The following is a 55,756-nucleotide window of genomic DNA, read 5'->3' as shown; positions in this document are numbered from 1 at the left end:
GTGGCGCGCAAGCTCCGCCAGGCCCTCCAGGGCCAGGGCGGTTCCTCCGCGGGAGCGTCGGCGACCCCGGCCGCCCCCGCCGCCGGTGCCCGTCCCGGGGCCCCGCGCCCCTCCGGCGCCCGTCCGTCCGCGCCCACGCCCGGCCCGGCCAAGCCGCCCGCTCCGGCGCCCGCACCGCCGATGTCGGTCGCCGAGCGCCAGGCCCAGGCTCAGGCAGCCCAGGAGGCTGCGGCCGCTCAGCGCGCCCAGGCAGCCAAGGACGCGCCCGCCGAGGCCGCCGCTCCGGCTCCGACCGAGGCCCCCGCGGCTCCGGCCGCCGCCGAGAAGCCGGCGTCCGGCGCGACCCCCGGCGGACCCAAGCCCGTGACCCCGCGTCCGGCTCCCGCCGCGAACACCCCGCGCCCCGGCGGCGCCTCGGGCGGCTCCAACCGCCCCGGCGGCACCCCGCGCCCGGGCAACAACCCGTTCGCCAGCAACCAGGGCATGGGACAGCGTCCCGCCGCCCCGCGCCCCGGCAACAACCCCTTCGCCAGCTCGCAGGGCATGGGATCGCGTCCGACCCCGGGCAACATCCCCCGCCCGGCTGCTCCGCGCCCCGGCGCGCCCCGACCCGGCGGACCCGGCATGGGCCAGCGCCCCGCCGGCTTCGGCCAGCGTCCCGGCGGACCCGGCGGCGGAGCAGGACGTCCCGGCGGTGCCGGTCGTCCGGCCGGCGGCGGCTTCCAGCGCCCCGGCGGCGCTCCCGGTGCCGGTGGCGGCTTCGCCCCGCGTCCCGGTGGCGGCGGCGGTCGCGGTCGCGGCCCCGGCGGTGGAACCGCAGGAGCCTTCGGTCGCGGCGGCGGCAAGAGCAAGGCCCGGAAGTCCAAGCGCACGAAGCGTCAGGAGTTCGAGCTCAGGGAGGCCCCGTCGCTCGGCGGCGTCAGCGTCCCCCGCGGCGACGGCAGGACGGTCATCCGTCTGCGCCGCGGCGCGTCGATCTCGGACTTCGCCGACAAGATCGAGGCCATGACCGGCGTGCCGGTGCCCCCCGGCAACCTGGTCACCGTCCTCTTCGCCCTCGGCGAGATGGCGACGGCGACCGAGTCGCTCGACGAGGCCACCTTCGAGGTGCTCGGCTCCGAGCTCGGTTTCAAGATCCAGGTCGTCTCGCCCGAGGACGAGGACAAGGAGCTCCTCGAGGGCTTCGGTCTCGACCTCGAGCAGGAGCTCGACGACGAGACGGACGAGGACCTCGAGATCCGTCCGCCGGTCGTCACCGTCATGGGTCACGTCGACCACGGAAAGACGCGCCTGCTCGACGCGATCCGCAACGCCAACGTCGTCGCCGGCGAGGCGGGCGGCATCACGCAGCACATCGGTGCGTACCAGGTCGTCGCGGAGCACGAGGGCATCGAGCGCCCGATCACGTTCATCGACACCCCGGGTCACGAAGCGTTCACCGCCATGCGAGCCCGCGGTGCCCAGGTCACGGACATCGCGATCCTCGTGGTCGCGGCGGACGACGGCATCATGCCGCAGACCATCGAGGCGCTGAACCACGCCCAGGCGGCCAACGTGCCGATCGTGGTCGCGGTGAACAAGGTGGACAAGCCCGACGCCAACCCGGCCAAGGTGCGCCAGCAGCTCACCGAGTTCGGGCTCGTCGCCGAGGAGTACGGCGGAGACGTCATGTTCGTCGACGTGTCGGCTCGCGCGGGTACCGGCATCCAGGACCTCCTGGACGCCGTGCTGCTCACCGCGGACGCCGGTCTCGACCTGCGCGCCAACCCCAACAAGGAGGCGCGCGGAGTCGCGATCGAGGCGAAGCTCGACAAGGGACGCGGTGCGGTCGCGACCGTGCTCATCCAGTCGGGAACGCTGCGCGTCGGAGACGCGATCGTCGCCGGAACGGCCTACGGCCGCGTCCGTGCGATGGCGGACGAGAACGGCAACGCCGTCCTCGAAGCCGTGCCGTCGCGTCCGGTGCAGGTGCAGGGACTCTCGTCCGTGCCCCGCGCCGGCGACACCTTCCTCGTCACCGAGGAGGACCGCACGGCCCGTCAGATCGCCGAGAAGCGCGAAGCCGCTCAGCGCAACGCCCTGCTGGCCAAGGCCCGCAAGCGCATCTCGCTCGAGGACTTCACCCGTGCTCTCGAGGAGGGCAAGGTCGAGTCGCTCAACCTCATCATCAAGGGCGACGTGTCCGGTGCCGTCGAGGCGCTGGAGGAGTCGCTCGTCAAGATCGAGGTCGACGACTCGGTGCAGCTGCGCATCATCCACCGCGGTGTCGGTGCGATCACGGAGTCGGACGTCAACCTCGCGACGATCGACAACGCGATCATCGTGGGCTTCAACGTCCGCCCCGACCCGAAGGCCCGCGAGCGCGCTGCTCGAGAAGGAGTGGACATCCGCTTCTACTCGGTCATCTACAACGCGATCGAAGAGGTCGAGAACTCGCTCACGGGCATGCTCAAGCCCGAGTTCGAGGAGGTCCAGTCCGGTGTCGCCGAGATCCGCGAGGTGTTCCGCTCCTCCAAGTTCGGCAACATCGCGGGTGTCATCGTCCGCTCCGGCACGATCACCCGCAACTCGAAGGCGCGCGTCATCCGTGACGGCGTCGTGGTCGGGGACAACCTGGCCATCGAGTCGCTGCGTCGCTTCAAGGACGACGTCACGGAGGTCCGTACGGACTACGAGGCCGGTATCGGACTCGGAAAGTACAACGACATCCAGATCGGCGACGAGATCGAGACGATCGAGATGAAGGAGAAGCCGCGAGGCTGATCCGCTCCACTGGAAGGCCCGGGTCCGCCCGGGCCTTCCGGCGTCTCATGGCGCTGTTCGTGCGGGATCGGGAGGGGACTCTCGTCCTCTCGCGCCCTGCGGGAGGAATCGGGGGCCGCCGGTGTCCCGGAGGTGCGGACCCTCCAGTGGGCGCTTCCGCACCCCCGGGTGCGGGAGACCGACCCCGATCAGGCGCTCCTGTCTCGGTGGGTGCGCCCGCTGAACGAGCAGCTCGCGAGCAGCGCGCCTGCGGGCGACGTCCGGCTCCCGATCCAGCACCTGAGCCTTCCCGCCCCCCGGTCCCCGAGGATCAGGGAGCCGCGAGAAGGCACCCCACCCGCGCCGTCGCAGACGCGCGGTCGAGGGGCATCACGCCCCAGAAGCAAGGCCCCGTCGGACGCGACCGGTCGTCCGGGCGGAGAGTGGTTGAATGGCGAGCTGAACGGTTCGCCGAGAGAGATGTGAGGACCAGCCATGGCAGATCCGGCCCGGGCGAGGAAGCTCGCCGAACGTATCCAGGTGATCGTCGCGAAGCGGCTCGAGCGCGGTCTCCGCGACCCGCGCCTCGGCTTCGTCACCATCACCGATGTCCAGGTGACCGGCGACCTGCAGCACGCCTCGGTGTTCTACACGGTCTACGGCACCGATGAGGAGCGCGCCGATTCGGCCGCGGCCCTCAAGGCCGCCACCGGAATGCTCCGCACCGAGGTGGGCAGGAACATCACGTCCCGGCTCACGCCGTCGCTCGAGTTCATCCTCGACGCGGTGCCCGAGAACGCGAAGCACATCGAGGATCTGCTCGCCGCCGCGCGCAGCCAGGACTCGCAGGTGCAGTCGCTCGCCGCTCAGGCGGACTACGCCGGCGAGGCCGACCCCTATGTGAAGCCCCGCGAGGACGACGAGGACTAGGCGCCGAGCCCGAACACCGCGGAGCCCGTGGCGACGTCGACCGATTCCAGGACGACGACGACACGGGCTCCCGGCGTGAGCGGGGCCGGGACGTCGACGGTGATCTCCGGGTCGAGCAGCTGGACCGAGGAGCGGGAGCGCGCCGAGGAGACGACGATCCCGCTGAAGGAGGCTCCTTCGCGGCCGCGGAGGACGGCGGCCTCGACGATCGCGGTCGCCGCACGGGAGGCGGCTCCGGCCCGGCGGTCGCTCGCGGCGAGGAGCGGCGGGAGCAGGGGCAGCGCCTCGCGCAGCTGCGACGGGATCGTTCCGCCGCGGGACACCGCGAGGCAGACGGCGAGGCCGAACCGGTCGACCAGGCGCCGCAGCGGCGCGGTGACGTGCGCGTACGGCGCGGCGAGAGCCGCCTGCTCGGGATGCTCCGGCGGGGCGCCGTCGAAGGCGGTGTAGCCGGCGCCGCGGAACAGGCTCGCCGCGGCGTACATGATGGCGAGCTGGGCGGGGTCGGCGGTGTCGAGGCGGCGCAGGTAGGCGCCGTAGGCCTCCTCCTCGGGCCACGGGACGCCGAGCGCCGCGGCTCGGGAGCGGAAGGCCGCGACGGTGGCGGGGTCGGCCTCGGGCATGGTCCGGAGGATGCCCACCCCCGCGTCGAGCATCATCGTCGCCGCCGCCATACCGGTCAGCAGCGAGACCTGGGCGTTCCAGCCCTCGACGGCCAGGGGAGCGCGGCGCTCGACCCGGTAGCCGCCGTCGGCGGCGACGATCTCCTCCTCGGGCAGCGTCAGGCTCGCTCCTCCACGCTCGGCCTCGCGCGCCAGGCGCTCGCGTCCGAACCAGGGGAGGAGGGCGAGGGAGGGGTGCGGATCGCCCGCGTCGACGCTGCGCTGCACGCCCTCGTAGTCGAGCCGGGCCACGCTGCGGACGAGCGCCCGCTCGAGGTGCACCGAGCGCGGCTCCGCCCGCTCGTCGAGGGTCAGCGTCCAGACCAGCGCTCGGCGCGTCTCGTCCGGCAGGAGCGACGCGGTCCCCTCGGAGAGGACCGCGGGGTGCAGCGGGACGCGGCCGTCCGGGAGGTAGTAGGTCTGGCCGCGGCGGCGCGTCTCGGCGTCGAGCGCTCCGCCGGTGCGGACGACCGCGGGCACGTCCGCGATGGCGTAGCGGAGGACGACGCCCTCCGACGTGCGCTCCAGGTGCAGGGCCTGGTCCAGGTCGAGCGAGCCGGGCGGGTCGATCGTCACGAAGGGGAGGTCCGTCCGGTCGACGCGGTCCTCGTCGTCCGCTCCGGCGTCCGCGTGCTCGGCCTCGGCCAGCGCGGCCGGCGGGAACGGGCCGGGCAGGTCGTTCTCGACGCGGACCGCGGCGAGGGCGCGCTGGACGTCCTGGGCGAGGTCGACGTCGAGGGCGCGCTCGACGGCGGCGTCGGGGCGGGGGAGGCGGAGGCGGCGACCGGTCACGGCGCCGACCCTACCCGCCTCCTCCGACGCGGACGGCGGTCGACGGGCCCTCAGGAGCCGGGGAGGAGGTAGCCGTCCTCCGGGCCGCCCGTCGCCAGGCCGTCGGCGAGGAGCCCTGCCAGGGCGCGACCGCGCTGGTCGGCGTCCGGCCAGAGAGACTCCACCTCGGCCGCGGTGACCGGGCCGTGCGCGGCGCGCAGCTCGGCGAGGATGAGGCCGCGGACCTGGCGGTCCGAGCCCTCGAACCGCTTCTGCTTCGCCTTCACGGGCCCGGTGTGCTCGGGGTACCCCTCCGCCCGCCAGCGGCAGAGGTCGCGGATCGGGCACTCGTCGCAGCGCGGAGCGCGGGCGGTGCAGACGATCGCCCCCAGCTCCATCGCGCCCGCGTTGAAGGCCGCCGCCTCGGAGAGCGACTCGGGCAGCAGCGCCGACATCGCAGCGAGGTCGGCCCTCGCGCGGGGCGGACCGGGCTCCGCCGCTCCGTCGACCGCGCGCGCGAGGACCCGGCGGACGTTGGTGTCGACCACGGGGTGCCGCCTCCCGTAGGCGAACACGGCGATGGCGCGGGCGGTGTAGTCGCCGATGCCGGGCAGCGCGAGGAGGGTCTCGACGTCGTCGGGGACCACGTCGCCGTGCTCCTCGGCGATCGCCACGGCACAGGCGTGCAGGCGCAGGGCCCGCCGCGGATAGCCCAGGGACTGCCAGGCGCGCACCGCCTCGCCGGGAGGGACGGCGGCGAGAGCGGAGGGTGTCGGCCAGCGCTCCAGCCACTCCGCCAGACGCGGGACGACGCGGACCACCGGGGTCTGCTGCAGCATGAACTCGCTGACGAGCGTGCCCCAGGCGGGGAAGCCCTCGCGGCGCCACGGCAGGTCGCGGGCGCTCGTGCGGAACCAGGCGGTGATCGCGTCGGCGAGAGGGTCGGAGGGCATCAGCCCACACTAGGCGGCGGCGCGTATCGTGGGCGGATGACCAGGTGGGCTCCGCAGAAGGCCGATGTGCTCGACGCTCTCGCGGCGGAGGTGCTGCACAACTACGGGCGCGGACGGGTCAAGGTCGGGATCGACGGCGACGACCCCGCGGTGAGCGCGGCGTTCGCGCTCGACCTCGCGGAGGCGCTCCGCCGGGCAGGCAAGGACGCGATCGTCGCGCACCTCGCCGACTTCCGACGTCCCCGCGCCGATCGGGACGACCCCGCCGTGCCCGAGGAGCAGCGCTCCTACGCGGCCGGGTACGACTACGAGCTCCTGCGCCGCGTCCTGCTCGATCCGTTCACCCTCGGCGGCAGCACCGGGTTCGTGCTCGCGGGCTTCGACGCGGTGCGCGACGAGACGCGGCAGGCGCGCTGGCGGACCGCCGGCCGCGACGCGGTGCTGCTCGTCGACGGCGAGTTCGCCCTCCGGCCGGAGCTGCGCGGCGCGTGGAGCACCAGCATCCGCCTCGACACGCAGGAGCCGCCGGTGGACGCGGCGTACCGCGCCACGACGGATCCGCGCCGGCTGGCGGGGATCCTCGTCGACATCCGCGATCCGGAGCAGCCCCGGCGCCTCTTCGCCGACTCCTGCTGAGCCTCGGGACGGAGGCCGCCGCCGCGGGCGGCGTCGGTCCGACAGGGCCGCGGGCTCAGACCAGGGCGGCGCGGCGCACGACCTCAGCCGGCGGCACGAAGGCGCCCGCCCGCTCGACCTCGTGCACCAGGTCGACCAGCAGCTGGTTGACCGGAGCCTCGCGCCCGCCGCGGTGAGCGGTGCGGACCACGGCCCCGGCCAGGTGGTCGATCTCGCTCGGCACTCCGCGGCGGACGCTCTGCAGCGTCGACCCGGGGTTCGGCACCTCGCCCATCCGCGCGGCCATCCGGCGGGGGAGCAGCTCGACCAGGGGCAGGGGAGCGGCGGCCAGAGCGCGGACGGACGTGTTCGAGAGTCCCTGCAGCGAGCCGAAGCGGACGCCCGACGCGAGGCCCGTCCGGGCGGCCTCGCGCATCGACCGGGCGAGGACGCGCCGCAGCCCCGGATCGTCGATCGTCTCCTGGACCGAGAGCCCGGTGATCGCGGGCAGGGCGTTGACCTCGTTGATCAGCAGCTTCGTCCACTGCGCTCCGGTGAAGTCGTCGGTGACGGCGGTGGGGACCGCCTCGCCGAGCACGGCGGCGGCCCGTCGGACGTCGTCGTCGGCCGGGCGGCCGGGGACGCCGAGCGTGGTCGTGGCAGGAGCCGTGACGGTGACCCGGCCGGGTTCGAGGTGGCTCGCGGCGAAGAGGGCGAGAGCACCCACGAGCCGGGCGTCGCGCACCTGCCGGGCCGCCGCGGTGAGTCCGTCCAGTCCGTTCTGGACGACGACGACGAGAGTGCCGTCGACCGTGCGGCGGTTGGTGCGCAGCGCGTCCTCGGCGTCCTGCGCTTTCGTGCAGACGAAGGCGAGATCGGGCACGAGGTCGAGGGACTCGCCGCAGCGGACCCAGGCGGTGTGCTCGCCCCACGCCCCGTCGAGCCGGATCCCCGACCGGCGGATCGCGGTGAGGTGGTCGCCTCGGGCGGTGACCTCGACGTCGTGCCCGGCGCGGTCGAGAAGGGCGGCGATGGTGCCGCCGACGGCGCCTGCTCCGAGTACTGCGATCCTCATCCGGACAGCCTAGGACGGGCGGGCGAGGGCTCCGGCTCCACCCCGGGGGTACTCCCGATCCGTCCGTGTATCCTCGCACCCGTGCTCGAGACCCCCGCCCCGGCTCCGAACGGGATCCTCCTGCTGGACAAGCCCGGCGGCATCACCAGCCACGACCTCGTCTCGCGGACCCGCCGCCGCGCGGGGACCCGCAAGGTCGGCCACGCGGGGACGCTCGATCCGATGGCGACCGGGCTGATGATCCTCGGTCTCGGCCCCTCGACGCGCCTGCTCACCTACCTCGTCGGCCTCGACAAGCAGTACGAGGCGACGATCCGGCTGGGCTCCTCCACCACCACCGACGACCAGGAGGGCGAGGTGCTCGCCTCGGCGGAGCCCGCCCTCGTCGCGGCCCTCGCCCCGGAGTCGGTGTCCGACGCGATCGCGGCCCTCACCGGAGCGATCGAGCAGGTCCCGAGCACGGTCAGCGCGATCAAGGTCGACGGCCGCCGCGCCTACGCCCGCGCCCGCGACGGCGAGGAGGTCGTGCTCGCCTCCCGCCCCGTGACCGTCTCGGAGTTCGCCGTCCTGGCGAGCCGCCCGGTCGAGGGGTTCCTCGACCTGGACGTGCGCGTCACCTGCTCCTCCGGCACCTACATCCGCGCGCTCGCCCGCGACCTGGGCGCGTCCCTCGGAGTCGGCGGCCACCTGACCGCGCTGCGGCGCACCGCGGTCGGCCCCTTCTCCGTGGCCCAGGCCGGCGAGATCGACGAGCTCGACGTCCCCGCCGCGCTCCTGCCGCCGACGCTCGTGGCGGGCGAGCTGTTCCCCCTGCTGCGCCTCGACGCCCAGGAGGCGGGCGATCTCGCGAACGGCAAGCGCATCCCGGCCCCGGAGGCGGTGGCGGGCGCGAAGGGCCTCCTCGCCGCGGTCGGCCCGGGGGAGCGGCTGATCGGCCTCGCCGAGCGGCGCGGCACCCAGCTCAAGAGCGTCGTCAACTTCCCGACCGAGGACCTGCGGACGGCCGCCTCGTGATCGAGTGGTTCACGATCCTCCAGGTGGGGATCGCCGTCGCGGCCGGCCTGCTCTGCCTCGTGCTCGGGCTGCTCGCCCGCCGTCCCTCGGACGTCTCGGTCGGCGCGACGGCGATCGTCGAGCTGCTGCTGATCGTCCAGCTGGCGGTCGCGATCGTGTCGCCGCTGGTCGGCAACCGCCCGTCGGGGAGCCTGCCGGAGTACTACATCTACCTGATCTCGGCGCTGCTCCTGCCGCTCGCGGCCGGGTTCTGGGCGCTCATCGAGCGGAGCCGCTGGAGCACCGTGATCCTGGGCGTCGCCTGCCTCTCGATCGCGGTCATGGTCTACCGGATGCACCAGATCTGGTTCTTCCAGAGCGCCTGATCGGGCCCGCCACCGGGCCCGGCCCGGCGAGCGCCTAGCATGGACGTGCGATGTCGAAACCAGCCAGCGATGCGTCCGGACGGGCCGCTCACGACCCCTCAGTCCCCTCGGCCCCCGGGAGCGGAGAGCCGACCCGTTCCGCCCGCTCGCGCGGGATCGGCAGCCTCCTGGTCGTGGTCTACGGGATCCTCGCGCTCGCCGCGACGGGGCGCTCCGTCTTCCAGGTCATCGACCGGTTCGACGAGGCGCCGCTGGCGTTCTCGCTCTCCGCGCTCTCGGCCGTCGTGTACATCGTCGCGACGGTCGCCCTGATCGTCCCGGGCCGCGCCTGGCAGCGCGTCGCGTGGGTGACGATCACCTTCGAGCTGGTGGGCGTGCTCGTGGTCGGTGCGCTCAGCCTCCTCGCTCCGCGGCTCCTCGGGCTCACGAGCGCCGACCCGTTCGGGCGCCAGTCGACGGTGTGGGCGGCCTTCGGCGCCGGCTACCTGCTCATCCCGCTCGTCCTGCCCGTGCTCGGCCTCTGGTGGCTCCGCGTGCAGGGGCGGCGCGCGCCCCGGGCGGCCGCCTGATGCGCGTCGAGACCCGCCCCGGCGACCTGGCCGGGATCGGACCCTCCGCCGTCACGATCGGCAAGTTCGACGGCGTCCACTCCGGGCACCGGGCCGTCATCGGCCGGCTGCACGAGCGGGCCCGCGAGCAGGGGCTCGCCGCCGTCGTCGTCACCTTCGACCGCAATCCGCTCAGCGTGATCGCGCCGGAGAAGTGCCCGCCCGTCCTGGTCGGCAACGAGCAGAAGCTCGAGCTCCTCGCCGGGACCGGCGTGGACGCGACGCTGCTGCTCACCTTCGACGAGGCGTTCCGGGCGCTCTCGCCCGAGCAGTTCGTCGAGCAGGTGCTGGTGGAGGCGCTCGAGGCCCGCGTGGTCCTCGTCGGCTCCGACTTCCGCTTCGGCGCCCGGGGAGCGGGCGACGTCGACCTGCTGCGCGTGCTCGGCGGGCAGCACGCATTCGAGGTGGAGCTGATCGACGACGTGCGGCCCGAGGACGGGCGCCGCGTCTCCTCCACCTGGATCCGCGAGCTGCTGGCCGAGGGCGATGTGGAGCACGCGACGCGCCTGCTCGGGCACGAGCCCGTCGTCCGCGGCGTGGTCGTGCACGGAGCGAAGCGCGGCCGCGAGCTGGGCTTCCCGACCGCGAACCTCTCGCCGGAGTCGCAGGGCCTGATCCCGGCCGACGGCGTCTACGCGGGCCGGCTCACCACCGACGGCGTCACGCATCCCGCCGCGATCTCGGTCGGCAGCAACCCGACCTTCGTCGGAGTGCCGCCCAAGCAGGTCGAGGCGTACGTGCTCGATCAGACGCTCGACACCCTCGACCTCTACGACCGCGTGGTCGACGTGGCGTTCGTCGGCCGGATCCGCGGCCAGGTCGCCTACGAGGGCGTCGAGCCCCTCATCCGCCAGATGAACCACGACGTGGTGCAGGTCCGCGAGGTCCTCGGCATCGACTGAGCGGGATGCCGGGCGCCGCCTAGCAGGGGCCGCGGGCCCGCACCAGCGGGAGAGGTCCCGGGGCCATCGGCGTACCGTGGCCGCATGAGCGAAACCCCCTCCGACTCGGCGCGCCCCCTCGCGCTCGTCACCGGCGCGACCGGCTACATCGGCGGCCGGCTGACGCCGCGCCTCCTCGAGGCGGGCTTCCGGGTGCGCGTCCTGGTGCGCGACCCGCGCAAGCTGGTCGACGTGCCGTGGGCGGAGGAGGTCGAGGTCGCCCAGGGCGATCTCGGCGATCCGGAGTCGCTGGAGGCCGCGGTCGAGGGCGTCGACGTCCTCTACTACCTCGTCCACTCGATGGGCTCGGGCAACGACCACGCCCACTTCGAGGAGGTCGAGAGCCGCGCCGCGCACAACGTCGCCACGGCCGCGGAGTCGGCCGGCGTCGGCCGCATCGTCTACCTCGGCGGCCTGCACCCCGAGGGCCAGGAGCTCTCGAAGCACCTCCGCTCGCGCGCTGAGGTGGGCCGGATCCTGATGGAGTCGGGAGTGCCGACGATCGCCCTGCAGGCGGGCGTGATCATCGGCTCCGGGTCGACCTCGTTCGAGATGGTGCGCCACCTCACCGACGTGCTGCCGTACATGCCCGCGCCGCAGTGGGTGCGCAACTTCATCCAGCCGATCGCCGTGCGCGACGTGCTGCACTACCTGATCGGCTCCGCGTCGCTCGAGGACGCCACGCTCAACCGCACCTTCGACATCGGCGGGCCCGACGTGCTCCGCTACGGCCAGATGATGAACGGCTACGCGGTCGAGGCCGGGCTCCCGCAGCGGCCGATCGCGTCCCTGCCGGTGTTCACCCCGTGGCTGGCCTCGCAGTGGGTCAACCTGGTCACGCCGATCCCGCGCTCGCTCGCGGTGCCCATCATCGCCTCGCTGCAGTACGACTGCGTCGTGCACGAGCAGGACATCCGCGCGCTCATCCCCGACCCCGAGGGCGGGCTGACCTCCTACCGCCGCGCCGTCCGGCTCGCGCTGGGAAAGATGCAGGCGGGCGAGATCGAGACGAGCTGGCAGAACGCGGAGGTCGTCGGCGCTCCCAGCGATCCGCTGCCGAGCGACCCGGAGTGGGCCGGCCACACGGTCTACGTGGACCTCAAGGAGCGCCGCACCCAGGCCGACCCGGCCAAGCTCTGGCGCGTCATCGAGGGCATCGGCGGCACCAACGGCTGGTACTCCTTCCCGCTCGCATGGGTGATCCGCGGCTGGATGGACCGCCTCGTCGGGGGAGTGGGCCTGCAGCGCGGGCGCCGCGACTCCGCGCGCCTGCACGCCGGCGACGCCCTCGACTTCTGGCGCGTCGAGGAGATCGAGCGGCCGAAGCTCCTGCGCCTGCGCGCCGAGATGAAGGTGCCCGGCGGGGCCTGGCTCGAGATGCGCGCCGAGCCCTCCGGAGACGGCGGCTCGGTCTACACGCAGCGCGCGGTGTTCTTCCCGCAGGGCCTCGCGGGCAGGCTCTACTGGTTCGCGATCCTGCCCTTCCACGGCATCATCTTCAACGGCATGGCCAACCGCATCACGGCCACCGCGGCCGACCTGCCGGACTCCGGCGACGAGCGCTCCCCTGGCGGGCGCCGGGTGCAGCGGTGACAATGGAGGGGTCCGGCGGCGGCGAGGCCGCCCGGGACGCCGACGAGAGGAGCACGATGAGCGAACGGTCGAGTACGGACGCGGGGCGCGGACTCCAGCTGGGGAAGGTCCTCTTCATCGGGGACAGCATCATCCAGGCGGGAGCCTGGGGCGAGTGGCTGACGGAGTCGACGGTCGTCGACGAGGGAGTCGGAGGGGCCACCACGGCGGACGTCGTCGCGCGGCTCGCCGAGCTGGTCGCGCAGGAGCCGGACACGGTGGTGCTGCTGATCGGCACCAACGACCTCGCCTGGCACCGCACGACGGAGCACGTCGTGCGCAACATCGAGACGATCGTTGCGACGTTCCGGCGCGACCTCCCGGACGTGCGCATCCTGGTGACCTCGGTCCTGCCGCGCGGACACGAGTTCGCGCCGCAGATCCGCGAGATCAACCGCCACCTGTGGCAGTTCGCGCCCACGGCGCACGCGGGCTACCTCGACCTGTGGCCGGTGCTCGCGGGCGAGGACGGCGGGCTGCTCGAGCAGTACTCGCCGGACGGCCTGCACCTCAACGAGGACGGCTACCGCGCGTGGCGCGAGGCACTGGGCCCGGCGCTCGAGGCGGTCGTGCGGATGCCTCCGCGGACCCGCCCGATCACGCTGCCCTACGACGAGTTCGCGCGGCCGAAGACGGCCTAGCGCAGCACCGGGGAGGGGGAGTCGACCGCAGGGTCGGCCCCCCTTCCGTCATTCCGCGGCCAGTGCGGCCTCGAAGGCCGCGAGGGCGTCCGCGGAGAAGAGGACGAACCGGACCTCGTCGAGTGCGCCGTCCGCGGTCGCCTCGCGGACCGTCTCCACCGCGATGCGCGCCGCGTCGTCCATCGGCCAGCCGTAGACGCCCGCCGAGACGGCCGGGAAGGCGAGCGTCCGCGCACCGAGACCGACTGCGGTGCGCACCGACTCGCGGTAGGCCGAGGCGAGGACGGCGCTGCGGTCCTCCGACCGCGAGTGGACGGGACCGACGGTGTGCACGACCCAGCGGGCGGGGAGGCGCCCGGCGGTCGTGGCGACCGCGGAGCCGGCGGGCAGGCCGTCCGGCAGCTCGGTCCCGCGGAGCCGGCGGCACTCGGCGAGGATCTCCGCTCCGCCCGCGCGGTGGATCGCGCCGTCGACGCCGCCGCCGCCGAGGAGCGACGAGTTCGCCGCGTTCACGATCGCGTCGACGTGCTCGCGGGTGAGGTCGCCGCGCACGGCTCTCAGGGTGGTCACGACTCCTCCTCCAGGTTTCGTCCGAGGGCAGCGATCGCCGCAGGTCCCACGCGGCAGCAGCCGCCGATCAGATCCGCTCCCGCCGCACGCCAGGAGGCGACCAGCACGGGGTCGAAGGCCGCGTCGCCTGCCCAGCGACGCTCGACGGCGTCCCACTCCTCGCCGCTGTTCGGGTACACGACGACCAGCTTGCCGGTGACGGAGCGGGCGATGCGGACCGCCTCGGCGACGTCGCCGGGCGGGCAGCAGTTCACTCCCACGCCGACGACCTCCTCGGAGGCGGCGGCGACGGCGAACGCCTCGGCCAGGGGCTCGCCGGCCGCGGTGCGGCCCGAACGGCCGCTCACGCAGATCCAGGCGGGGACCGAGGAGCCCGCGAGGGCCTCCACGACGGCCCGCACCTCCCGCACCGACGGGATGGTCTCGACGGCGAGCAGGTCGGGCCCGGCCGCGGCCAGGGTCTCCAGTCGCGGGCGGTGCCAGGCGGCGAGCTCGCCGACGGTGAGGCCGTCGTCGCCGCGGTACTCGGAGCCGTCGCCGAGGCTAGCGCCGTAAGGGCCGACAGCGGCGGCGACCCAGCCGCTCTGCGCGCGCCGGGCCAGGTCGACGCTCTCCCGGAGGGCGCGCTCGGCGAGGCCCGGGGCCAGGCCCGCGGCCGCGAATCCGCTCGCGGACACCTGGTAGCTCGCGGTCACCGCGACCCGGGCGCCCGCCTCGGCGAAGGCGCGGTGCGCGTCGACGACCCGGCCGGGCTCCTCCAGCAGGACCCGGGCGCTCCAGAGCGAGGAGTCCACCGCGGCGCCCTGCGCCTCCAGCTCCGTGCCCAGGCCCCCGTCGAGCAGCAGCGGGCGCACCCGCGCCGCGGCGACGAGGCCGGCGGTCACGAGCGGTTGTTGGAGAGCTCGAAGATCTTCACGAGCTCGGCGATCGCCGCCTCGCGGGCGTCTCCGCCCTCCTCGAACATCGCGGTGATGTGCGTGCGGAGGTGGTTCTCGACGATGAGCTTGTTGAGCGAGCCGAGCGACTTCTGGATCGCGAGGGACTGCGTGACGATGTCGACGCAGTAGTCCTCGTTCTCGATCATCCGCTCGAGGCCGCGCATCTGGCCGCCCAGGATCCGGGCACGGTGCAGCGAGCGCTTCTTGAGGTCCTCGATCACTCCTCCAGCCTACGCGCCGCAGGCGGTACCCGGGCGGGGTATGCGCGCCTACGATCGAGGGGTGAGCACCCGCAAGCCGTCCCGCGCGACCGCCGCCCGCTACCCCTCGCGCGACCGCGCCCGCATGGCGCTCGCGCCCGGGATCCTCGGCGCGATCGTGCTGCTGGCCGGGCTCGCCCTCGTCGGCTCCGACGCCTACGACTTCATCCGCTACCCGGTCGCGATCCTCGCGGCGGTCATCGGCTGGTTCGCGATCCAGGCGCGCGCACTCCTCTGGCTGATCGGGCTCGTCCCCGTGCTCGTGCTGTGGAACCCGGTGCTGCCGTTCGCCTTCCCGGACGCGATCTGGTCCTCGCTGAGCCTCGCCGCGGTCGGCGTCTTCGTGGCGGCGGGCCTCGTCATCCGCGTCCCGACTCCGGAATGACGACGAGCGCGACCGTCCGCGCGGCGGAGCGCCGACCGGACCGCCCCGAGGAGTAGACTGGCGGCGCACCCGCACGCCGGGGATGCTGCGACCGGGTCCCAGACCCGTTGCTCGGAGCTCCCGACGGCCACCGGATGCACCGACGCCCGACGCCTCTCCGGAGGCGATCCGGCGGATGCACGGCGACGGCAGTGCGCGGGAACCCCTCCTCCGCCCCCCGTCACACATCGAGGAGGAGCATGGCTCGCAGCGGCCAGCGTCAGTCCGGTCAGACGCGACGAGCGTCGAACGCCGCCGGGAGCCGACCCCGATCGCGCTCGCGCGGCGTGGACAACGCGGGGATCATCCCGATCCTCGCCCGCCGCGTCCGCGAGGTGGAGGCGAAGGCCCAGACCGGCAAGGTCGGGCCGACCAACCGGACGAAGTTCCTGGTGATCGCCCTCCTGATGCGCGAGGAGCGCAAGCGGGTCAAGGTCGATCCCTCGCTCAGCGACGCGCAGCGCGCCGAGGAGATGAAGCGCCTCGACGGCATCGCCACGATCCTGGCCAAGACGGCCGCCCGCGACACCAGCCTGATCGCGCTGCTCGAATCGGAGGCCGGCGTCACGGCGGCCGCGCAGAAGCTCCGCCGCGACTGGCTGCTCGAGGCGGGCGCGGAGCTCAGCCCCGACGAGCTGCTGATCGTGACCGAGCCGGAGCCCAAGCCCGAGGTGCCGGTCAACCAGGTCGTGCCGCAGTCGGTGCGCGCCCGCCAGCTGGCGAACCCCTTCCTCCCGCCGGACTTCTCGATCGCCGAGGCCTCGGCTCCGGCGCCGCGCCGCAGGCTCGACGACTGGGAGCTGCTCGGGCCGCTCTTCAAGGCGTTCGAGTACGGAGCGGGCGGACGGGCCGCGAGCATGGAGCTCCCGGAGCCGCCGAAGCTCGACCGGGTCTCGCCGCGCGGCCGCGAGCTGATGCCGCACCAGGCGCGCTTCATCGAGAGCGCCCGCGAGGGGCACCGCAGCTTCCTGCTCGCCGACGAGCCGGGTCTGGGCAAGACCGCGCAGAGCCTCCTCGCCGCCTCGGTGGTCGGGGCGTACCCGCTGCTCGCGGTGGTGCCGAACGTGGTCAAGATGAACTGGGCGCGCGAGGTGGAGCACTGGACGCCGCAGCGGCGCGCCACGGTGATCCACGGAGACGGCGGCACGCTCGACGCGTTCGCCGACGTGGTCATCGTCAACTACGACATCCTCGACCGGCACATCGGCTGGCTCGGGAGCCTGGGCTTCCGCGGCATGGTCGTCGACGAGGCGCACTTCATCAAGAACCTCCGCTCGCAGCGCTCGCAGAGCGTGCTCGCGCTGGCGTCGAGGATCCGCGAGACCACTCCGGGGCACGATCCGCTGATGATCGCGCTGACCGGCACCCCGCTGATCAACGACGTCGACGACTTCCGCGCCATCTGGCGCTTCCTCGGCTGGATCGACGAGACCAAGCCGGGACCGGAGCTGATGGGCCGCCTCGAGGAGACGGGCCTCACCCCCGCCGACACGGGCTTCTACCCGGAGGCGCGCGAGGCCGTGATCGACCTCGGCATCGTCCGGCGCAAGAAGATCGACGTCGCCGCCGACCTGCCGTCGAAGCGGATCGTCGATCTGCCCGTCGAGCTGGACGACGACCTCGGCCGCTCCATCCAGAAGGCCGAGCGCGAGCTCGGCGCCCGCATGCTGCAGCGCTTCAGGGCGGTCACCTCCTCGATCACGCACGAGCTCGACGACGACGAGCGCGAGCGGTTCATCCGCATCGTGGCGCAGAGCGAGCTCGAGGAGTCGAAGTCGGCCAAGACCGGCGAGAACGTCTTCACCATGGTGCGCCGGATCGGCCAGGCCAAGGCGGCGCTGGCCGCCGACTACGCCTCGCAGCTGGCCCGCTCGGTGGGCAAGGTCGTCTTCTTCGCGAAGCACATCGACGTGATGGACCAGGCGGAGGACACCTTCGAGAAGCGCGAGCTGACGTCCGTCTCCATCCGCGGCGACCAGACCGCGGCGTTCCGCCAGACGCAGATCGACGCCTTCAACGAGGACCCGGACGTCTCTGTCGCCGTCTGCTCGCTCACCGCGGCGGGAGTCGGCGTGAACCTGCAGGCGTCGTCCAACGTGGTGCTCGCCGAGCTGTCGTGGACCTCGGCCGAGCAGACGCAGGCGATCGACCGCGTGCACCGCATCGGCCAGGAGGAGCCGGTGACGGCGTGGAGGATCATCGCGGCGCACACGATCGACGCGAAGATCGCGGAGCTCATCGACGCCAAGGCCGGTCTCGCCGCCAGGGCGCTCGACGGCGCGGACGCCGAGACGGCCTCGGCCGACACGGTGCAGCTGGACGCCCTCATGCACGTCCTGCGCGAGGCAATCGGCTGAGCGCACCCGGCCGGGCCGGCTGAGAGCTCAGCCGGTCCGGGCGAGCGGTGCGGCGAAGAAGTCCTTCTCGAACGAACTCGACCGCAGGAAAGCGTCCCTCATCGCGGCGCGCTCCCTCGGTGAGGCGTCGCGGGCGGCCTGCTCCGTGAACTCGATCGCCCGCTCGGTGGCCGTCGCGAAGACCGGGTCGCCGTACGTGAGCAGCCAGTCCGCGTAGGGGTGCTCGGGGTGCCCGGAGGCGGCGAGGCGCGACCCGACGTCGGCGTAGAGCCAGAAGCAGGGGAGCAGGGCGGCGACGATCTCGCCGTAGCCGCCCCGCGCGGCGATCGCGAGCAGGTGGTCGGTGTAGCCGCGGGTCACGGGCGCGGGAGTCGCGGCCCTGGTCCCGAGCCGGTCGCGGTGCAGCTGCGCCTCCGCCGCGAGGGCGGACGCCGAGCCCTCGGCCCAGAAGACCTGCTCGGCGGTGGTCGGCGCGCGCTGCGCCGCCACGGCCAGGACGCGGGCGTACTCGGTGAGGTAGAGAGCGTCCTGCTCGAGGTACCACTCGAAGTCCTCCCGCCCGAGGGAGCCGTCGCCGAGGGCCCGCACGAACGGGAGCGCGTCGATCTCGTCGCGGAGGGTCCGCGTCCGCTCCCAGACGTCCGCGCAGAACGCCGGAGGACGTTGCCGGTGGAAGTGGTCGATCGGGCCGTTGCCGGTGCCGACCTCGAGAGCGTCGGCGGCGCGCAGGGCGCCGGTCAGCCACTCCTTGGCCTCCGTCAGCGCCTCGACCAGGGCGTCGGAGGAGGTGTCGCGCCCGGCCAGGAGCGTCGCCATCGCGGACGAGAGCGAGCACCCGGTGCCGTGCGTGTTCGAGGTGGCGACGCGCTCGCCGGGGACCTCGCGCACGAGGCCGTCGGGGGTGACGATCGCGTCCGGGGTGGCGGGGCCGTCGAGGTGGCCGCCCTTCACCAGCACGGCGGCGTCGAGGGCGCGGGCGAGCATCGCCCCCTGCGCGAGCGCGGCCGGCCAGTCGGAGGCGGTCGGCTCTCCGGCCAGCACGCCCAGCTCGGGGAGGTTCGGCGTAATCAGGTCGGCGCGGCGGAGCAGGTCGCGCACGGCGTCCTCCGCCTCGGGAGCGAGCAGCCGGTGACCGCTGGTCGCGACCATCACCGGATCCACGACCACGACGGGCGGGCGGACCTCATCGAGCCACTCGGCGACGACTCCGGCGTACTCGGCCGTGGCGAGCATCCCGATCTTCACCGCGTCGATCGTGACGTCGTCGCTCACCGCGTCGAGCTGCTCGCGGAGGAACGCGGCGGGCGGCAGGTACACGGAGCGGACCCCGTGCGTGTTCTGCGCGACGAGCGCGGTGACGACCGCCATGCCGTAGCCGCCGAGCGCGCCGATCGACTTGAGGTCGGCCTGGACGCCGGCACCGCCGGTCGGATCGGTGCCGGCGATGCTGAGGACACGGGGGACGCGGGCGCCGGCGGTCACCGGTCCCACTCCGCTCGGATCAGGCGGGCGGCCGCCGCGGGGTCGGCGGCCGTGCAGAGCGCGGACACGACCGCGAGCCCGGCCGCACCGGCGAGGCGGAGTGGCCCCGCGTCCGCGGCTCCGACTCCGCCGATGGCGACGCAGGGCAGCGCCGCGGCCGCGGCGAGGGCGGCGAACCCGTCGACACCGAGGGGAGCGGGATGGTCGGGCTTGGTCGCGGTGGGCCGGATGACGCCGACGCCGAGGTAGTCGACCGTCCCCGCGGGCAGGGCGCGGACGGCGGCGAGGTGCTCGGGGGTGTTCGCGGTGAGCCCGATCACCGCGTCGGGTCCGAGCAGCGAGCGTGCGGCGGTGACGGGGAGGTCGGACTGCCCGAGGTGGACGCCGTGGACGCGGGCGCCCGCGAGGCGGGCGGCGAGGGCGACGTCGACGCGGTCGTCGACCAGCAGGGTCGTGCGCTCGTCGAGGACGGCGGCGACGGCCCGGGTCAGGGCGACGAGCTCGGCGGCGGGGGCGTCGTGATCGCGGATCTGCACGGTCGTGACTCCGCCCCGGACGGCGGCGGCGACCACCGCGGGCACGCCGCGCTGGCCGCACTGGGCGGTGTCCGTGACGAGGTAGAGCGAGAGGTCGAGGCTCATGCGATCCGCGCCCCGGCCTCGGCGTCGGCCGGCTGGAGGGCAGCGAGGGCGTCGATGAGGCCGACGGCGAAGGATCCGGGACCGCTGCTCGCGGCGGCGGCCCGCTCGGCGGCGAGGCCCCAGACCGCGGAAGCGCTGACGGCCGCGTCGAGCGGGCGGGCGCCCGCGCCGAGGAACGCCGCCATCACGGCGCCGAGCGCGCAGCCGCCGCCGGTCACGCGGGTCAGCAGCGGGTGGCCCCCCGTGACCCGGACGATCCGCTCGCCGTCGGTGACGAGGTCGACCGCTCCCGAGACGGCGACCACGCCTCCGGTGCGGCGGGCGAGGACGCGGGCGGAGTCGAGCGCCTGCTCGGCGGTGTCGACGGCGTCCACGCCGCGGCCGCCCGCACCGGCTCCCGCGAGGGCGAGGATCTCGGAGGCGTTGCCGCGGATGATCGCCGGCCGCGCCTCGAGCAGCTCCACCGCCAGAGCGGTGCGGACGGGCAGCGGGCCCACGGCGACCGGATCGAGCACCCACGGGGTGCCGGCGCGTCCGGCCGCGGCGACCGCCTCGCGAGCACCCTCGCGCTGCTCCGCTCCGGGCGTGCCGAGGTTGACGAGCACCGCGGAGGCGAGGCCCGCGAAGACGCCCGCCTCGCCGGGCAGGTCGCACATCGCCGGGCTGGCGCCGAGGGCCAGAAGGCTGTTGGCGGTGAAGCCGGTGACGACCGCGTTCGTGATGCACTGCACCAGGGGCCCGGCGGCGCGGAGCTCGGCGAGATCGCGACCCACGGACGCCGGGTCGGGCGCCGTGTCGGCGGGGAGGGTCGGGTGGACAGGCGTGCGAATGCTCATTCGCGACATCCCTTCGCTAGTACGAACTAGATCAGGTTCAACGGGTCTTCTCTCAGCCCTGGCGGGCACCCCGTGTCACTGCGCACGACCCTAGCAGCGGGCGCGGGCGCGCTCGCTGCTGCAGTGCGAGAGGAGGGAGCGGGCCGTCGTCGCCCCTTCGCCCGGGAGCGGCCGCTCAGCCGGTGAGGATCGTCGAGTCGCCGCGCGGCCCCACCGCGACGCGGAGGCCGATCGGCAGCCGCTCGCGCATCGCGTCGACGTGGCTGATCAGGCCGATCGTCCGACCGCCCGACCGCAGCTCGTCGAGCGTGCTGAGCGCCGTCTCGAGCGTCTCGGCGTCGAGCGAGCCGAAGCCCTCGTCGATGAACATGGTCTCGAGCGAGATGCCGCCGGACTGCGCCGTCACCACGTCGGCGAGGCCGAGAGCGAGGGCGAGCGAGGCGAGGAACGTCTCGCCGCCGGAGAGCGAGGCGGGCTGCCGGCGGACGCCGGTGAAGGCGTCGAGCACGTCGATCCCGAGGCCGGAGGCGGCGCCGCGGTAGGCGAGCGAGTCGTCGTGGGCGAGTGCGTAGCGGCCGCTGGTCATCGCGTCGAGGCGGAGGTTCGCCGCGGTCACGATCTCCTCCAGGCGTCCGGCGAGGGCGAAGGCCTCGAGGTCCATCCGGCGCGTGTTCTGCCCCCGGCCGGAGACGGTCTCGGCCAGCGCGCGCAGCTCCTCGTGGCGGTGGAGACGCTCACCCAGCACGGCGAGGCGGCCCGCGGCCGTCGCGGCGAGCTCGGCCAGGCGCTCCGAGCGGTGCTCGAGCACGGAGAGGCCGGCTCGCGCCTCGTCGCGACGGGCGGAGGCCTCGCGCGAGCGCTCCTCGGCGGCGGCGAGGTCGACGGCCGTGCCCGGCAGTCCGCGGAGCTCCGGGTCGGACAGCACCGCCTCCGTCGCGCTCCGCCGTCGCTCGTGCTCGGCGACGACGGCCTCGGCCCGTGCCCGGTCCCCGCTGGCGAGCGCGGCCGACTCGGCCTCCTCGGCGGTCGTGAAGCCGCGCTCGGCGAGGACCTCGGCGAGCTCCTCCCGGGCGGCGGCGGCGGCCTCGGACCGCGAGACGGCCGCCTCCTCGGCCTCGACCAGGGCGACGGCACGGCGGCGCTGGGCACTCAGCTGCTCGACCCGCGAGGCGACGCTCGTCGCGCCGTCGCGGAAGGCCTCGACGCGCTCCCGCAGCAGCCGCAGCGCTTCAGCGGCGAGGGCGGACTCGTCGGCGCGGGCGCGGTGCTCCTCGCGAGCGGCGTCCCGTCCGGTCGTGAGAGCGTCGATCCGGGTGCGCAGCCGGGTGCGCTCGCGCCGCAGCTCCTCCATGCGGGCGGCGGCGCGGCGCGCCGAGGCGAGCCGCTCCTCGTGCGCCGGGCGGAGCGACTCCGGATCCGCGTCCTCGCCCACACGCTCCTCGAGCGCCGCGAGAGCCCGAGCCGCGGCTCCCTCGCGCTCGCGGGCGCCGTCGAGGGCGGCGGCGGCGCGCTCCACCGCGACGCGGGCCCGGTCGAGGTCGTCGGTGCCGACCGTCGTCGGGCCGTCGTGCTCGGCCGGGCGGGGGTGCTCGCACGAGCCGCAGACGGGGCAGGGCTCGCCCGGCTCCAGCCGCTCGGCGAGCTCCCCGGCGAACCCGGCGAACCGGCGCGCGATCAGGGCGGCCTGCGCCGCGGCGCGCTCGCCGTGGACGCGCGCCGCGTCGGCGTAGGCCGTGCCGAGCCGCTGCAGACCCGCCGCAGTGAGATCGCGCTCGAGGGCCGCGGCGATCCTCCGCTCGAGCGCGGCGAGCTCGTCGACGCGCGCGGGGACGGCGGCGGCCTCCCCGGCCAGGGACTCCTCCTCGCCGGCGAGCGCGTCGACGCGAGCGGGCAGCTCGCGCAGCTCCGCCTCGATCCCGGCGAGCGCGGTCGCCGCCGCCTGCTCGGCGCGCGCGGACCGCTCGGCGACGCGCTCCGCGTCGGGGAGCCGGCGCTCCTCGGCCAGCGCCTCGGTGAGGGCGCCGAGGACAGCGGCGAGCCGTTCGGCCGTCTCGGCGGTCGGGCCCCCGGACGCGTCCCCGTAGGCGTCGGCCGCGAGGTCGCGCTGCTGCCGGGCGGCCCGCTCCTTCTCGGCGGCTGCCCGGGCGGAGCGGAGCAGCGGCAGCACGCCGTCGGCCCGGCGCGCGCGCTCGATCGCGGCCCGCTGCTGCTCGACGTGCGCCTCGGCGACCACGAGCTCCTCCGCCTCGATGAGGGCGCGCCGGCGCCGCTCCTGGCCCCGGGCGGTGCGCCGGGCCTCGTCGAGAGCGGCGCCCGCGGCCTCGTGCGCCGCGTCGGCCGCGGCGGAGCCGGCCCGGGCCGCCTCGAGCGGAGCGGCGAGCCGCGCCGGCAGCCCGGCGAACCAGGCGGCGTCCGGCAGAGGCGGCTCGGCTCCGTCCTCGAGGAGCCGGACGGCCTCGTCCGCGAGCGCCGTCACGGCCGCGCGCTCCTCCTCGAGCCCGACGGCGCTCGCGTCGCGCTGCTCGAGCAGGCGGCGGCGGAGCAGATCGAAGCGCTCGGTCGCGAAGAGCGTGCGCAGGAGACGCTGCCGGTCGTCGTTCTTCGCGAGCAGGAACTCGTGGAAGCGGTTCTGCGCCAGCAGGATCACCTGGAGGAACTGGTCCTTCGTCAGGCCGACGATCCGGCCGATGTCGGCGCCCACCTCCTTCGCGCTCGACGAGAGCCCGACCCAGGTGCCGTCGACCTGCTCCAGCAGCTCGACCTTCGCCGGCTGGGTCGTGGTGCCGGTGCCGCGCCGTTTCGGCCGCTCGTACTCGGGCGAGCGCCGGACGCGGTAGACGCGCCCCGCCGCCTCGAACTCGAGCTCGGCGAAGGTCTCGTCCTCGGGGCCGCTGTGGTCGCTCCGGAGGCGCGAGGCGGTGCCGTCGAAGCGGGGGACCGAGCCGTAGAGCGCGAACGCGATCGCGTCGAGGATCGTCGACTTGCCCGCTCCGGTGCGCCCGGCGATGAGGTACACGCCCACGTCCTCGAGCCGGTCGAAGTCGACGCACTGCTCGGCGCGGAACGGTCCGAGCCCGGCGAAGGCGAGTCGGCGGATCCTCACCGCAGAGCCTCGGCCTCGACGGCCGCGAGCGCGTCGAGGGTGAGGGCGCGCTCGGTCTCCGTGGCGCCGTGACCGCCGCGGACGTGGGCGAGGAAGTCGTCGACGACCTCCACGTCGCTCCGCCCGCGGATCCGCTCGGCGTACGCGCGCGGCTCGGCCGCGGCGTGCGGGGGCCGGTGCTCGAGCGTGGCGCAGCCGGGGAAGCGCGACTGCAGGCGCGCCATCGCGTCGAGCGGGCGCACGGGATCGGTGAGCACCGCCGAGACCCAGTCGCCCTCCACCTCGGCCAGGGAGGGATCGCGCAGCAGCTGCTGGAGCTCGCCCTCGATCACGCTGAGCCTCCTCGGCACGGGGAGCGGCGACCACTCGACGCCCTCGAGCCCCTCGGGCCCGATCGTCACCAGCCAGGCGCCGCGCGGCTTCGACGCCTCGCCGAACGAGTAGTGCAGCGGCGCTCCGGAGTAGCGCACTCCCGGCAGCAGTTCGGCGCGTCCGTGGATGTGCCCGAGCGCCGCGTAGTCGGCCGCGGCGAAGTGCTCGACCGAGACGTAGTCGAGCCCGCCCGCCGTGATGTCGCGCTCGAGGACCGCGGCCGGGGCTCCGACCGCGAAGCAGTGCGCGAGCACGACCCAGGGACGGCCCGCCGCCTCGGCGGCGGCGCGCACCCGCGCCATCGCGAAGGCGAGCACGTCCTCGTGGCGGCGCAGCTGCTCCTCCGGGTGCCGGTGGCGGTAGAGGGCGGGCTCGAGGAAGGGGATGCCGTGGACGCCGACCTCGAGCCCGGACGCGTCGCGCAGCACGACCGGCTCGGCGTACGCCTCGGGGTCGGTGAGGACGTGGACGCCCGCTCCGCGCAGGAGCCCGGCCTGGAAGCCGAGCCGGGCGGGGGAGTCGTGGTTGCCGCTGGTGAGGACGACCTCGGCGCCGGCCGCGCGGATCGCCTCGAGCGTGCGGGTGAGGAGGGTGTAGTGCTCCGCGGCGGGCACGGCGGAGTCGAAGACGTCGCCGGCGATCAGCACCGCGTCCACGCGCTCGGCCCGCACCGTCTCGACCAGGGCCTCGAGCACGGTCGCGAGCGCCGCCGTCGTGGAGTGCCCGTGGAAGGTGCGGCCGATGTGCCAGTCCGAGGTGTGCAGCAGCTTCACGGTCGTCCTTCCTCTGCGTCGTCCGGGGGAGCGACTCCAGGCTAGTGAGGCCCTCCGACACCGACGGCGCAGCGGACACCTCCCGTTCACCGGGAGGTGCACAATAGGGCGTCGGTCGAGCAGAGGAGATGGTCGTGAAGCTGCCCCGCGTCCCCGCGACGATCCTGGGTCTGGGCTCGCGCACTCGCGCCGCCGCCGAGGACACCGCTCCCATCCAGCGTCTGCGCCCGGACGACGAGCCGGCCCGCACCAGCACGGTCGACAACGCGATCTACCAGGACGGCCGCCGGGTCGTCTCACCCGGCAGCATCCCGGAGGCGCTCGCCGCCCTGCAGAAGCTGCCCGACGCGATGGCGTGGATCGGGCTGTACCGGCCGAACGCGGCCGAGCTCGCCGCGCTCGAGGACGAGTTCTCGATGCACCCGCTCGCCCTCGAGGACGCGATCAGCGCGCACCAGAGGCCCAAGCTCGAGCGGTACGGCAGCGACATGTTCGTGGTGCTGCGCGCCGCCAGCTACTCCGACCAGCGCGAGGAGGTCGACTTCGGCGAGCTCCACCTGTTCGTGGGGTCGAACTTCGTCGTCACGGTCCGCCACTCCGAGAAGCCCGACCTCTCGCTGGTGCGGCGGCGGATGGAGGCCGATCCGGAGCTGCTGCGCGTCGGCCCGGTCGCCGTGCTGTACGCGATCCTCGACGCCGTCGTGGATCAGTACTCGCCCGTCGTTGCCGGTCTCGAGAACGACATCGACGAGATCGAGGCGCAGGTCTTCGAGGGCGACCCGGCGGTGTCCCGCCGCATCTACGAGCTCAGCCAGGAGGTGCTGGACTTCCAGCGTGCGGTCGCTCCGCTGACCGGCATGCTCGGGCGGCTCGTCACCGACTTCGAGGTGTTCCAGTCGGATGTGGAGCTGCGCCGCTACATCCGCGACGTCGCCGACCACGTCGCGCTCGTCACCGAGCGGGTCGACGGCTTCCGCACCACGCTGCGGGAGATCCTGGCGGTGAACGCGACCCTCGTCGCCCAGCGCCAGAACGAGGACATGAAGAAGCTCGCGGAGGTGGGCAACCAGCAGAACGACGAGGTCAAGCGGATCTCCGCCTGGGCGGCCATCTTCTTCGCGCCGACCATGATCTCGAGCATCTACGGCATGAACTTCGACGTGATGCCCGAGCTGCACGTGGCGTGGGGGTACCCGGCGGCGCTCGCGGCGATGCTCGCCTCGAGCGTGGTGCTGCACCGGCTCTTCAAGCGGTGGGGCTGGCTCTGAGCCCGCGTCCCGCGACGTGTCAACACCGTGACGGTCCCGGAGGCTCCGCGTAGCGTCGCTCGCGGGCCGTCCGGCCCCTGAACGGAGGGACTCCCGATGACTCCGGAGGACACGACCACGACGGCCCCGCGGCCCCGCTCCCTCTGGCGGGCGGGCGCGGCTCCGATCCCCTCCGACGAGTTCGTCCCGGGCGCGCACTTCGATGACGTCGTGGTCGGCGCCGGACTCACCGGGCTGGTCACCGCGCTCCTCCTGCAGCGGACCGGCCGGCGCGTGCTGGTGCTGGAGGCGCGGGAGGTCGGCGCGGTCACGACCGGGAACACGACGGCGAAGCTCAGCCTCCTGCAGGGAGCGCACCTCTCCCGGATCGCGGAGCGCAACATCCCCGCGGTGACCGAGGCCTATGTCGCGGCGAACCTCGCGGGCTTCCGCTGGCTGCTCGACTACTGCGAGGGCGCGGGCGTGCCGGTGCAGAGGCGCACCGCCTACAGCTACGCGCAGACGCCCGAGGGCGTGGACGCCGTCCTGAAGGAGCACGCGACCGCGCGCCGCTTCGGCCTCGCGACCCGCCTCGTCGGCGAGCTCGACGTGCCGTTCCCCAGCACGGCGGCCGTCGCCCTCGACGACCAGGCCCAGTTCGACCCGATGGACGTCCTCACGGCGCTCGCCGCCGACTTCCGCGCCGCCGGGGGCACGCTGGTGCAGGGCGTCCGGGCCCTCGGGATGCGAGCGACCGCTCCCGTCCGGGTCCGCACCAGCGCGGGCCCGGTGACCGGGGACCGGGCCTACCTGCTCACGGGGGCGCCGATCCTCGACCGCGGCCTCTACTTCGCCAAGATCGCAGCGCTGCGCTCGTACGCGGTCGCGTTCCGCACCGACGCGCCGATCCCCGACGGCATGTACCTCTCGGTCGACGAGCCGTCCCGCTCGGTGCGCGACGCCGAGCGCGACGGCGAGCGGCTCCTCCTGATCGGCGGCAACGGCCACCCGGTGGGGCGCCGGCCCGTCACCTCGGAGGCGGTGGACGACCTGGTCGCCTGGACGCGGCGGTCCTTCCCGGGGGCGGAGCCGGTCGCGCAGTGGAGCGCCCAGGACTACGAGCCGTTCCACCGTGTGCCGTTCGTGGGCTGGCTGCCGCGGGGCCGCGGACGGATCTTCCTGGCGACCGGCTACGACAAGTGGGGGATGACCAACGCGGTGCAGGCCGCGATGACGCTCGTCGCCGACCTCGAGGGCAGGACGCCGGCCTGGGCGAGGACGCTGCACCGCCGGCCCACGCTGCCGCGGGTGATGGCGGAGGGGCTCGGCGCCGGGCTGGCGGTGGGCGCCTGGTACGCCCGCGGCTGGTCGGCAGCGCTCCGCGCGCCCCGCTCGGCCGGGGTGGTGCCGGCGGAGGGCCAGGGCTCGCTCGCCCGCGACGGCCTGCAGCCCGTCGCGGTCTCCACCGTGGAGGGGAGGCGCTGCGCGGTGTCGGCGGTGTGCCCGCACCTGGGCGGGATCGTCACCTGGAACGACTCGGAGCGCAGCTGGGACTGTCCGCTGCACGGCTCCCGCTTCGCAGCCGACGGGACGGTGCTGGAGGGGCCGGCGGTCGAGCCGCTCGCCCCGCTGGGCTAGGCCGGCCGCCGGCTCCGCGGAGCCGAGCCGGCGGCCGGCCCCGCAGAGCAGGCGGCTCAGTCCTCGTCCGCTCCGGGCTCCGCGACCTCGTCGCCGTCCGCGCCCGAGGCGTCGCCGGTCGTGTGCAGATCGGTGTCGCCCGGGATGCTGAAGTCGCTCAGCGGGTCCAGGGGCTTCTTGTCGTCGGTGTCGTCGCTCATGCCTGCCACCCTACGAGCGTCCGGCGAGGCGCTGCACCGCGGCGACCGGGATCGACAGCCACTCCGGCCGGTTGCGCGCCTCGTAGATCGCCTCGTAGACGGCCTTGTCGAGCTCGAACGCGTCGAGCACCGCCCGGTGCGCGGTCACCGCGTCGCCCGCTTGCTCGGCGTAGCCCTCGAGGAACGCGGCACGGCTCGCCGCCGCCCACGCCGCCCTCGAGGCGCCCGGCTCGGCCTGCTCGTGCGCACCCGCCGCGTAGTCGAAGGAGCGCAGCATCCCCGCCACGTCGCGAAGGGCCACGTCGGGAAGACGGCGCTCGTGCATGGGCCGCAGCGGCTCGCCCTCGAAGTCGAGGAGCACCCAGCCGCGATCGGGCACGGACAGGACCTGCCCGAGGTGGTAGTCGCCGTGGATGCGCTGGAGCCTCGGCCACGGCGCGGTCTCGGCGGCGCGGAACACGGCGTCGATCGCCTCCGAGTCCTCGGCGATCACGGGGACCTCTGCCGAGGCGATGCGCAGGCGACGGCGCATGGCCGCGACCATCCGCTCGACGACCTCGGACGTGGTGTCCTCGGTCGGCATGACCTCCGCCAGCTTCGCGTGCACCTCGGCGGTGGCGCGGCCCAGCTCGCGGGCGGGTCCGGTGAAGTCGGAGTCGGCGGCGACCGCCTCGAGGGCGACGCGCCACGCGTCCTGGACCCCGGGGAGGAACTCCTGCGCGAAGGCGAGGTGCCCGAAGGCGCGGCCCGTCTCCTCGCCCTCGTCGTCCCACTCGCCGGTCACGTTGCCGATCACGGGCGGGACGAGGGCGCTCCCGGCGGCGTTGAGCGCCGACTGCACCGTCACGTCCGGGTTGTCGCCGTGGTGGAGGGCGCGGAAGACCTTGACGATCACCGGGGTCGCGTCGGATCCGTCGTCGGCGGTGGTGCGGACGATCACCGAGGTGTTCGACTGCTCGCCGCTGAGCACCTTCGAGGACGCGAACGCCCCGATCGCGGCACCCGGTTGCCGGTGGCCCTCGGCGCGGGCGCCGCCCTGGGCGCCGTCCTCGTCGGAGCGGCCGCCGTCGGCGATCATCCCGAGCAGGGCGCGGGCGAACACCGGGTCGCGCGGAGCGTCGTACACGAAGTGAGCGTCGTCGGAGTAGACGAGGGCGTCCTCGAGCCCGGGCACCGGAGCCGCGTGGACGGTCACCGGCACCTGGTACAGCACCGGGCTCGTGCCTGCCCGGTCGATGAAGAGGTGGTCCACCACCTCCGCCTCTCCGGGGTGCAGCGACCAGGCGCCGCGGACCTCCAGCTCGGGGCGCCGCCCCTTGCTCGCGTACCACCTCTGGTCCGCCACCCATGCGGCGATGCGGTCGATCGACAGGCCTGCGCTCATGCTCTTCCCTCCGTCGGCACCCCGAACCCTACTGGCCGCGGACGACGGGCGGAGGGGCTTGCGGCGGGGCGCTCAGGCCAGCTCGAGCACGTCCAGCGTCCAGGCGTACTCGAACGCGATCTCGCGCCAGCGCTCGTAGCGTCCGCTCACTCCGCCGTGTCCCGCGGTCATCTCGGTGCGCAGCAGCGCGGGAGCGCCGACCTCGCGGAGCCTGGCCACCCACTTCGCCGGCTCCACGTACAGCACCCGGGTGTCGTTGAGGCTCGTCGTCGCGAGGATCCGGGGGTACTGCACGCCCTCGCGGACGTTCTCGTAGGGCGAGTACGACTTCATGTAGGCGTACACCTCGGCGTCGTGCAGCGGGTCGCCCCACTCGTCCCACTCGATCACCGTGAGCGGGAGCGACGGGTCGAGGATCGAGGTGAGCGCGTCGACGAACGGGACCTGCGCGAGGACGCCGGCGAACGCCTCCGGGGCGAGGTTCGCGACCGCGCCCATCAGCAGGCCGCCGGCCGACCCTCCCTGCGCGACCAGGCGGTCGGGAGTGGTGAAGCCCGTGTCGACCAGGTGCCGCGCCGCGGAGACGAAGTCGGTGAAGGTCGTCCGCTTCGCCAGCGTCTTCCCGTTCTCGTACCAGGAGCGGCCCATCTCCCCGCCGCCGCGGACGTGCGCGACGGCGAAGACGACGCCGCGGTCGAGCAGCGAGAGGCGCGCGATCGAGAAGCCCGGGTCGATGCTCGCCTCGTACGAGCCGTAGCCGTAGAGGAGGAGCGGCGCGGGGGCCGAGTCCGGATCGGCGGCGTCGCGGCGCCAGACGAGCGAGAGGGGCACCCGCGTGCCGTCCTCCGCCACGGCCCACTCCCTCCGCTGCACGTAGAGCGCGGGGTCGTAGTCGCCGAGCACCGGCTGCTGCTTGAGCACCGTGCGCTCGCCCGTCGCGACGTCGAGCGCGAGCACGGTCGAGGGGGTGACGAACGAGGTGTAGGCGAGGCGGAGGGAGGGCTGCTCCCACTCCGGGTTCCCCGCCAGGCCCGCGTCGTAGAGCGGCTCGTCGAAGACGATCTCCTCGAGCCGCGCTCCGGTGCCGTCCTCGCGGAGGAGCCCGAGCCGGGTGGCTCCGTCGGCGCGGTACGAGACCACGACGTGCCCGGCGAAGGCGTCGACGCCCTCGATCCGGCGGCCCTCGCGGTGCGGCACCACCACGCGGCGCTCGCGGGCCCGGGCGTCGGCGTCGCGCGACAGGTCGGCCGGCTCCTCGACGATCTCGAAATCGAGGGCGCCGTCGTTGTGCACGATCAGCAGGCGGTCGCGCCCGTCGACGACGGCGTGCTCGACCTCGTACTCCACGCCCTCGCGGCGCGGCCACACCGAGCGGAACGAGCCGGTCGGGTCGGACGCGTCCAGCAGCAGGCACTCGCTCGTGATCTTGCTGCCGATCTCGATGACGAGGAAGCGGCGGCTGCGGGTGAGGCCCACGCCGATCCAGTAGCGCTCGTCGGGCTCGGCGAAGGCGACCTCGTCCGGGGTCCCGGCGCCGACCTCGTGCCGCCAGATCGTGTCGGGGCGCCAGGACTCGTCGACGGTCGGGTAGAAGACGAAGCGCGCGTCGGCGCCGAAGGTCGCTCCGCCGCCGGTGCCCTCGATGATGTCCGGCAGGTCCTCGCCGGTCTCGAGGTCGCGGATGCGGAGGGTGTAGCGCTCGTCGCCCTCGACGTCGGTGCCGAAGAGCAGCCGTCGGCCGTCGGCCGAGACGTCGAAGCTGCCGAGCGAGAAGAAGTCGTGCCCCTCCGCCTCCGCGTTGCCGTCCAGGACGACCTGCTCGCCCTCGAGCGGACCGCCCTCGGCGATCGACGGCGGCGTCCAGTCGTCCGGCCCGCTGATCGGCGCTCGGCAGTGCACGGCGTACTGGCGGCCCTCGTAGGAGCGCGAGAAGTACCACCAGGAGCCCTCCCGGACGGGGACCGAGAGGTCGGTCTCCTTCGTCCGCGAGCGGATCTCCTCGAACAGGCGCTCGCGCAGCGGAGCGAGAGGAGCCAGCACCGCCTCGGTGTACGCGTTCTCGGCCTCGAGGTGCGCGATCACCTCGGGGCTCTCCTTCTCGCGCAGCCACTCGTAGTGGTCGACCACCACGTCGCCGTGGTGGCGGCGCTCGAGGGGGACGCGGCGGGCGACGGGCGGAACGGGCGCGGTCATCGCTCCAGCCTAGGGCGAGGGCGCCCCTGGCCGCCCCGGGGTGCCGCAGCGGCGCCGGGCGTGATCACAATGGAGCATGGCCAGCGGTGCGGAGAACGAGTCGGCGACGTCCCGGGCGGGCGGTGCGCGGAGAGTGCAGACCGAGGTCGAGCGCAAGTACGACGTCGACGCGGGCACCCGGCTGCCCGACCTGACCGGCACCGGGAGCGTCGCGAGCGTCCGCACCGAGGAGCCGGTGACCCTCCGCGCCGAGTACTTCGACACCGCCGAGCGCGCTCTGTCCCGGGCGCGGATCACGATGCGCCGCCGCGAGGGCGGATCCGACCAGGGCTGGCACGTCAAGCTGCCCGGCTCCTCCGGCCGCACCGAGATCCACGCGGAGCTCACGGCCTCGCGCACGGTCCCGTCCGCCGTCCGCGAGCCGGTGCTCGGGCAGGTGGGGCGCGCGCCGCTCGAGCCGCTGGCGCTGCTCGAGACGGTCCGCTCGATCACCCGCGCCCTCGACTCCCACGGGCGGGAGCTCGCCGAGATCGCCGACGACCTGGTGACCGCGCGCGACCAGCGCACCGGCCGCGAGCGGCGCTGGAGGGAGTGGGAGGTCGAGCTCGTCGACGTCCCTGGGGACGAGGGCGAGCGGGTCCTCGACGCGATCGAGCAGCGCCTCCTCGCCGCGGGCGCCCGCCCGGCCGCCAGCGCCTCCAAGCTCGCCCGGGCCACCGGCGGCCCGATCGAGGAGACGGTCCCGGATCCGCGGAACGGCGGGGAGGCGGCGCTCGCCGCGGTCCGCTCGCTCCTGCGAGAGCTGCGCGCCGTCGACCCGCGGGTGCGCCTCGAGGCCGACGACGCCCTGCACCGGATGCGCGTGCTCGCGCGCCGGCTCCGGTCCGTCCTCGCCGCCTCCCGCTCCGTGCTCGACCGTGCGGCGACCGACCCCGTGCGGGACGAGCTGCGGTGGCTGGGAGGGGTCCTCGGCGCGGCCCGCGACCAGGAGGTGCTCGCCGAGCGGTTCCGCACCTCCCTGGCGGCCGTCGAGGGTGCCCCGAGCACCCCCACCGCCCTGCTGGAGGAGATCGAGCACCGGCACGCCTCGGCGCTGCGCCGCGTCGACCGCACTCTGCGCGGCGGCCGCTACCTCGCGCTCCTCGCCTCGCTCGACGCCCTGCTCGCGGATCCGCCCCGCACCGCGCGGGCCGGCTCGAGCGCGACGGCGCTGGTGCGCCGCTCCGTCGCGAAGGACCTCGCGCGCATCTCCGCGGCGGGCTCCGCGGCGGCCGGCGGCTCGCTCGAGGCTCGTCACGACCTGCGGAAGGCGGCGAAGCGGCTCCGCTACACCGTGGAGGCGTGGCGGGCGGTCGTCCCCGAGGCCGTCGGCGCCCGGCGCCGCTCGCTCGCCGAGGCGGGCGAGGACCTCGCCGACGCCCTGGGGGAGGAGCGCGACGCGCTCGCCGCCCGTGCGCTGATCCTGGAGGAGGCCGATCGCAGCGGGGAGGGAGCCTTCGCGCTGGGGGTCGTCGCCGCCGAGGAGCGGCACCGCGCCAGGCGGGCCGCGAAGGCCGCGGAGAAGGCGGGGGACCGTCTGGGGTCGCTCTCGCGCTGACCGTGCGGCCCCGCGGTCGCTGTCAAGCCGACGGCCCGGTCACACGGACGAAATCCACGGCGGATAATGTGAATCATGCCTTCCGTCCGTGCTCTTCCGTCACCGCTCCTGCGCCCGCGCCACTTCGACCGCGACGACGTCGTGGTCCATGCCGGCCTGTTCTCGCTGGTGAACTCGAGTACGACGCCCCGCGCGGCCTGGACCGAGGACCTGATCGCCATCGGCGAGGTCCTCGATGCCGCCGAATTCCCCTACCGCCTCATCCGCGGCACCGACGGCTCGCCCTTCCTCGCGGTGGACCGCGTGCTCGGCGCCGAGCTGGCGACGCTGCTGGCGCGCGCCTTCGCGACCGAGCCCTTCTACGCCAAGACGGTCGACAAGCGGGGCACCCCGCCCCAGCTCCTGGCCGAGGGCGTGCTCGCGCCGTATCCGCGCGCCTCCGTCTTCAAGCTCTTCCGTCCGCGCGTCTCCTCCACGGGATCGCTGCGCTACGGCGCCCGCAGCGGCGTCCGCCTCGAGCTGTGGAAGGTGGGCGAGGAGGAGATCATCACTCCCGCCGAGAACGCGCTCATGCGCAACAGCCTCCCCGTCGCCGAAGCCATCGACGCCCACGTCGAAGCGTACGGCCGCACCTGGCCGACGTTCGAGGGCATGTTCGAGCCGCTCGTCAGCGACATCCGCTTCGAGGTGGACATCGTCTTCTCGTGGGTCGACGGCACCGACCTGGAGTTCCAGCGCGCCCGGGCGGCCCGCATGGCGAGCTACGTGGTGGGCGAGGGCGACGACGCTCCGGCGCGCTTCCGTCAGATCGACGAGCTCAAGTACGCCCTGCGCAGCGTCTACATGTACGCGCCGTGGATCCGGCACATCTACATCGTCACCGACTCCCCGCGCCCGCGCTGGCTGGACGAGCACCCGGACGTCACCCTCGTGCGCAGCGAGGACCACTTCCGCGACCTCTCGGTGCTGCCGACGCACAACTCCCACGCGGTCGAGAGCCAGCTGCACCGCATCCCGGGGCTGGCGGAGCACTTCCTCTACTCCAACGACGACATGTTCTTCGGGCGCCCGGTCGATCCGTCGATCTTCTTCTCGCCCGGGGGCATCACGAAGTTCATCGAGGCGACGACGCGCATCGGCATGGGCGACTCCAACGCCTCCCGCAGCGGCTTCGAGAACGCGGCCCGCGTCAACCGGCGCCTGCTCCGCGAGCGCTTCGGCGCGATGACGACCCGTCACCTCGAGCACGCCGCCACGCCCCTCCGCAAGACCGTGATGGCCGAGCTCGAGGCCGAGTTCGAGCCGGAGTTCACCGCGACCGCCGCGAGCCGCTTCCGCTCCGCGAGCGACGTCTCCGTCACCAACTCGCTCTACCACTACTACGCGCTGATGACCGGCCGCGCGGTCGTGCAGGAGAACGCCTCGGTGAAGTACGTCGACACGACGATGCACCAGGGGCTGAAGGACATGCGCAAGCTCCTCAAGAACCGCGGAGTCGACTTCTTCTGCCTCAACGACGGCAGCTTCCCCGAGATCTCGGCGGAGGCGCGCACCAAGGCCGTCATCGGGTTCCTCGAGGAGTACTACCCGATCCCGGCTCCGTGGGAGCGCGAGGACTGACCGTGGGCTGGGCCGTCGGGGGAGCGGTGGCCGGGCTGCTTCTCGGCCTGGCGAGCTCGCTCGTGTTCCCGGGCATCGGAGTGGGAGCGGGCGTCGGCGTGGGCGTCGCGCTGGCCGCGGCGCTGGCGTTCGCCGGATGGCTGTTCGCGCGGGACCGCGCCGGCGGGCGCTGACACCGCCGGCCGTGTCCGAGGACGCGGTCGACGCGGCGCCCGGAGGCGTCGGGGCGACCCCGACGCCCCGACGCGTCGCTACGCGCTGACGCCCACCCGCTCCACGAGCGGCGGGTAGAGCTCCTCGTCCCGGGCGACCGGGGCCGCCGTCGCCGCGGCGATCTCGACGCCGTGGTCCGCGAGGATCCGCTGCGTCTCGTTCGCCGAGACGTAGGACACCTCGGTCGAGGCGCCGATCGGCACCACCGAGTGCAGCACCGTGCCGTCGTAGACGTGGATCAGGTTGAACGCCTGGGCGCCGTTGCGGGCGCGGGTCGCTCCCACCGGCACGTTGAGGTCCTGGGTGTAGCAGGTGGCCGACGCGACCGAGACCGGGATGCCGGCGAACATCGCCGTCGACGAGTAGTGCAGGTGGCCCGCGATGATGCTGCGGACGTCGGAGCCCTCGAGCACCTCCGCGAGGGCGGGCTGGTCGCGCAGCTCCACGAGGACCGACAGGTCGAGCACGCTCGGCACCGGCGGGTGGTGCAGCGCGAGGATCGTGCCGTGCGGGGCCGGGCTGGAGAGCTCCTCCGCCAGCCAGTCGAGCTGCGCGTCCGAGATCTCGCCGTAGTGGGCGCCGGGCACGGTGGAGTCCAGCGCGATGATCCGGAGCCCGTTGACGTCGTGCACGCGGTCGACCGGCTGCGTGGTCGGGAGCTGGTCGAGCAGCCCCGAGCGGAACGCGCCGCGGTCGTCGTGGTTGCCCATCACCCAGATCACCTCGGCGCCGAGGCGTGCGGCCGCGGGCTCGACGACGGCGCGCAGCTTCGCGTACGCCTCCGGCTCGCCCTTGTCGGCGAGATCACCCGTGATGACGATGGCCTCCGGACGTCCGCCGGACGCCTCCAGCTCGTCGAACAGGAGCCGCAGCTGGGCCTCGCTGTCGACGTCGGAGCCGTACAGGCCGCCGTCTCCGGCGATGAAGTGGGTGTCGCTCAGGTGAAGGATGAAGTGGTTGGGCCGGGGGTACTCGGCCTGGCGGAGGGACATGATCCTCGGGTTCCACGATCGGCGGGAGCCGGATCACGCGACCCGGCGTCGGCACTTGCGCACTGCTCCAGCGGAGGCGACCCCGCTGCGATCAGTCCATCATCGCGGGGTGAACTCCGGGCCAACACCGGTCGGCGCGTCATCGAACGGTTCTCCCAGGTTGCCGGTCGCTGCGCGGTCCTCCCGGACCCCGGAGGACCGCCGCGATCAGAGCCGGGCGAGCAGCCGCGCGTAGAACTCGATGGCGCGCTCGAACTGGTCGGCCTCGACCGACTCGTCGACCCCGTGGATCCCGAGCTGCTGCCGCGGGCTGATCTCGAACGGGATGAAGCGGTAGACGTGGTCGCTGATGGCGTGGAAGTGCCGGGCGTCGCTGCCGCCGGTCTGCACGTAGGGGGCGACGACCGCGTCCGGGAACGACTCCTGCACGACCGCGCGGAGCAGGTCGTACGGCCCGCCGTCGCCGGGCTCGCCGGTGGGGGAGACGGGGGAGGGCTCGTGGGCGACCTTCACCTCGACCTCGACCTCCGGGTCGTCGATGACGGCGCGGATGCGCTCGACCACGCCCGCCACGGTGCCGCCCGGGTTGATCCGCACGTTCGCGGTGGCGCTGGCGCTGGAGGCGAGGACGTTCGCTCCGGTGCTGCCGCGCAGCTCGGTGATCGCGACCGTCGTCCGCAGCATCGCGGCCGAGCGGTTGGAGTGGGCGGCGAGCGCGCCGACGACGGCGTCCGGGTACTCGTGCGGGCGGGCGTACCAGACGGCGTGGGCCGCGTCCGCGTGGTCGGCCGCCGCGCGTACCAGCTGGGCGATCGGCTCCGGGAGGGTCGAGGGGAACGGGTTCTCGGTCAGGCGGTGGATCGCCCTCGCGAGCCGCTGGGTGGCGAGCAGCCCGGGCGGGGGCGGCGGAGCGGAGGCGTGGCCGCCGACGTCGCGGCAGGTCAGCTCGAGGTTCATGATCCCGCGCTCGGTGACGCCGATCACGGCGATCGGGGTGGTGACGCCGGGCAGGATGCCGCGCCGCACGTTCCCGCCCTCGTCGAGCACGAGGCGCGGGCGGACCCCGCGCGCGCCGAGCAGGGCGACGACCGAGGGGGCGCCGTCGCCCGCCGTCTCCTCGTTGTGCGTGGAGAGGAGGTACACGTCGTGCCGGGGCCGCTCGCCCCGCAGGACGGCCGCCTCGACCGCCTCGAGGAGGGCGACGAGGGAGCCCTTGTCGTCGAGGGCGCCGCGCGCCACGACGGAGGTGTGGCCGTCCGCGGCGACGACCGTCTCGGCCGCGAAAGGGTCGTGCGACCACTCCGCCGCCGTCACGCTGACCACGTCGTAGTGGGCCATCAGCACGGCCGGCTCGCCCGGCTCCTCACCGCGCCAGCGCCAGAGGAGGGAGTGGCCGGCGACTGTCTCGAAGTCCAGGGCCGCGTGCAGTGCCGGGTAGAGCTCGGCGACGAGCGTGCGGAACGCCTCGAAGCGGCTCCAATCGGTGGCCGTCTCGTCCGAGTGGGACACCGTCTCGACGCGCAGCAGGGCTTGGAAGCGCTCGAGCGCGGTCGTCGTCACCGGGCTAGCCTACGACGGCGGTGCCGGGCTCCCGGCCCCGGCGAGCGGAGGTGCGCGGTGGGGCTGCCCGAGGTCTGCGTCGTCTACGTCCTCCGCGACGGCCCGCGGGGCGCGGAGGTGCTCCTCGGCCGGAAGCGCAGGGGCCTCGGCGAGGGCCGCGTGGTCGCCCCTGGCGGCAAGCTCGAGCCCGGGGAGTCGCCCGTCGACGCGGCCGTCCGCGAGCTGGAGGAGGAGGCGGGGCTGGTCGCCCTCCCGGCCGACCTGGAGCCGCGCGGCGTGCTCGACTACTCCTTCCCCCACCGGCCGGCGTGGAGTCAGCGCTCGCACGTCTTCCTCTGCCGCCGGGTCGCCGGCGAGGTCACCGAGTCGAGCGAGCTCGCCGCCGCGTTCGTCCCGGTCGACGAGGTGCCCTTCGACCGCATGTGGGACGACGCGCGCCTGTGGCTGCCGGGCGTGCTGCGCGGGGGCGCGCCCGTGCGCCTCCGGGTCGAGTTCGGCGCCGACCTCGCGAGCGTGGCCTCGTGGGGGCCGGCCGACGCTCAGACGAACGTTCCCGCCACCAGCAGCGCCAGCAGCGAGATCACCGAGGCGATCGAGAGCGTCAGCGAGTAGGCGGTGAACGTGCCCCGCACGGTGAGGCCGAGCACGGACTTGAAGAGCCAGAACGCGTTGGCGTTGACCATCCCGAGGAAGAGCGCGCCGGAGCCGGCGGCCAGGGCGATCAGCGCCGGGTTCACGTCGAGCACGGGGATCAGCGGGGCGACGATGCCGACCGCGGTGATCGCGGCCGTCGAGACCGAGCCGATCGCCGCGTGCAGCACGGCCGCGACGACCCAGGTGAGCAGGATCGGCGAGAGGGCCCGCCCGTCGAAGGCGCCGGCGAGCGCGTCGCCGACCCCGGTTCCTCCGACCACGGCGGCGAGGCTGCCGCTGACCCCGGTCAGGACGACGATCGGGCCGCTGCGGGTCAGTGCTCCGCCCAGTGCCGTGGCCACGGCGCCCTTCGGGAGCGTCCGCAGTGCCGTCGCGTAGGCCAGCACCAAGCCGGCCAGCAGCGCGATGTGCGCGTCGCCGAGGAACCGCAGGAGGGGGACGTCGAGCTCGGCCAGCTGGGTGAGCGAGTTCGCGGCGATCAGCACGATGGTGAGGGCGATCGGAGCGACGGCCAGCGCGAGCGGCACCCGCCGCGTCGCGAGCGCCGTGCCTCCCGTGGCCGCGCCCGCCTCGGGCTCGAGAGCGGGCCCCGGGACCGCCCCGCCCTCGAGGTCGCGCTCGTCCCGCCAGCCGCCGCGCTTCACCAGGGCGCTGTACACCAGCACGGTCAGCACGATGGTGACGATGCCCAGCGGGGCGCCGATGGCGACCATCGACGGCAGGGGAGCGCCCGCGATGCCTGCCGTGGCCAGCGCGGCGGCTCCGGGGACGACGAAGACCACGCCCACGATCATCCCGACGATGGAGGAGCCGGCCAGCAGCCCGTAGCCACCGGCACCGAGCCCCCGCGAGGCCAGACGAGTCAGCGGTGCGCTCATCACGACCAGCACGTCGGAGTAGATCGAGGGGAAGGCGACGCCCAGGGTCAGCGCGTAGGCGACCGGGAGCGCGCGCCGACCGAAGCGCTTCACGAGCCAGCGGGCGAGCAGCGGGGCCACGCCCAGCGCCTCCAGGAGCGATCCGAGCAGCAGGCCGAGCGCGATCAGCAGGCCGATGTCGCCGAGGACCGCGCCGAATCCGGACGTCATCGCGGTCACCGTCCCCTCGCCGCCCTGCCCCGAGACGAGGCCGAGCCCGAGGGCCGAGACGAGGAGGGCGATCACCGGCTCGACCTTCAGCACGACGATCAGGACCACGACGGCCACGATCGTGAGCAGGATGAGGAGCACGGGCCAGTAGTCGGTCATGGGCGGTCCTTCTGTCGAGGAGCGGGAGGGCCCGGAGACCGGGTCGCCGCGAGCCGTCCAGCCCCGGCCGTGGTGCGCCGCCAGACGGACGATCGCGCGGATCCGCGGAGCCGGGAGAACGCCGCGGAGATGCGGCGCGTCAGCGGAACATACCGATCCCCGACCCTGCTCCCCGACGTCGACGACTTCCTTCGTCATGCAGCGTCGCGAACACGCGGGCCGGATGCGCACGGTGCTACTTTCACCGGGCAGACGTCCTCGGGGGGAGGACGCAGCCGCATCTCTCCTCCGTGGTCACCGGCATCCGGACGGCCTCCGCCGTCCGACCCGCCAAGCGCCCTCCGTGGGGCGCCGCCGTCAGCGGGCCACACGACAGCGACGCGATCCGGCCCCGCCCGGACGCGCCCGAGCGCAGCAGGAGCACTACCCATGACGGCACAGATCATCGACGCGACCGATCTCGACGAGCTCCGGCGCGTCGGGCAGGAGCTCCGCGAGGGCGCGACCGTCATCGCGCAGACCGACACGAACTACGGCGTGTTCGCCAGCCCCTTCTCGCGCAGCGCCTGCTTCCGCCTCTACGACATGAAGAAGCGGGACGGCGCGAAGCCGCTCACCCTCTTCGTCTCCGCGCCCCGCGACTGGGCGACCTGGGCCTTCGCCCCGGAGACGGCCGACATGGACGCGCTCGTCGCAGCGTTCTGGCCGGGGCCGCTGAACGTCATCCTGCGCCGCAAGCCCGTCGTCCCGGACTGGGTCACCTCGGGCCAGGACACGGTGTCGGTCGTGCACAACCTCAGCGCCCCGATCAACCTGCTCTCGATATTCGCGGGCCTGCCGCTCGCGGCCACCTCCGCCAACATCAGCGGCACGGTGTCGACCGGACTCGTCGACTTCGACCTCGCCGCGGAGCACCTCGGCGGCGACAGCGACTACCTGATCCGCAGCACCACCGCCCCCGACTCCACGATGAGCAGCACGATCGTCTCCCTCGTGGGCGGCGCGTCGATCGTCCGTCAGGGCGACGTGGGCGCCGACGCACTGCGCGTCGTCGTGCCCTCCCTTGTCTGACCTCGGGCGCGGGGACGCCCCGCGCGGCCGCAGCGCCGCCGGGCTGATCACGGTCTACCGGATCGTCTCGCGCGCCTACTTCCACCTGCCCGTGGTCGCGGTGTTCCTGCTGGCGCGGGGCTACCCGATCCTGGCCGTGGCGCTGCTGCTGGCGCTCTACGGAGTGGTGGCGGCGCTCGCCGACGGCCCGCTCTCGCCGCTCACACGCCGCCTGTCCTCGGCGGGCGCGCTCGTCGTCGGCGAGGGCGTGAAGGCACTGGGCCTCGTCGTGATCGTGCTGGACGCGGATCCGGTCGCCGTCGTGATCAGCCAGCTGCTCGCCGGCTGCGGCTTCTCGCTGACGGCCGGGCGGGACGCCGCGCTGGCCTCCTCGCTGCGCGCCGGAGCCGATGCTCGCCGCCAGGAGACGGGGGTGCAGAGCGGAATGTTCCTCGCCTCCTTCGGCGCGGGAGTGCTCGGGGCCGCCTCGCTCGCGCTCTGGGACCGGCTGCCGTTCCTCCTCAGCGCGCTCGTGTCGTGCGCCGCGCTGGCCGTGGTGCTCCTTGCCCGCCTGCCGCTCGGCGCGAGCGCCGCCTCGGGAGTGGCGGCGCGCGCCGTGCGGCCGGCCGTCCTGCCCGCCGCGGTGCGCTTCTGGTCCCTCTACTACTCCGTGAACCGCGCCGTCCTGCTCGCCGCTTACACCTTCGTGATCCCGCTGCTGCTGTTCCAGGAGCTGCGTCTGACGCTGCCCGCGTTCGGCCTGGTGCTCGGCCTCTACACGCTCGCCGGCCTGGCCGCCGCCCGGCTCTCGCCGCTCATCGCCGGCACGCCCCTGGTCTTCCGGCTGACGGCGCTCACCCAGGTGCTGGGCCTCGCCCTGACCACCCTCGGGGTGCTCGGCGCCGCGATCGCCGGCCTGGCCCTGCTCGGGATCGCGGGCGGCTTCGTGCGGCCCGCGACGATGATCGCCCTGGCGCCGGCGATGAACGCGCTCGAGGACGGCGCCCGGGTCGCGGTGATGCGCGGACTGGAGCGCAACCAGGGGATCCTCCAGGCCGTCCTGCTCGTCGGCGCCGGGATACTCGTCCCCCTCACGGGAGGGACCGCGCCGACCCTCATCGTCCTCGTCGTCCTCGCGGTCCTCGCGCAGACGATCGGGGCCGTCTCGATGCGACGACAGGAGAGGAGGGCCGTCACCGCGGAAGCGGAGTGACAGAGGAAGTCCGGGACGAGCCCGCCGACGGCGTCCCTCATCCACGTGCAAGGAGTGAAGCAATGCAGCCCATCTACACGTTCTCCGATTCCGACAGATCGACCCTCCAGCAGTCGCTGCTGGCGGTCGCCATCGACCCCTACAAGGACTACGACCGCTTCCGCGACGCGATCGCCGCGCTGATCGACAGCGGCGACGTCCCGCAGGGCTTCGTCGACGCGCTCGCCCGCATCCGGCGCGAGCGCGACGAGAAGATCACCTACGCGCACCTGATCTCGAACAACCCGGTCGACGACGAGATCCCCTGGCTCGACCAGGACGACGCGCTCGAGGACAAGTACCGCAAGAAGCTGACGTTCGTCGGCGAGGGCCTGCTCGAGCTGCAGTCGCAGTACCTCGGCTCGCCGCTGCTCGCGTACGCCACCCGCAACAACGGCGACTTCTTCCAGGACGTCTACGCCGACAACCGCTTCTCGAACACCCAGACGCAGAAGACCGACGGCGAGCTGTACTGGCACAACGAGCGGACCGCGCACCCGGTGCGCGCCGACTTCATCTCGCTCCTGGGACTGCGCACGCCCGAGACCGACCTCGTCTACACGAAGTACGTCGACGGCCGCGAGATCCTGCGCTTCATCTCACCCGAGAACCAGGCGCTCCTGCGCGAGGCGGTCTACATCACCCCGTTCGACGAGCTCTCGCGCGCCCAGAACAAGAACCAGATCGTGTCGGACCAGCACGCTCTGCTCGAGAACGAGCACAGCTTCCGCTACTACGACACCCGGACGGTGCCGGCCGACCCGGACGACCTGCCGCACCTGTGGGCGCTCTGGCAGTTCCGCGATGCGCTCTCGAAGGTCAGCGAGCAGTACCACCGGATCCGCGACGCGGACCTGCTGATCATCGCGAACCAGGACGGCCTGCACAGCCGTCAGCTCGTCGACGTCCAGGACCGCGACAAGACCCGCTTCCGCTGGCTGCTGAAGACGTACTCGTTCCGCGACGCGGCGACCGCGGACCGCCACTCCGACTACTGGCTCGACGGCGTCCGCGGCCGAGTCACCGACTGAGAGAGAAGGAGAACGACATGACCGATCTGACCAGGAGCACGCCCCCGCACCCGCTCGACTTCCTGCCCGCGACGGCGCCCCTGGAGGTGTCCAGCGACGACGTGACCGACGGCGAGCGGCTCGCCGAGGCCCAGGGGAGCGGCGACACCAGCCCGTCCCTGCGCTGGAGCGCCGGCCCCGAGGGCACGCAGTCGTACGCCGTGACCGTGTTCGACCCCGATGCGCCGACCCTCGGCGGCATCCACCACTGGGTCCTGGTCGACATCCCGAAGGAGGTCACCGAGCTGGCCGCCGGCTCGACGGAAGTGGGGCGCCCGGCGCTCAACGACCTCGGGTCGCTCGCCTACGCCGGTGCGGCCCCGCCGCCCGGTGACCGCCCGCACCGCTACCTCTTCACGGTGCACGCGCTCGGAGTGCCGACGCTGCCGGTCGACGAGTCGACTCCGGCCTCGCTGGTCGGCTTCCATCTGACCGTCAACACGCTCGCGCGAGGCTCGCTCACGGCCCTCGCCTGAGCCGTCCCGTCGGCGCGCGCGGCGCGGACGGGCGCGCACCGGGCACCGGAGTCGATCCGGAGCCCGGTGCGCGTCCGTTCGCGGCATCACCGCCGCGGACGACGGGAGGCGATCCGCTAGGCTTCCGCTCGGCCGGGGCCCCGCCCATGGCGTCTCTGGACACCACGAAAGGGAAAGAATGACCAGCACGACGGTGATCGAATGGCGTGAGCAGGCTCCTGCGGAAGCGGTGGACGCGCTCTACGCCCCCGGTGGACTGGTCGTCTGCGCGACCAAGGTCGGCTACATCCTGATGACGACCGACGGAGCGGGCCTCGAGCGCAAGTTCTCGGCCAAGCAGCGCAACCGCAACAAGCCGGGCGTCGTGCTCTGCTCCAGCATCGAGCAGCTCACCGAGCTCGCCGAGCTCAACGAGGAGGTCCTCGCCTTCTACCAGAAGCACTGGGACCAGGACGTCCTGCTCGGCTGCATCCTCCCGTGGAAGGCCGAGGCCGTCGACCTGATCGACGAGGACGCCCGCGAGCTGGTCCGCGACGGACGGGGCACCAGCTGCTTCGTCATCCGCTTCGGCCGCCCGGCCGAGCAGCTGGTCGCCACCATGTGGGAGCGCGACCGCACCCTCACCTTCGCCAGCTCGGCCAACCCCTCGGGCGTGGGCAACCGCGGCCGCGTCGCGAACATCGGCGAGCGGATCGAGAACGAGGCCGACGTCATCGTCTCGGCCGACTCCTACGTCTCCTCGATCCAGCCGGACAAGGACGAGGACTCCCGCCACGAGCAGGGCGTCATGGTCTCGATGGTGGACGCCTCGGGCGCCCTCATCCCCGTGCAGGGCGGCGAGCGCTCGATCACCCCGGGCCCCGTGCTGATCCGCCGCGGCCTCGACTACGAGCGCATCATGCTGAACCTCGCCGAGCAGTTCAACTCCTGGGACTACCGCCAGGGCGAGTACTACTGATCCGGTGAGGGATCGGATCGACGGCCGGGCCGGGGCGCGCCCCCGGCCCGGCCGTCGTCGTTGCACCGCCAGGACTCCAGCAGGCCGTGAGGGGTCGTCGACCCCTCGCTTCACCGGCGGCCGACGCTCGCCGGCCCCCTCGAGGACCTCGTGATCGACGTCTCCGATGGCGCGGAGCCCCGCGCGCTGCGCGTTCTCGGGTGGGCCGCAGCCGTCTCCCTCCTCCCGGTCGGCGTGACGGCGGCGCTGGCGGGACTCGGAGCGCTCGTGGAACCCGGCTTCGCCTCCCTCCTCCTCTTCCTCGCGGCGGTCGGGCTCCTTCCTGGAGCGCTCGTCTTCGTCCTCCGGTGTGCGGCGCTGGCACTTCGGCGATCGACGTCGACACCGTCGCTCGCTCCGGCCCTCGTCCTGGTTCCAGCGTGGCTGGCAGCCCTAATCGTCGTGTCGCCGTCGATAGCGCTCGTGGTCGGCGTGGCCGACGGGCAGCCGAGCGCGAGCAGTGTCCTGCAGGCGGTCGCTCCGGGCCCGGCGCTCCTCGTCGCCGTCCCGCCGAGCATCCTCGCTCTGGGCCTCTCCCTGCTGCTTCTCGCGCTCGGGCGACGGCGGCTCCGCCGGTCCGGTGAGCCACGGCACGAGGAGCGGGCGCCCGGATGGTACGAGTGATCGCGGGCGAGTCCCGCCGTCAGAGCTCCAGCACGTCGCCCGGCTCGAGGGCGTGGTACTCGCCGCCGCCCTCGCGCACCGCCCAGCCGAGCCGGTCGTGGCCGAGCGAGCGCCCCGCCTCCGAGAGCACCTGCTCGTGGGTCGCGAAGGCGTGCCGCGGGGCGAGCTCGAGCACGTAGTCCATCGCCTCGGCGATCTTCATCCACGGTGCTCCCGAGGGAGCAGCGAGGATCTCGACATCGAGGCCCTCCGGCACTGTGAACGAGTCGCCGGCGTAGTAGACCCGGCCGTTCACCAGGACGCCCACGTTGTCGATCACGGGGATGCTGCGGTGGATCACCGCGTGACGGGAGCCGAAGAAGCGCAGCTCGAACGGGCCCACCGTCACGACATCGCCGTCGGCGACCGTCTCGACGTCGAAGCCCTCGGCGGCGGCGGCGACCCCGGCCGGGCCGAGGATCCGCAGCGACGGGGCCGCGTCGCGCAGGCGCTGCAGCTGCTCCGGGGTCCAGTGGTCGGCGTGCTCGTGGGTGAGCACCACGGCGACGGTGTCGGCCGTCCCCTCGACGGGCCGGGTGAAGGACCCCGGATCGATCACCAGCCGGGCGCCGTCCTCCTCGATCAGGACGGCGGCGTGCTCGAGTTTCGTCAGTCTCATGCCCCGAGCCAACCGCCTCGGCAGGCGGCGGGCAAGGCCCCGGCCGAGCGGAGACCGGGTGGGCCGGGCGCTCGATTTGCATCGATGCGGATCCGTGTGCAACACTCTTCGAGTTGCAAAAACGCGGCCCCATCGTTTAGCGGCCTAGGACGTCGCCCTCTCACGGCGGTAACGCGGGTTCAAATCCCGCTGGGGTCACCACGGCAACACGAGAAGAACCCCCGGTCTGACCGGGGGTTCTTCTCGTTTAACACCCGGGTGCTCGCGACGCGGCACCCGCTCGACGCATCGCGCCGATCGCCTCGTTCCCGCTCCGCCTCCCCGGGGCCGCATCCCGCCGGATCGGCGCTAGGATCGCATCCGCGAAGGGGAGTATCCCGCCTTTCCGCTCCCGTCAGTACGCACCGCCCCTGCGCGGTGCCGGGGGCGGGACGGGTGACGCGGACCGGCACGGCCGTCCGCTCCCCGGGGAGAGACTTTCGGCCCCCACCCACTCGGAAGGCCCTCATGCTCGATCTGCCCGTCTGGTTCGTGATCGGCTCGTTCGTCGTCCTGAGCCTGATCCTCGCCGCCGACCTGCTGCTGGTCTACAAACGCCCGCACGTGCCGAGCCTGAAGGAGTCCGGCCTCTGGGTCGGCTTCTACGTCACGCTCGCGCTGATCTTCGCGCTGGCGATGCTGATCCTCGGCGGCGGCGAGCTCGCGGGCCAGTTCGTCGCGGGCTGGCTGACCGAGTACAGCCTCTCGATCGACAACCTGTTCGTCTTCGTCATCATCATGGGCCGCTTCGCGGTGCCGGCGAAGCTGCAGCAGGAGGTGCTGATGGTGGGCATCATCATCGCGCTGGTCTTCCGCGGGATCTTCATCCTCCTCGGCGCGCAGCTCATCGAGAGCTTCAGCTGGATCTTCTACCTGTTCGGCGCGTTCCTGGTCTACACGGCGTGGAACCAGGCGTTCGGCAAGGAGGACGAGGACGAGGGCACGGACAACCTGCTCATCCGCCTCCTGCGCAAGCGCGTGAGGATCTCGGACGAGTTCGACGGCTCGAAGATCCGCACGGTCAAGAACGGCACGACGTTCTTCACCCCGATGCTGATCGTCTTCCTGGCGATCGGCTCGACCGACCTGCTCTTCGCGCTCGACTCGATCCCCGCGATCTTCGGCATCACGGAGAGCCCGTTCATCGTCTTCACCGCGAACATCTTCGCCCTGATGGGGCTCCGCCAGCTCTACTTCCTGCTCGGCGGCCTCATCGACAAGCTCGAGTACCTCAAGTACGGCATCGCGTTCATCCTCGCCTTCATCGGTGTGAAGCTCGTCCTGCACGCCCTGCACGAGAACGACCTGCCCTTCATCAACGGCGGCGATCCCGTGCCGGTGTGGGACATCGACACGATCACCTCGCTGGTGGTCATCGTCCTGAGCATGACCGTCGCGACGCTCGCGAGCCTGGCGAAGATGCGCCGCGAGCACCGCCACATCGAGATGCACGACGGGCACCCCGAGGTCGTCTCGGACGACGCCCGCTCGGCCGCCGAGGAGAAGTGACCCCGCGATGACGACCACCACCGTCGACCTGCCCCAGGGGGCGCTGCGGCTCGCCGTCAGCAGCAGCACCGACGTCGGAGCCGTCCGCCGGGTCAACGAGGACTCCCTCCTCGCCGACGAGCTGCTGCTCGCGGTCGCCGACGGGATGGGCGGGCACGCCCGCGGCGACCTCGCGAGCGCCGCGGCGGTCGGGGCTCTGCACGAGAACCGGCCGACGGCCCTCGGACCTGTCGACGCGGTGTTCGACCTGGTCGAGGGCGCCAACACGGCGGTGCGCGCGCTGGACGTGGGCGGTGCGCTCTGCGGCACGACGCTCACGGGGCTGATGCTCGTCCTGCCCGAGCCCTCCGGGCCCGCCCGCTGGGCTCTCTTCAACGTCGGCGACTCCCGCGTCTACCGCTGGGACGGGACGGAGCTCGAGCAGCTGACCGTCGACCACTCGGCCGTGCAGGAGCTCGTCTCGGCGGGCCTGCTCACGCGGGAGTCCGCCGAGTCGCACCCGGACCGCAACATCGTCACCCGCGCCCTCGGCGCCGACGAGGAGGTCGAGACGGACGTCTGGACGCTGCCCGTCGTGCCGCGCGCCAGCTACCTGCTCTGCTCCGACGGGCTGACGAAGGAGCTCTCCGACCAGCGGATCGCCGCCCTGTTCGCCCGCCGCGACTCCGGCGACCCTGCCGACCTCGCTCAGGCGCTCGTGCGTGCGGCGGTCGAGGCCGGCGGACGGGACAACGTCACCGTCGTCGTCGTCGACGCCGTGCTCGACGCCCGCGCCTGAGCCGGGCGACTCCGTGCCGCGCCCGCCCGGGAGGCGGGGGAGCGCGGTGCTATTCTCGGTCCATGCTGAGTGGCCCGCACCTCCTTCCGTGCCGCGACGAGACCTCGAACTGACGGCCTCCCTCGTCGCGGTGCCTCGCCCGGCCGAGCAGCGACTCCAGGAGGAGAAGGAACCGTCATGATCGAGACCACACCCGGCACAGCCGCGCCCGCGTCGAGTGGAGCAGGGACCGGCAGGAGAGCCGAGAAGCCGCGCACCCTCGCCGAGAAGGTCTGGGACGACCACGTCGTCGTCGCGGGCGAGAACGGCGCTCCCGACCTGCTCTACATCGACCTGCACCTGCTGCACGAGGTGACCAGCCCGCAGCCGTTCGACGGCCTGCGTGCCGCGGGGCGCCCGCTGCGCCGGCCGGACCTCACCATCGCCACCGAGGACCACAACACGCCGACCCTCGAGATCGGACGCCCCATCGAGGATCCGATCAGCCGCACCCAGATCGACGCGCTGCGCCGCAACGCCGGCGAGTTCGGCGTCCGCCTGCACTCCCTGGGCGACGTCGAGCAGGGCATCGTGCATGTCGTCGGCCCCCAGTTGGGCCTGACGATGCCCGGCGTCACGGTGGTCTGCGGCGACTCGCACACCTCCACGCACGGCGCGTTCGGCGCGATCGCCTTCGGCATCGGCACGAGCGAGGTCGAGCACGTGATGGCGACGCAGACGCTGCCGCTGCAACCCTTCAAGACGATGGCGATCACGGTCGAGGGCACGCTGAAGGAGGGGGTGACGGCCAAGGACATCATCCTCGCGGTCATCGCCCGCATCGGCACCGGCGGCGGCCAGGGCTACATCCTCGAGTACCGCGGCTCCGCGATCCGCGCGCTCTCGATGGAGGGCCGGATGACGATCTGCAACATGTCGATCGAGGCGGGTGCGCGGGCCGGCATGGTCGCGCCGGACGAGACGACCTTCGCCTACCTGCACGGCCGCCCGCACGCTCCGGCGGGCGAGGACTGGGACGCCGCGGTCGCCTACTGGCGGACGCTGCCGAGCGACGAGGGCGCCGTGTTCGACGCCGAGGTCGTGATCGACGCCGACGCGCTCGAGCCGTTCGTCACCTGGGGCACGAACCCCGGCCAGGGCGTCTCGCTCTCGCAGGCGGTACCGGACCCTGACGTCCTCGACGATCCGAACGAGCGCGCCAGCGCTCTGCGAGCGCTGGAGTACATGGCGCTGGAGCCCGGCACGCCGATGAAGGAGATCCCGGTCGACGTGGTCTTCATGGGCTCCTGCACCAACTCGCGGATCGAGGACCTGCGGGCCTTCGCTGCCGTCGTCGAGGGGCGCACCAAGGCCCCCGGCGTCCGCGTGATGGTCGTCCCCGGCTCCGCCCGGGTGCGGCTCGAGGCCGAGGCCGAGGGGATCGACCGGATCGTCACCGCGTTCGGCGCGGAGTGGCGCTTCGCCGGCTGCTCGATGTGCCTCGGGATGAACACCGACCAGCTCGTCCTGGGGGAGCGCGTGGCCTCCACGTCCAACCGCAACTTCGAGGGTCGTCAGGGCAAGGGGGCGAAGACCCACCTCGTCTCGCCCCTCGTCGCCGCGGCCACGGCCGTGCGCGGCACCCTCTCCAGTCCCTCCGATCTGGAGCCGGTCCGCGAGAGAGCAGGAGTCTGAGCGTGCAGAAGTTCGAGACCGTCACCGCGATCGCCGCGCCCCTGAAGCGCGCCAACGTCGACACCGACCAGATCCTCCCCGGCATCTACCTCCGCCGCATCACGAAGACCGGCTTCGAGGACGCGCTCTTCCACGGCTGGCGGCAGGACGCGGACTTCGTCCTCAACCAGGAGCGCTACCGCGGCGCCGGCATCCTCGTCGCCGGCCCCGACTTCGCCATCGGCTCCAGCCGCGAGCACGCCGTCTGGGCGCTGCGCGACTTCGGCTTCCGGGTCGTCATCTCCCCCCGCTTCGGCGACATCTTCCGGGGCAACGCCGGCAAGCAGGGACTGCTCGCGGCCGTCGTCTCGGAGCCCGACGTCGAGCGGCTGTGGGAGATCATCGAGGGCACCCCGGGAATAGAACCGACGGTGGATCTGGTTGCGCGTACGGTCACCGCCGGTGGCGAGACCTTCGACTTCGAGATCGACGACTACACTCGATGGCGCCTGATCGAGGGCCTGGACGACATCGGCCTGACCCTGCGCGACGAAGCGCTCATTTCCGAATTCGAGACCCGCCGCGAGAGCTGGCGGCCCAAGACATTGCCGGTGAAATAGCGTGAACACACTTCTTCAGGACGCCAAGGCCCTGCAGGACGCAAAGGCGTCGGGAGCACGGGTGGGAATGACGACCGAGCGGATCACCATCAACGGCGGGCGACCGCTGGTGGGCCGGATCGAGCTCAAGGGGGCCAAGAACCTGGTCACCAAGGCGATGGTCGCGGCGCTGCTCGGCGAGACCGCCTCCACCCTCCGCGACGTGCCCGACATCAGCGACGTCCGCGTCGTGAAGGGCCTGCTCGAAGTCCACGGCGTCAAGGTGAAGCAGGGCGCCGAGGTGGGCGAGCTGATCCTCGACCCCTCCAACGTCGAGTCCGCGCACTTCGCCGACATCGACGCGCACGCCGGCTCCAGCCGCATCCCGATCCTCTTCTGCGGCCCGCTGCTGCACCGCCTGGGCGAGGCGTTCATCCCCGACCTCGGCGGCTGCCGCATCGGCGACCGCCCGATCGACTACCACCTCGAGGTCCTCCGCAACTTCGGCGCGGTGATCGAGAAGCTGCCCTCCGGCATCCGGATGTCGGCCCCCGAGGGCCTGCACGGCGCCAAGGTGTCGCTGCCCTACCCGAGCGTCGGAGCGACCGAGCAGGTCCTCCTGACCGCGGTGCGCGCCTCCGGCATCACCGAGCTCTCGGGCGCGGCGATCGAGCCCGAGATCATGGACCTGATCAACATCCTGCAGAAGATGGGCGCCATCATCTCGGTCGACACCGACCGGGTGATCCGCATCGAGGGCGTGGACCGGCTCACCGGCTACTCCCACCGCGCGCTCTTCGACCGCAACGAGGCGGCCTCCTGGGCGGCCGCGGCCCTCGCGACCGACGGCGACATCTTCGTCGGCGGCGCCCGCCAGCAGGAGATGACCACCTTCCTCAACGTCTTCCGCAAGGTCGGCGGCGCGTTCGAGATCGCCGAGGACGGCATCCGCTTCTACCACCCGGGCGGCGAGCTCAAGCCGGTCATCATCGAGACCGACGTGCACCCCGGCTTCATGACGGACTGGCAGCAGCCGCTGGTCGTGGCGCTCACGAAGGCCAAGGGCGTCTCGATCGTGCACGAGACCGTCTACGAGCAGCGCTTCGGCTTCGTCGACGCGCTCGTCGAGATGGGCGCGACCATCCAGATCCACCGCGAGTGCCTCGGCGGGCAGGCCTGCCGCTTCGGGCAGCGCAACTTCATGCACTCGGCCGTGATCTCGGGACCCTCGAAGCTGCACGGCGCCGACATCGTCGTGCCGGATCTGCGCGGCGGCTTCTCGCACCTGATCGCGGCGCTCTCGGCCGAGGGCACCTCGACGGTCTCGAACGTCGGCATCATCAGCCGCGGCTACGAGAACTTCCTCACCAAGCTCGAGCTGCTGGGCGCCGACTTCTCGCTCGACGCGTAGCCGCCCACCGGGACCTCGGTGCCGCGGAGGACGACCGTCCTCAGCGGCCCGGGGTCCTGTCGCGCCCGGGCGCGCCCCACGCGGGCGGTTCCGCGTCCTCCTCCAGGCGTCCCCGGATCCGCTTCTCGAGGAGCGCGAGCGTCGTCTCCGGCGCGGGCCGCAGGCCCAGCGGTCCGGGCGACTCGACCAGGACCAGCGTCAGGCGTCCGCGCCGCGTGCCGGCCAGGACGACCTCGAGGGCCTCGCGCGGACGCAGGCCCACCAGCACCCACCGCCGCTCCAGCCGCGCGATCCGCGCCCAGGGCACGACGACGCCCCAGTCGCCGAAGGAGACGGTCAGTCCCCGGCGGCGCGGCACGACCACCGCGTAGGGCCGCAGCGTCGGCAGCGGGAACCGCGGCTCGATACGACGGAGGCCCGCCCCGAGCCGGCCGCGTCCGAGGACCGCGACGCCGCCGGTCGCCTCCGCCTCGACGTGGGCGAGCGGTGCCACCGCCACGCGCCAGAGGGCGTCGACCCCGCCGATCACGAGGGTGACGGCCGCCGAGCCGCCGACGAGGACCGCGAGCGTCAGCAGGAGGCCGTCGCCGAGCGCAGCCGCGTCGCGTCCGGCCTGCGTGGCGAGCAGCACGACTCCCCACACGATCAGGAGCACCAGGCCGGATAGCGCGATCGGCGAGTCGGCGAGTCGGCCGAGCGCTCGGCCGACGGCGTCCCACGGCGACGGGCGGCGACGCGGACGGGGCGTGCCGGTACCGTACCCGGCGGCCGGGCCGCTCCTCCCACCGCGGGGCCCCGCTGCTCCCGGGCGTGGGGACGCGGCCCCTCCGATGCGGGATGCGAGGATGGGCGGGTGTCTGAGCGAAGCCGTCCGTCCATCTTCTGGTTCCTCGCGGCGGCGGTGATCCCCGTGATGACCGCCTCGGTCGACCTGCGGATCCGGAACGGCGACAAGATCCCGAGCACCGGAGCCTTCGTGTTCGCGCCGAACCACTACAGCGAGATCGACCCGATCATCACGGGCTGGACCCTGTGGCGCGCCGGCCGCGCACCGCGCTTCCTCGCCAAGGCCTCGCTGTTCTCGGTGCCCGTGCTCGGCTCGATCCTGCGCGGCTCCGGGCAGATCCCCGTCGAGCGCTCGGGCTCGGTCCGCGGCAGCGAGCCGCTGAAGACCGCCAAGGCTCTCGTGGACGAGGGCCGCTCGGTCATCATCTACCCCGAGGGCACCCTCACCCGCGACCCCGAGCTCTGGCCGATGCGCGGCAAGACGGGAGCGGTGCGGATGGCGCTGCAGTACGGCCTGCCTGTCGTCCCGGTCGCGCACTGGGGCGCGCAGCAGCTGATGGGCCGCTACTCCAAGCGGATCACCCTCTTCCGCCGCAAGCGCGTCGACGTGATCGTCGGCGACCCCGTCGACCTGTCCGCCTTCCGCGGACGCAGCCTCGACTCCGCCACCCTCAACGAGGCCTCCGCGGTCGTGATGGCGGCGATCACCGCCCTGCTCGAGGAGCTGCGCGGCGAGGCGGCGCCCGAGAAGCGCTGGAACCCCTCCGAGCACAACCAGAAAGGCACGGGTCGCTTTGAGTCCGAGAAGTAGGAAGGCGCCCATCCCCGTGCCCCGCCGCGTCGCCGTCCTCGGCGCCGGCAGCTGGGGCACCACGTTCGCGAAGATCCTCGCCGACGGCGGCTCCGACGTCGTGATGTGGGCGCGCCGCGCCGAGCTGGCCCGCGAGATCACCGAGGCCAAGCGCAACAGCGACTACCTCCCCGGCATCAACCTCCCGCGCAACATCCGGGCCACGCCGCGCATCGAGGAGGCGCTGGAGGGCGCGGACCACGTCTACCTCTCCATCCCGTCGCAGTCGCTGCGGAGCAACCTCGAGGCGATCACGCCGTTCCTCACCGAGCGCACGGTGCTGGTGAGCCTGATGAAGGGCGTCGAGAAGGGCACCGGCCAGCGGATGAGCGAGGTGATCGCGCAGATGCTGCCGGTCTCTCTCGACCGGATCGCCGTCGCCTCCGGGCCCAACCTCGCCCTCGAGATCGCCAAGGAGCAGCCGACCGCGGCGGTCATCGCCTCCGAGAGCCTCGTCACCGCGCAGGAGGTGGCTCTCGCGGCGACCAACCGCTACTTCCGCTCCTACGTCAACACCGACGTGATCGGCACCGAGTTCGGCGGCGTGCTGAAGAACCTCATCGCCGTGGCGATCGGCATCGTCGACGGCGTCGGCTACGGCGAGAACACGAAGGCATCGATCATCACGCGCGGTCTCGCCGAGATGACCGACTTCGCGGTCGCGTACGGCGGACGGGCCGAGACGATGGCCGGACTCGCTGGGCTCGGCGACCTCATCGCGACGTCGAGCTCGTCCCTCTCGCGCAACAACACGGCCGGGCGCCTGCTCGGCCAGGGCTACAGCTTCACCGACGTGGTGAAGTCGATGCAGCAGACGGCGGAGGGGCTCGCCTCCGTCGCGCCGGTCCTCGAGCTGGCGCGCGCCAGGGGAGTCGACATGCCCATCGTCGAGCAGGTGTCGCAGGTGCTCGCCGGTACGCTCGATCCGAAGGACATCGCGCCGCACCTGACCACGGATTCGGACGAGCCACAGGGTGAGAGGAACCTCGATGACCAGCAAGCTCCGCGTGGCCGTTCTGTTCGGGGGGCGCTCCAGCGAGCACTCGATCAGCTGCGCAACGGCGGCCGGGGTGCTGCGGGCGATCGACCGTGACCGCTTCGAGGTGATCCCCGTCGGGATCACCTCCGACGGCGCCTTCGTGCTCGAGGAGGACCGTCCTGAGAAGTTCGCTCTCGATGCCGCGTCGCTGCCCCGCGTCGAGGACGACGGCTCCCGTGTGCGCTGGCCGGAGTCGGCCCTCTCGCGTGAGCTCACCGTGACGACCGAGGACGGCGCGACGCGCTCGCTCGGCGAGGTCGACGTGGTGCTGCCGATCCTGCACGGCCCGTGGGGCGAGGACGGCACCGTCCAGGGGATGCTCGAGCTCGTCGGGCTGCCCTACGTCGGCTCGGGCGTGCTCGCGTCGGCGCTCGGCATGGACAAGCACTTCACCAAGACGGTGCTGCGGGCCGCAGGCCTCGCGGTGGCGCCCTGGTACCTCGTGACCGAGGCGGAGTGGCGCGCCGACCCGGGCGACGCCTCCTCGGCCCTCGACGAGCTGGGCCTGCCCGCGTTCGTGAAGCCGGCGCGGGCCGGCTCGAGCGTGGGCGTCAGCCGGATCGACGAGCGCGAGCAGCTCGAGGCCGCGCTGGAGGAGGCGTTCGCGCACGACTCGCGGGTGCTGATCGAGTCGGGCATCGTCGGCCGCGAGGTCGAGATCGGCGTGCTCGGCGGCCGCCGCGGTGCTCCGGCCCGCGCCTCCGTCGCCGGCGAGGTGGTCGTCTCCGGCCGCGGCTTCTACGACTTCGAGGCGAAGTACCTCGGGGCGTCCGGCATCGAGCTGGTCTGCCCGGCCGACCTGACCGACGGCGAGCTCTCCGAGATGCGGTCCCTCGCGATCCGCGCCTTCGACGCGATCGGAGCCGAGGGCCTCGCCCGGGTCGACTTCTTCCTCACCGCCGACGGCTTCGTCGTCAACGAGATCAACACCATGCCCGGCTTCACGCCGGTCTCGATGTTCCCGCGCATGTGGGGCGCGAGCGGCGTGGACTACCCGGACCTGATCAGCGAGCTGCTCGACTCGGCGCTCGACCGCGTCCCGGTCGCCGCCCGATGACGTCGGCGCTCGCGCTCCGCGTCGAGGCGGGCGCGGCCGCGGCGCCCTTCGAGCAGATCCGCGAGCAGATCACCGCTCTGATCGCCGCGGGCGAGCTGCCGGTCGGCACGCGGCTGCCGCCGGTGCGCGCGCTGGCCGAGACGCTGGGCGTCGCCGCGGGGACGGTCGCCCGCTCCTACCGGGAGCTGGAGTCGGCGGGCCTGGTCGAGACGCGCGGCCGGGCGGGCACGGTCGTCGCGGGAGGCGTGGACGCGCTGGAGCGCGAGCTGCAGGCCGCGGCCGCCGTGTTCGCGTCCCGCGCGCGCGAGCTGGGGGCGACCTCCGATGGTGCGCTCACCGCAGCGAGTCGAGCCCTCGGCGTCTGACCGCTGAGACTCAGCCGGTGGGCGTGTCCGTCGGATCGAGGGTGTCGGCGTCCGAGACGTCGGTGCACTCGCGCGTCTGCGGGACGTAGGAGACGGCGTTCGCCAGGTCGAGCGCCGCGGAGGATCCGGACGCGCGGCTCTGGTCGACGGTGATCTCCACCGCGGGATCGCGACCGTAGGTGGTCAGCGTGTAGATGTCCTCGTCCTTCTGCGTCTCGTCGATGATCCAGTCGACTCCGCTGACGTTCACGCAGAGGTCCGTCGTCGGACCGGGCACCTCGACTCCGCAGTGG

At 73.4% G+C, this 55,756-nt stretch carries 52 protein-coding genes, 1 tRNA gene and 1 riboswitch (2 of these 54 only partly in view); of the genes, 33 read left to right on the top strand and 20 right to left on the bottom strand.

The genetic code is table 11. The features are described 5' to 3' along the window. Both infB and rbfA read left to right on the top strand, forming a co-directional pair. A protein-coding gene (infB, locus tag C5B92_RS00490; protein ID WP_104246572.1) for a translation initiation factor IF-2 crosses the window boundary here: on the top strand, positions 1-2,763 show its 3' portion. It extends 123 nt beyond the left edge of the window; the window shows 2,763 of its 2,886 coding nt (coding positions 124-2,886); the start codon falls outside the window, past its left edge; its stop codon occupies positions 2,761-2,763. Positions 2,764-3,237: 474 nt separating this feature from the next. Continuing rightward, positions 3,238-3,672 carry a 30S ribosome-binding factor RbfA gene (rbfA, locus tag C5B92_RS00485; protein ID WP_104223052.1) on the top strand — a complete coding sequence of 145 codons (435 nt, stop codon included), beginning with the start codon at positions 3,238-3,240 and terminating at the stop codon, positions 3,670-3,672. Here rbfA and C5B92_RS00480 read toward each other — a convergent pair. Both C5B92_RS00480 and C5B92_RS00475 read right to left on the bottom strand, forming a co-directional pair. Further along, entirely contained in the window at positions 3,669-5,126 is a 1,458-nt protein-coding gene (locus C5B92_RS00480) for a ribonuclease catalytic domain-containing protein (RefSeq protein WP_104349971.1), read from the bottom strand. The genes rbfA and C5B92_RS00480 overlap by 4 nt on opposite strands. A 50-nt stretch (positions 5,127-5,176) precedes the next feature. Continuing rightward, on the bottom strand, positions 5,177-6,058 hold the full coding sequence (locus tag C5B92_RS00475; protein WP_104225596.1) for an A/G-specific adenine glycosylase: 882 nt from the start codon (positions 6,056-6,058) through the stop codon (positions 5,177-5,179). 36 nt (positions 6,059-6,094) lie between these two features. On the opposite strand from C5B92_RS00475, the gene C5B92_RS00470 reads away from it, so the two are divergent. Then, the gene (locus tag C5B92_RS00470; RefSeq protein ID WP_146079235.1) at positions 6,095-6,694 is read left to right on the top strand and encodes a hypothetical protein; all 600 of its coding nucleotides are present in this window, start codon (positions 6,095-6,097) and stop codon (positions 6,692-6,694) included. Between the two features lie 55 nt (positions 6,695-6,749). On the opposite strand, the gene C5B92_RS00465 is transcribed toward C5B92_RS00470, so the two are convergent. Next, positions 6,750-7,748 carry a ketopantoate reductase family protein gene (locus C5B92_RS00465; RefSeq protein WP_104249600.1) on the bottom strand — a complete coding sequence of 333 codons (999 nt, stop codon included), beginning with the start codon at positions 7,746-7,748 and terminating at the stop codon, positions 6,750-6,752. An 81-nt stretch (positions 7,749-7,829) separates the two neighbouring features. Between C5B92_RS00465 and truB the strand changes: the two genes are divergently transcribed. From truB to C5B92_RS00435, 6 genes are all read left to right on the top strand, one after another. Further along, positions 7,830-8,762, top strand: a complete 933-nt coding sequence (gene truB / locus C5B92_RS00460; RefSeq protein WP_104223057.1) for a tRNA pseudouridine(55) synthase TruB — start codon at positions 7,830-7,832, stop codon at positions 8,760-8,762. After that, positions 8,759-9,127, top strand: coding sequence for a hypothetical protein (locus C5B92_RS00455; protein ID WP_104223058.1), 369 nt, complete (start codon positions 8,759-8,761; stop codon positions 9,125-9,127). The genes truB and C5B92_RS00455 overlap by 4 nt, the downstream gene beginning before the upstream one ends. 50 nt (positions 9,128-9,177) lie before the next feature. Continuing rightward, a complete protein-coding gene (locus C5B92_RS00450) occupies positions 9,178-9,696 on the top strand; it encodes a hypothetical protein (protein ID WP_258061193.1) in 519 nt (172 codons plus the stop codon). Then, on the top strand, positions 9,696-10,637 hold the full coding sequence (locus C5B92_RS00445) for a bifunctional riboflavin kinase/FAD synthetase (protein ID WP_104350017.1): 942 nt from the start codon (positions 9,696-9,698) through the stop codon (positions 10,635-10,637). The genes C5B92_RS00450 and C5B92_RS00445 overlap by 1 nt, the downstream gene beginning before the upstream one ends. Before the next feature lie 84 nt (positions 10,638-10,721). Then, positions 10,722-12,269, top strand: a complete 1,548-nt coding sequence (locus C5B92_RS00440; protein WP_104268494.1) for an SDR family oxidoreductase — start codon at positions 10,722-10,724, stop codon at positions 12,267-12,269. Between the two features lie 56 nt (positions 12,270-12,325). Beyond that, the gene (locus C5B92_RS00435; RefSeq protein ID WP_104225671.1) at positions 12,326-12,949 is read left to right on the top strand and encodes a GDSL-type esterase/lipase family protein; all 624 of its coding nucleotides are present in this window, start codon (positions 12,326-12,328) and stop codon (positions 12,947-12,949) included. A gap of 48 nt (positions 12,950-12,997) precedes the next feature. On the opposite strand, the gene C5B92_RS00430 is transcribed toward C5B92_RS00435, so the two are convergent. Genes C5B92_RS00430 through C5B92_RS00420 form a run of 3 tightly spaced genes read right to left on the bottom strand, consistent with a single transcriptional unit; the run spans position 12,998 to position 14,678 of the window. Then, entirely contained in the window at positions 12,998-13,519 is a 522-nt protein-coding gene (locus C5B92_RS00430; RefSeq protein ID WP_104349969.1) for an O-acetyl-ADP-ribose deacetylase, read from the bottom strand. After that, complete coding sequence (gene mmuM / locus C5B92_RS00425) at positions 13,516-14,403, bottom strand: homocysteine S-methyltransferase (RefSeq protein WP_104349968.1); 888 nt, start codon at positions 14,401-14,403, stop codon at positions 13,516-13,518. The genes C5B92_RS00430 and mmuM overlap by 4 nt, the downstream gene beginning before the upstream one ends. Further along, positions 14,400-14,678, bottom strand: coding sequence for a metal-sensitive transcriptional regulator (locus C5B92_RS00420; RefSeq protein ID WP_104223062.1), 279 nt, complete (start codon positions 14,676-14,678; stop codon positions 14,400-14,402). The genes mmuM and C5B92_RS00420 overlap by 4 nt, the downstream gene beginning before the upstream one ends. A gap of 61 nt (positions 14,679-14,739) precedes the next feature. Here C5B92_RS00420 and C5B92_RS00415 point away from each other — a divergent pair, with 61 nt between their 5' ends. Continuing rightward, entirely contained in the window at positions 14,740-15,102 is a 363-nt protein-coding gene (locus tag C5B92_RS00415) for a DUF6804 family protein (protein WP_244229446.1), read from the top strand. A 239-nt stretch (positions 15,103-15,341) separates the two neighbouring features. Then, on the top strand, positions 15,342-17,498 hold the full coding sequence (locus C5B92_RS00410; protein ID WP_104225603.1) for a DEAD/DEAH box helicase: 2,157 nt from the start codon (positions 15,342-15,344) through the stop codon (positions 17,496-17,498). 27 nt (positions 17,499-17,525) lie between these two features. Here C5B92_RS00410 and thiD read toward each other — a convergent pair whose 3' ends face one another. The 5 genes from thiD to C5B92_RS00385 all read right to left on the bottom strand — a co-directional run bounded on the left by thiD (position 17,526) and on the right by C5B92_RS00385 (position 24,705). Then, complete coding sequence (thiD, locus tag C5B92_RS00405; RefSeq protein WP_104350016.1) at positions 17,526-18,980, bottom strand: bifunctional hydroxymethylpyrimidine kinase/phosphomethylpyrimidine kinase; 1,455 nt, start codon at positions 18,978-18,980, stop codon at positions 17,526-17,528. Further along, complete coding sequence (gene thiE / locus C5B92_RS00400) at positions 18,977-19,621, bottom strand: thiamine phosphate synthase (RefSeq protein WP_104268497.1); 645 nt, start codon at positions 19,619-19,621, stop codon at positions 18,977-18,979. Before thiE ends, thiD begins: the two co-directional genes overlap by 4 nt. Further along, positions 19,618-20,457, bottom strand: coding sequence for a hydroxyethylthiazole kinase (gene thiM, locus C5B92_RS00395; RefSeq protein ID WP_104223067.1), 840 nt, complete (start codon positions 20,455-20,457; stop codon positions 19,618-19,620). The genes thiE and thiM overlap by 4 nt, the downstream gene beginning before the upstream one ends. Further along, positions 20,449-20,540, bottom strand: a riboswitch (TPP riboswitch). It overlaps the preceding gene by 9 nt. 92 nt (positions 20,541-20,632) lie before the next feature. Beyond that, entirely contained in the window at positions 20,633-23,560 is a 2,928-nt protein-coding gene (locus C5B92_RS00390; protein WP_104255109.1) for an AAA family ATPase, read from the bottom strand. Then, on the bottom strand, positions 23,557-24,705 hold the full coding sequence (locus tag C5B92_RS00385; RefSeq protein WP_104255110.1) for an exonuclease SbcCD subunit D: 1,149 nt from the start codon (positions 24,703-24,705) through the stop codon (positions 23,557-23,559). Before C5B92_RS00385 ends, C5B92_RS00390 begins: the two co-directional genes overlap by 4 nt. Positions 24,706-24,833: 128 nt before the next feature. Between C5B92_RS00385 and C5B92_RS00380 the strand changes: the two genes are divergently transcribed. Together C5B92_RS00380 and C5B92_RS00375 are read left to right on the top strand one after the other, a co-directional pair. Continuing rightward, on the top strand, positions 24,834-25,973 hold the full coding sequence (locus tag C5B92_RS00380) for a magnesium and cobalt transport protein CorA (RefSeq protein WP_104223070.1): 1,140 nt from the start codon (positions 24,834-24,836) through the stop codon (positions 25,971-25,973). Between the two features lie 96 nt (positions 25,974-26,069). Continuing rightward, positions 26,070-27,590 (top strand): FAD-dependent oxidoreductase, encoded by a 1,521-nt coding sequence (locus C5B92_RS00375; RefSeq protein WP_104255111.1) that lies wholly within the window; start codon positions 26,070-26,072, stop codon positions 27,588-27,590. A gap of 56 nt (positions 27,591-27,646) precedes the next feature. Here C5B92_RS00375 and C5B92_RS17110 read toward each other — a convergent pair whose 3' ends face one another. The 3 genes from C5B92_RS17110 to C5B92_RS00365 form a co-directional block, all read right to left on the bottom strand. After that, a complete protein-coding gene (locus tag C5B92_RS17110) occupies positions 27,647-27,790 on the bottom strand; it encodes a hypothetical protein (protein ID WP_159914626.1) in 144 nt (47 codons plus the stop codon). A gap of 10 nt (positions 27,791-27,800) precedes the next feature. Continuing rightward, positions 27,801-29,174, bottom strand: coding sequence for a phosphotransferase (locus C5B92_RS00370; RefSeq protein WP_104255112.1), 1,374 nt, complete (start codon positions 29,172-29,174; stop codon positions 27,801-27,803). A 72-nt stretch (positions 29,175-29,246) separates the two neighbouring features. Next, positions 29,247-31,367 (bottom strand): S9 family peptidase, encoded by a 2,121-nt coding sequence (locus tag C5B92_RS00365; RefSeq protein WP_104255113.1) that lies wholly within the window; start codon positions 31,365-31,367, stop codon positions 29,247-29,249. 76 nt (positions 31,368-31,443) lie between these two features. On the opposite strand from C5B92_RS00365, the gene C5B92_RS00360 reads away from it, so the two are divergent. The 3 genes from C5B92_RS00360 to C5B92_RS17105 all read left to right on the top strand — a co-directional run bounded on the left by C5B92_RS00360 (position 31,444) and on the right by C5B92_RS17105 (position 34,757). After that, positions 31,444-32,964 carry a CYTH and CHAD domain-containing protein gene (locus C5B92_RS00360; protein WP_104255114.1) on the top strand — a complete coding sequence of 507 codons (1,521 nt, stop codon included), beginning with the start codon at positions 31,444-31,446 and terminating at the stop codon, positions 32,962-32,964. Positions 32,965-33,039: 75 nt separating this feature from the next. Further along, positions 33,040-34,584, top strand: a complete 1,545-nt coding sequence (locus C5B92_RS00355; RefSeq protein ID WP_104233778.1) for a stealth family protein — start codon at positions 33,040-33,042, stop codon at positions 34,582-34,584. Positions 34,585-34,586: 2 nt separating this feature from the next. Further along, positions 34,587-34,757: a hypothetical protein gene (locus tag C5B92_RS17105; RefSeq protein ID WP_159939285.1), complete on the top strand. Its 171-nt coding sequence runs from the start codon at positions 34,587-34,589 to the stop codon at positions 34,755-34,757. A gap of 78 nt (positions 34,758-34,835) precedes the next feature. Here C5B92_RS17105 and C5B92_RS00350 read toward each other — a convergent pair whose 3' ends face one another. Together C5B92_RS00350 and C5B92_RS00345 are read right to left on the bottom strand one after the other, a co-directional pair. Continuing rightward, the gene (locus C5B92_RS00350; protein WP_104249612.1) at positions 34,836-35,789 is read right to left on the bottom strand and encodes a phosphodiesterase; all 954 of its coding nucleotides are present in this window, start codon (positions 35,787-35,789) and stop codon (positions 34,836-34,838) included. A gap of 207 nt (positions 35,790-35,996) precedes the next feature. Continuing rightward, complete coding sequence (locus C5B92_RS00345) at positions 35,997-37,349, bottom strand: M20/M25/M40 family metallo-hydrolase (protein WP_104274271.1); 1,353 nt, start codon at positions 37,347-37,349, stop codon at positions 35,997-35,999. Between the two features lie 57 nt (positions 37,350-37,406). Here C5B92_RS00345 and C5B92_RS00340 point away from each other — a divergent pair, with 57 nt between their 5' ends. Beyond that, positions 37,407-37,961: an 8-oxo-dGTP diphosphatase gene (locus C5B92_RS00340; protein WP_181028703.1), complete on the top strand. Its 555-nt coding sequence runs from the start codon at positions 37,407-37,409 to the stop codon at positions 37,959-37,961. Here the strand turns inward: C5B92_RS00340 and C5B92_RS00335 are convergent. Beyond that, positions 37,889-39,250 (bottom strand): GntP family permease, encoded by a 1,362-nt coding sequence (locus tag C5B92_RS00335; protein WP_181028702.1) that lies wholly within the window; start codon positions 39,248-39,250, stop codon positions 37,889-37,891. The two genes, C5B92_RS00340 and C5B92_RS00335, sit on opposite strands and share 73 nt — an antisense overlap. A gap of 429 nt (positions 39,251-39,679) precedes the next feature. Here C5B92_RS00335 and C5B92_RS00330 point away from each other — a divergent pair, with 429 nt between their 5' ends. From C5B92_RS00330 to C5B92_RS00305, 6 genes are all read left to right on the top strand, one after another. Beyond that, complete coding sequence (locus tag C5B92_RS00330; RefSeq protein ID WP_104225616.1) at positions 39,680-40,321, top strand: L-threonylcarbamoyladenylate synthase; 642 nt, start codon at positions 39,680-39,682, stop codon at positions 40,319-40,321. Further along, positions 40,314-41,513 carry a hypothetical protein gene (locus C5B92_RS00325; RefSeq protein WP_104255119.1) on the top strand — a complete coding sequence of 400 codons (1,200 nt, stop codon included), beginning with the start codon at positions 40,314-40,316 and terminating at the stop codon, positions 41,511-41,513. The genes C5B92_RS00330 and C5B92_RS00325 overlap by 8 nt, the downstream gene beginning before the upstream one ends. A gap of 62 nt (positions 41,514-41,575) precedes the next feature. Beyond that, on the top strand, positions 41,576-42,583 hold the full coding sequence (locus C5B92_RS00320) for a TauD/TfdA family dioxygenase (protein ID WP_104223082.1): 1,008 nt from the start codon (positions 41,576-41,578) through the stop codon (positions 42,581-42,583). A 17-nt stretch (positions 42,584-42,600) separates the two neighbouring features. Then, complete coding sequence (locus C5B92_RS00315; protein ID WP_104223083.1) at positions 42,601-43,098, top strand: YbhB/YbcL family Raf kinase inhibitor-like protein; 498 nt, start codon at positions 42,601-42,603, stop codon at positions 43,096-43,098. Between the two features lie 178 nt (positions 43,099-43,276). Beyond that, entirely contained in the window at positions 43,277-44,056 is a 780-nt protein-coding gene (locus C5B92_RS00310; RefSeq protein ID WP_104223084.1) for an L-threonylcarbamoyladenylate synthase, read from the top strand. Positions 44,057-44,206: 150 nt separating this feature from the next. After that, entirely contained in the window at positions 44,207-44,719 is a 513-nt protein-coding gene (locus C5B92_RS00305) for a hypothetical protein (RefSeq protein WP_104255120.1), read from the top strand. A 19-nt stretch (positions 44,720-44,738) separates the two neighbouring features. On the opposite strand, the gene C5B92_RS00300 is transcribed toward C5B92_RS00305, so the two are convergent. Beyond that, entirely contained in the window at positions 44,739-45,377 is a 639-nt protein-coding gene (locus tag C5B92_RS00300; protein ID WP_104255121.1) for an MBL fold metallo-hydrolase, read from the bottom strand. A gap of 125 nt (positions 45,378-45,502) precedes the next feature. Between C5B92_RS00300 and C5B92_RS00295 the strand changes: the two genes are divergently transcribed. From C5B92_RS00295 to murA, 6 genes are all read left to right on the top strand, one after another. Beyond that, positions 45,503-45,578 (top strand) — tRNA-Glu (locus C5B92_RS00295). A gap of 306 nt (positions 45,579-45,884) precedes the next feature. Further along, positions 45,885-46,925 (top strand): TerC family protein, encoded by a 1,041-nt coding sequence (locus tag C5B92_RS00290; RefSeq protein ID WP_104255122.1) that lies wholly within the window; start codon positions 45,885-45,887, stop codon positions 46,923-46,925. A 7-nt stretch (positions 46,926-46,932) separates the two neighbouring features. After that, positions 46,933-47,703: a PP2C family serine/threonine-protein phosphatase gene (locus C5B92_RS00285; RefSeq protein ID WP_104255123.1), complete on the top strand. Its 771-nt coding sequence runs from the start codon at positions 46,933-46,935 to the stop codon at positions 47,701-47,703. A gap of 177 nt (positions 47,704-47,880) precedes the next feature. Further along, positions 47,881-49,377, top strand: a complete 1,497-nt coding sequence (leuC, locus tag C5B92_RS00280) for a 3-isopropylmalate dehydratase large subunit (protein WP_104223088.1) — start codon at positions 47,881-47,883, stop codon at positions 49,375-49,377. Positions 49,378-49,379: 2 nt separating this feature from the next. After that, positions 49,380-49,976: a 3-isopropylmalate dehydratase small subunit gene (gene leuD / locus C5B92_RS00275; RefSeq protein ID WP_104223089.1), complete on the top strand. Its 597-nt coding sequence runs from the start codon at positions 49,380-49,382 to the stop codon at positions 49,974-49,976. A 67-nt stretch (positions 49,977-50,043) separates the two neighbouring features. Further along, positions 50,044-51,366, top strand: a complete 1,323-nt coding sequence (gene murA, locus C5B92_RS00270) for a UDP-N-acetylglucosamine 1-carboxyvinyltransferase (protein ID WP_181027099.1) — start codon at positions 50,044-50,046, stop codon at positions 51,364-51,366. Positions 51,367-51,406: 40 nt separating this feature from the next. Here murA and C5B92_RS00265 read toward each other — a convergent pair whose 3' ends face one another. Then, positions 51,407-52,021 carry a hypothetical protein gene (locus C5B92_RS00265; RefSeq protein WP_104327302.1) on the bottom strand — a complete coding sequence of 205 codons (615 nt, stop codon included), beginning with the start codon at positions 52,019-52,021 and terminating at the stop codon, positions 51,407-51,409. 198 nt (positions 52,022-52,219) lie between these two features. Between C5B92_RS00265 and C5B92_RS00260 the strand changes: the two genes are divergently transcribed. From C5B92_RS00260 to C5B92_RS00245, 4 genes are read left to right on the top strand one after another with little or no spacing between them, the layout of a single operon-like run. Then, positions 52,220-52,963, top strand: a complete 744-nt coding sequence (locus tag C5B92_RS00260) for a 1-acyl-sn-glycerol-3-phosphate acyltransferase (RefSeq protein ID WP_258059294.1) — start codon at positions 52,220-52,222, stop codon at positions 52,961-52,963. Positions 52,964-52,979: 16 nt separating this feature from the next. Continuing rightward, entirely contained in the window at positions 52,980-54,095 is a 1,116-nt protein-coding gene (locus C5B92_RS00255; RefSeq protein WP_181027083.1) for an NAD(P)H-dependent glycerol-3-phosphate dehydrogenase, read from the top strand. Then, complete coding sequence (locus tag C5B92_RS00250; RefSeq protein ID WP_104283463.1) at positions 53,992-55,098, top strand: D-alanine--D-alanine ligase family protein; 1,107 nt, start codon at positions 53,992-53,994, stop codon at positions 55,096-55,098. Before C5B92_RS00255 ends, C5B92_RS00250 begins: the two co-directional genes overlap by 104 nt. Further along, entirely contained in the window at positions 55,095-55,463 is a 369-nt protein-coding gene (locus C5B92_RS00245; protein ID WP_104223095.1) for a GntR family transcriptional regulator, read from the top strand. The genes C5B92_RS00250 and C5B92_RS00245 overlap by 4 nt, the downstream gene beginning before the upstream one ends. Positions 55,464-55,473: 10 nt before the next feature. Here C5B92_RS00245 and C5B92_RS00240 read toward each other — a convergent pair whose 3' ends face one another. Then, a protein-coding gene (locus tag C5B92_RS00240; RefSeq protein WP_104223096.1) for a DUF3515 family protein crosses the window boundary here: on the bottom strand, positions 55,474-55,756 show its 3' portion. The gene runs 221 nt beyond the window's last position; the window shows 283 of its 504 coding nt (coding positions 222-504); the start codon falls outside the window, past its right edge; the stop codon is at positions 55,474-55,476.

Source organism: Rathayibacter sp. AY1A4 (genome assembly GCF_002930955.1).
In the GTDB taxonomy this organism is placed as follows: domain Bacteria; phylum Actinomycetota; class Actinomycetes; order Actinomycetales; family Microbacteriaceae; genus Rathayibacter.
Note: the sequence above shows the minus strand (reverse complement) of the source record. Positions and strands in the feature narration are given on the sequence as shown.

Bases quoted from the DNA above. Each gene is read 5' to 3' on its own strand.
- murA (WP_181027099.1), top strand. From the start codon at position 50,044: ATGACGACCGAGCGGATCACCATCAACGGCGGGCGACCGCTGGTGGGC.
- C5B92_RS00300 (WP_104255121.1), bottom strand. From the start codon at position 45,377: ATGAGACTGACGAAACTCGAGCACGCCGCCGTCCTGATCGAGGAGGAC.
- C5B92_RS00285 (WP_104255123.1), top strand. From the start codon at position 46,933: ATGACGACCACCACCGTCGACCTGCCCCAGGGGGCGCTGCGGCTCGCC.
- C5B92_RS00360 (WP_104255114.1), top strand. From the start codon at position 31,444: ATGGCCAGCGGTGCGGAGAACGAGTCGGCGACGTCCCGGGCGGGCGGT.
- C5B92_RS00375 (WP_104255111.1), top strand. From the start codon at position 26,070: ATGACTCCGGAGGACACGACCACGACGGCCCCGCGGCCCCGCTCCCTC.
- C5B92_RS00335 (WP_181028702.1), bottom strand. From the start codon at position 39,250: ATGACCGACTACTGGCCCGTGCTCCTCATCCTGCTCACGATCGTGGCC.
- C5B92_RS00435 (WP_104225671.1), top strand. From the start codon at position 12,326: ATGAGCGAACGGTCGAGTACGGACGCGGGGCGCGGACTCCAGCTGGGG.
- C5B92_RS00445 (WP_104350017.1), top strand. From the start codon at position 9,696: ATGCGCGTCGAGACCCGCCCCGGCGACCTGGCCGGGATCGGACCCTCC.
- C5B92_RS00450 (WP_258061193.1), top strand. From the start codon at position 9,178: ATGTCGAAACCAGCCAGCGATGCGTCCGGACGGGCCGCTCACGACCCC.
- thiM (WP_104223067.1), bottom strand. From the start codon at position 20,457: ATGAGCATTCGCACGCCTGTCCACCCGACCCTCCCCGCCGACACGGCG.
- C5B92_RS00290 (WP_104255122.1), top strand. From the start codon at position 45,885: ATGCTCGATCTGCCCGTCTGGTTCGTGATCGGCTCGTTCGTCGTCCTG.
- C5B92_RS00370 (WP_104255112.1), bottom strand. From the start codon at position 29,174: ATGAGCGCAGGCCTGTCGATCGACCGCATCGCCGCATGGGTGGCGGAC.
- rbfA (WP_104223052.1), top strand. From the start codon at position 3,238: ATGGCAGATCCGGCCCGGGCGAGGAAGCTCGCCGAACGTATCCAGGTG.
- C5B92_RS00245 (WP_104223095.1), top strand. From the start codon at position 55,095: ATGACGTCGGCGCTCGCGCTCCGCGTCGAGGCGGGCGCGGCCGCGGCG.
- thiE (WP_104268497.1), bottom strand. From the start codon at position 19,621: ATGAGCCTCGACCTCTCGCTCTACCTCGTCACGGACACCGCCCAGTGC.
- C5B92_RS00475 (WP_104225596.1), bottom strand. From the start codon at position 6,058: ATGCCCTCCGACCCTCTCGCCGACGCGATCACCGCCTGGTTCCGCACG.
- C5B92_RS00320 (WP_104223082.1), top strand. From the start codon at position 41,576: ATGCAGCCCATCTACACGTTCTCCGATTCCGACAGATCGACCCTCCAG.
- C5B92_RS00355 (WP_104233778.1), top strand. From the start codon at position 33,040: ATGCCTTCCGTCCGTGCTCTTCCGTCACCGCTCCTGCGCCCGCGCCAC.
- C5B92_RS00365 (WP_104255113.1), bottom strand. From the start codon at position 31,367: ATGACCGCGCCCGTTCCGCCCGTCGCCCGCCGCGTCCCCCTCGAGCGC.
- C5B92_RS00470 (WP_146079235.1), top strand. From the start codon at position 6,095: ATGACCAGGTGGGCTCCGCAGAAGGCCGATGTGCTCGACGCTCTCGCG.
- C5B92_RS00350 (WP_104249612.1), bottom strand. From the start codon at position 35,789: ATGTCCCTCCGCCAGGCCGAGTACCCCCGGCCCAACCACTTCATCCTT.
- C5B92_RS00310 (WP_104223084.1), top strand. From the start codon at position 43,277: ATGACCAGCACGACGGTGATCGAATGGCGTGAGCAGGCTCCTGCGGAA.
- C5B92_RS00380 (WP_104223070.1), top strand. From the start codon at position 24,834: ATGGTCGTGAAGCTGCCCCGCGTCCCCGCGACGATCCTGGGTCTGGGC.
- C5B92_RS00440 (WP_104268494.1), top strand. From the start codon at position 10,722: ATGAGCGAAACCCCCTCCGACTCGGCGCGCCCCCTCGCGCTCGTCACC.
- C5B92_RS00315 (WP_104223083.1), top strand. From the start codon at position 42,601: ATGACCGATCTGACCAGGAGCACGCCCCCGCACCCGCTCGACTTCCTG.
- C5B92_RS00410 (WP_104225603.1), top strand. From the start codon at position 15,342: ATGGCTCGCAGCGGCCAGCGTCAGTCCGGTCAGACGCGACGAGCGTCG.
- C5B92_RS00250 (WP_104283463.1), top strand. From the start codon at position 53,992: ATGACCAGCAAGCTCCGCGTGGCCGTTCTGTTCGGGGGGCGCTCCAGC.
- leuC (WP_104223088.1), top strand. From the start codon at position 47,881: ATGATCGAGACCACACCCGGCACAGCCGCGCCCGCGTCGAGTGGAGCA.
- C5B92_RS17110 (WP_159914626.1), bottom strand. From the start codon at position 27,790: ATGAGCGACGACACCGACGACAAGAAGCCCCTGGACCCGCTGAGCGAC.
- C5B92_RS00330 (WP_104225616.1), top strand. From the start codon at position 39,680: ATGACGGCACAGATCATCGACGCGACCGATCTCGACGAGCTCCGGCGC.
- C5B92_RS00465 (WP_104249600.1), bottom strand. From the start codon at position 7,748: ATGAGGATCGCAGTACTCGGAGCAGGCGCCGTCGGCGGCACCATCGCC.